General features: G+C 74.9%; 5 protein-coding genes (1 of these 5 running past the window's edge). All 5 read left to right on the top strand.

Translation table 11 applies throughout. The annotated features are described in order from the left end of the window. Window positions 1-11,969, top strand: partial view of a type I polyketide synthase gene (locus AC07GB_RS15130; RefSeq protein ID WP_478845386.1) — the 3' portion only. It extends 3,073 nt beyond the left edge of the window; only the last 11,969 of its 15,042 coding nucleotides appear in the window; the start codon falls outside the window, past its left edge; its stop codon occupies window positions 11,967-11,969. 91 nt (window positions 11,970-12,060) lie between these two features. Beyond that, window positions 12,061-26,214: a type I polyketide synthase gene (locus tag AC07GB_RS15125; RefSeq protein WP_478845664.1), complete on the top strand. Its 14,154-nt coding sequence runs from the start codon at window positions 12,061-12,063 to the stop codon at window positions 26,212-26,214. Window positions 26,215-26,446: 232 nt separating this feature from the next. After that, window positions 26,447-42,070: a type I polyketide synthase gene (locus AC07GB_RS15120; protein WP_478845384.1), complete on the top strand. Its 15,624-nt coding sequence runs from the start codon at window positions 26,447-26,449 to the stop codon at window positions 42,068-42,070. Further along, window positions 42,071-52,384, top strand: coding sequence for a type I polyketide synthase (locus AC07GB_RS15115; RefSeq protein ID WP_478845382.1), 10,314 nt, complete (start codon window positions 42,071-42,073; stop codon window positions 52,382-52,384). Window positions 52,385-52,475: 91 nt separating this feature from the next. Beyond that, window positions 52,476-57,671 (top strand): beta-ketoacyl synthase N-terminal-like domain-containing protein (locus AC07GB_RS15110; RefSeq protein ID WP_478845380.1); only part of this gene is annotated, 5,196 nt, incomplete at its 3' end.

Raw genomic sequence — 57,671 nt, 5'->3', positions numbered from 1 at the left:
GGCGGTCGCTGGCCTTCCACTCCCGGCCCGAGGCCGGACCCGACACGGACGGCGCGGCGGCCGAGCCGTGGACCCGGCACGCCACCGGTGTGCTGGCCGTGAGCACGGAAGCCGACCTTCCCGGCGGCTCCGAGCTGGCCCAGTGGCCGCCGCGCGGCGCGGAGGCCGTCGGTGTCGAGGGCCTGTACGAGGATTTCGCCGCGGCGGACGTCCAGTACGGCCCCGCCTTCCGGGGGCTGCGCGGCGCCTGGCGGCGCGGCGACGAGGTGTTCGCCGAGGTCGGCGTCCCCGAGGACCGGCGCGACGAGGCGGGCCGCTTCGGCCTGCACCCCGTGCTCCTCGACGCGGCCCTTCAGGCGGCACACCTCGCGCGGGACGGAGCGGACGGATCCGAGGCCGACGAGGGCGGCGCGCCCCGCCTTCCGTTCTCCTGGAGCGATGTCTCCCTGTACGCCACGGGCGCGAAGTCCCTGCGCGTACGCCTCACCCGGGCCGGAAGCGGCGGCGACACCGTCTCCGTCCTCCTGGCCGACGAGTCCGGGGCCCCGGTCGCACGCATCGGCGCGCTGGTGTCCCGCACCGTCGACGCGCGCCGGAGCCTGGCCGCGCAGCGCAGCCGCGTACCGCACCTGTACCGCGTCAACTGGGCGGCGGCGCGGGCCGACGCCACACCGCGGGCCGGCTCCTGGGCCGCCATCGGCGAGGGCGCGGAGCGCGTGGCCCGCGTCCTGGGCGAGGACGGCGTCGACGTCGCGGCGTACCCCACCCTCGCCGAGCTGGCCACGGCGGTCGCCGAGGGCACCGCGCCCGCACCCGGCGTCGTGGTCGCCGCCCCGGACCTGACGACGCCCGCAGGCACCGGCGCAGGCACCGGCACCATAAGCGAAGGGGGCGCAGCGGCCCATGACCTCGTGGCCGCCGTGCACGCCACCACCGCCGACGCGCTCACCCTCACCCAGGCATGGCTCGCCGACGAACACCTCGCCGACGCCCGCCTGATCGTCCTGACGCGCGGCGCCGCCGCCGTCACCCCCGACGAGCCGGTGCCCGGCCTCGCGCACACCGCCGTGCTCGGGCTGCTGCGCTCCGCGCAGTCCGAGGAGCCCGGCAGGCTCGTCCTCGCCGACGTGGACGACGCGCCCGAGTCGCTGCGGGCCCTGCCCGCCGCGTACGCGCACGGCGAGCCGGAGTGCGCCGTGCGCGCCGGTGCCGTGCTCGTCCCCCGGCTCACCCGCGACCTCGGCGAGCCCGCCGAGGACCCGGTCACCCTGAACCCGTCGGGCACCGCCCTGGTGACCGGCGCCCCCGGTGGTCTCGGCGGCCTCGTCGCCCGGCACCTGGCCACCGCGCACGGCGTACGGCACCTGCTGTTCCTCGGACGCCGCGGCCCCGACGCGCCCGGTGCCACCGAACTCGCCGCACACATGGCGGAGTCGGGTGTCGGCATCGACATCGTCGCCTGCGACGCCGCCGACCGGGACGCCCTCGCCGCGGCCCTGGCTCGCGTACCCGACGAGCACCCGCTCACCGCGGTCGTCCACACCGCGGGCGTCTTCGACGACGGCATCACCTCCTCGCTCACCCCCGAGCAGCTCGACCGCGTCCTGCGGCCCAAGGTCGACGCCGCCGTCAACCTGCGCGCGCTCACCGCGGACGCCGGCCTCGACGCGTTCGTCCTGTTCTCCTCCGTCGCGGGCGTCCTCGGCGGCGCCGGACAGGGCAACTACGCGGCGGGCAACACCTTCCTCGACGCCTACGCGCACGCCCTGCGCGGCCAAGGCGTGCCCGCGACCTCCCTCGCCTGGGGCCTGTGGGCCGAACGCGGCGGCATGGCCGGGCAGATCACCGCCGACGACCTGGACCGGATGACCCGCTCCGGCGTCGCCCCGCTCGCCACCGAGCAGGGCCTCGGCCTGCTCGACGCCGCGCTCGGCCTGCGCGCCGCCGCCCTCGTGCCGGTGCGCCTCGACACCGCCGCGCTGCGCACCGCGCACGGCCCGCACCTGCCGCCGCTGCTCGGCGGCCTCGTCCACGGCCCGGCCCGGCGCGCCGTCGCCGACCGGGGCGGCGCGGACGGTGACACGCCCGCCCTGGTGCGCGGCCTGCGCGGCCTCGCGGCCGACGAGCGGGAGCGCGCGCTCCTCGACCACGTGCGCGGCCAGGCCGCCGCCGTCCTCGGCTACGCCTCCGGCGACGACGTGGACGCCGAGCGGGCCTTCCGCGACCTGGGCTTCGACTCGCTGACCGCCGTCGAGCTGCGCAACCGCCTCAAGGAGACGAGCGGCCTGCGGCTGCCCGCCACCCTCGTCTTCGACTACGCCAACCCGCTCGCCCTCGCCCGCCACCTCGCCTCCGAACTGACCGACGGCGACGGCGACAGCGACGGCCAGGCCACGGCGAGCACCACGGGCGGCGCGCCGCCCGCCGGGTCGCACACCGACGAACCCATCGCCATCGTCGCCATGAGCTGCCGCTTCCCCGGCGGCGTGGGGACCCCCGAGGACCTGTGGCGGCTCGTCGGCGCGGGCGCCGACGCCACCTCCGGGCTCCCCGAGGGCCGTGGCTGGGACACCGCCAACCTGTACGACCCGGACCCCGACCACCAGGGCACCACGTACTCGCGCGGCGGCGGCTTCCTGCACGAGGCCGGCGAGTTCGACGCCGCGTTCTTCGGCATCTCGCCGCGCGAGGCCCTGGCGATGGACCCGCAGCAGCGCCTCCTCCTGGAGACCGCGTGGGAGGCCTTCGAGCGCGCCGGCATCGACCCGGCGGCCCTGCGCGGCAGCACGGGCGGCGTCTTCGTCGGCGCCTCGTCACAGGGCTACGGCGAAAGCCTGCGGGAGGTCCCCGACGGCCTCGAAGGCCACCTGATGACCGGCAACTCCACCAGCGTCATCTCCGGCCGCCTCGCCTACTCCTTCGGCCTGGAAGGCCCGGCGGTCACCGTCGACACCGCCTGCTCCTCCTCCCTCGTCGCCCTGCACCTCGCGGCGCAGGCGCTGCGCCAGGGCGAGTGCTCCCTGGCCCTCGCGGGCGGCGCCACGGTCATGTCGACACCCGACACCCTCGTCGCGTTCAGCCGCCAGCGCGGCCTGGCCGCCGACGGCCGCTGCAAGCCGTTCGCCCAGGACGCCGACGGCTTCGGCGTCGGTGAAGGCATCGGCATGCTGGTCCTGGAGCGCCTGTCGGACGCGCGCCGCAACGGCCACAAGGTCCTGGCGGTCGTACGGGGCTCCGCCGTCAACCAGGACGGCGCCAGCAACGGCCTGACCGCCCCCAACGGCCCCTCGCAGCAGCGCGTCATCCGTGCCGCCCTCACCAACGCCCGCCTCGCCGCGGCCGACGTGGACGCGGTCGAGGCGCACGGCACCGGCACCTCACTCGGCGACCCCATCGAGGCGCAGGCCCTCATCGCCACGTACGGCAAGGACCGGCCCGGCGACCGGGAGCCCCTGTGGCTCGGCTCCGTCAAGTCCAACATCGGGCACGCCCAGGCGGCCGCGGGTGTCGCGGGCGTCATCAAGATGGTCATGGCGATGCGGCACGGCGTCCTGCCGAAGACCCTGCACGCCGAGACGCCGACGACCGAGGTCGACTGGTCCGAAGGGGCCGTCGAGCTGTTGACCGAGGCGCGCGAATGGACCGCGCCGGAGCCGGGACGGCCGCGGCGCGCGGGCGTCTCCTCCTTCGGCATGAGCGGCACCAACGCGCACGTGATCGTGGAGCAGGCACCGGTGGAGGAACCACTTCCCGCCGACGCCGGCGACGGGCCCGCACCGACCGCCGCACCGTCGGTGGTCCCGGGCCTCGTCCCGCTGGCCCTGTCGGCGAAGAGCGAGAGCGCGCTGCGCGCGCAGGCGGACCGGCTGCGGGAGCGACTGCTCGCCGACGCGGACGACGACGGCACCGAAACCCGGAACGACACCGAATCCAAGAACGGCACCGAGTCCAAGGTCGCCCTGACGGACGTCGGCTGGTCCCTGACGGTGGCCCGGTCGCGGTTCGAGCACCGGGGCGTCGTCCTCGGCCGCGACCGCGAGGAACTCCTCACCGCCCTTGAGCGCCTGGCGGAGGGCGACACCAACGCCGACGGCGTCGTCACCGGCCGCGCGGTCAGCGGCGCGGGTCGCGCGGTGTTCGTGTTCCCGGGTCAGGGATCGCAGTGGGCCGGGATGGCCCGCGAACTCCTCGACGAGTCGCCGGTGTTCGCTGAGCGGATGCGGGAGTGCGCGGAGGCGCTGGGCGAGTTCGTGGACTGGGATCTCCTTGAGGAGTTGGGCGGTGACCGTTTCGACCGGGTCGATGTGGTCCAGCCGGTCCTGTTCGCGGTGATGGTGTCGCTTGCCTCGGTGTGGCAGGCGGCTGGGGTGAAGCCCGCCGCGGTGGTCGGTCACAGTCAGGGTGAGATCGCTGCCGCGTGTGTGGCGGGCGCGCTGTCGTTGAGGGATGCGGCCCGTGTGGTGGCTCTGCGGAGCCTGGCGATTCGTGAGCTGTCGGGCAAGGGCGGCATGGTGTCGGTGCCGCTGCCCGAGGCCGAGGTGCGCGAGTTGATCGGGGGCTGGGAGGGCAGGATCGAGGTCGCGGCCGTCAACGGCCCCGCCCAAGTGGTCGTCTCCGGTGAGCCGGAGGCCCTGGAGGAACTGGTCGCGCACTGCACCGGCCAGGACATCCGTGCTCGTACGATCCCCGTGGACTACGCCTCGCACTCCTCGTACGTGGAGCACATCGAGGCCCAGATCAGCCAGGCCCTGGAGGGCGTGAGCCCGCAGGAAGCTCAGGTCCCGCTGTACTCGACGCTCACGGGCGCCTGGCTGGACGCGGCGACGCCGATGGACGCGGGCTACTGGTATCGCAACCTGCGCCAGACCGTGCTCTTCGAGCACGCCACCCGGGGCCTCCTGGCCGAAGGTCACGGTCTGTTCCTGGAGATGAGCCCCCACCCCGTCCTCACCGTCCCCGTCCACGCCACCATCGAGGCCGCCGGACGCGACGGCGCGGCCGTGGCCCTCGGGTCGCTGCGCCGCGACGAAGGCGGCGCGGCGCGGCTGCTCGCCTCGGTCGCCGAGGCGCACGCGCGCGGTGCCGAACTGGACTGGAAGGCGTTCTACCCGGGCGCCGGAACCGTCGTCGACCTGCCCACGTACGCCTTCCAGCGCCAGCACTACTGGCTGACGGAGGACGAGGCACCGGGCACGCGGCCCCTCTTCGCCGTGGACGAGATCGAGGCGCGCTTCTGGGAGGCCGTGGAGCGCGAGGACCTGGCCGGTCTCACGGCGGAGCTGGAGATCGCCGAGGACTCCGCCGCGGGGCTCGGCTCCGTCCTGCCCGCCCTGTCGTCCTGGCGGCGGCAGCGCCGCGAGCGGTCCGCCCTCGACGCCTTGCGCTACCGCGTGACCTGGAAGCCGCTGCCGCACAGCGCCCTGCCGGCGTCCGGGCTCACCGGACGATGGCTGCTGGTGGTGCCCGAGAGCGCCGCGCGGCACCCGTGGGCCACGGGCTCCCTCGAAGCCCTGACGCGGGCCGGCGCGGAGGTCACCGAACTGTGCCTCGCACCCGGCCAGTTGACGCGTGAGGCACTGGCCGGGCGGCTGGCCGCGGAGCACGGCGAAGGACTCGCCGGTGTCGTCTCGCTCCTCGGCCTCGACGAGACCCCCGCCGACGGGCACGAGGCCGTGTTCGCCGGGCTCGCCGCGACCGTCGCCCTGGTGCAGGCCCTCGGCGACGCCGGGATCGGCGCCCGCCTGTGGACCGTGTCGCACGGCGCCGTCGCCACCGGCCGCGGCGACCGGGCCGTGACCCCCGAACAGGCGCAGCTGTGGGGCCTCGGCCGGGTCGTGGCCCTGGAGCACCCGGAGCGCTGGGGCGGCCTGGTCGACCTGCCGCCGACGTACGACACCCGTACCGGCGCGCGCTTCGCCGCCACCCTCGCGGCGCCCGGGGGCGAGGACCAGCTCGCGGTGCGCGGCACCGGCGTCTTCGTGCGCCGCTTCGCGCACGCCCCGCTGCCCGAGGACCGGGGCGCCGAGCCCCGGTGGACCCCGCGCGGCACGGCTCTGATCACCGGCGGCACGGGCGCGATCGGCGGGCACGTGGCACGCTGGCTCGCCCGCGAAGGCGTCGAGCACCTCGTCCTGACGAGCCGCCGCGGCCCCGACGCCCCCGGCGCGGCCGAGCTGAAGGCCGAACTGGAGGAACTGGGCGCCGAAGTCACCGTCGCGGCCTGCGACGTGGCCGACTGGGACGCGCTCGCGGCACTCCTCGACGGCCTCGCGGAGGACGGCCGCACCCTGCGCTCCGTCTTCCACGCTGCGGGCGCCGGCCAGGAGCAGCCGCTGCACACGATGACGACGGCGGACATCGCCGCCGTCCTCGAGGCCAAGGTCGCGGGCGCCGCGCACCTCGACTCGCTCCTCGACACCGGCTCGCTCGACGCGTTCGTGCTGTTCTCCTCCAACGCCGGTGTCTGGGGCAGCGGCAGCCAGGCCGCCTACGCCGCCGCCAACGCCCACCTCGACGCCCTCGCCGAGTGGCGCCGCGCCCGCGGCCTGACCGCCACCTCCGTCGCGTGGGGCCTGTGGGGCGGCGGCAGCGGCATGGCCGGTGCCGAGGCCGAGGAAGCGCTGCGACGCGTCGGCGTGACGGCCATGGAACCGGGCCTCGCGATCGCCGCGCTCGCCCAGGCCGTGGCGTACGACGAGACGTGCGTGGCCGTCGCGGACGTGGACTGGGAGCGGTTCGCGCCCGCCTTCACCGCGGCGCGCCCCAGCCCGTTCCTCGGCGAACTGCCCGAGGTGCGGCGCGCCGTCGAGGGGCCGGAGACGTCCGCCTCGCCCGCCGCGGCGAGCACCGCGGCCGGTTCCGAGTGGGCCGAGCGGCTCGCCGTCCTGCCCGCGCCTGAGCAGGAACGGATGGCCCTCGATCTGGTACGGGCCCACGCCGCGGCCGTGCTCGGCCACGCAGGCGCGGAGGCCGTCGAGCCCGCCCGCGCCTTCCGTGAGCTGGGCTTCGACTCCCTGACGGCGGTCGAGGTCCGCAACCGGCTCACCGCGGCGACCGGCCTCAAGCTGCCCACCACCCTCGTCTTCGACTACCCCAACGCCCGGCTGCTCGCCGCCCACCTGCGCCAGGAGGCCATCGGCGACGCCCCCGGCACCACCGGAGCACCGGCCGCCGCGCCCGCGCCCGCCGACGACCCGATCGCCATCGTGTCGATGAGCTGCCGCTACCCCGGCGGCGCCACCAGCCCGGACGCCCTGTGGCGGCTCGTGTCCGAGGGCACGGACGCGATCTCGGTGTTCCCCGCCGACCGGGGCTGGGAGAACACCGGCGCGGCGGCGTACCGCGCGGAGGGCGGTTTCCTCTACGACGCCGCCGACTTCGACGCCGCGTTCTTCGGCATCTCGCCGCGCGAGGCCCTGTCCATCGACCCCCAGCAGCGCCTCCTCCTCGAAGCCTCCTGGGAGCTGTTCGAGCGCGCGGGCATCGCCCCCGCCTCGGTACGCGGCCACCAGACCGGCGTCTTCATCGGCTCCGGCCACCAGGGCTACGGTGAGGGCGTCCAGGACCTGCCGGAGGGCGTCGAGGGCTATCTGCTCACCGGCAGCGCCGGCGCGGTCGTCTCCGGCCGTCTGTCGTACGCCTTCGGGCTCGAAGGCCCGGCGGTGACCGTCGACACCGCGTGCTCCTCGTCCCTCGTGGCCCTGCATCTCGCGGCGCAGGCGCTGCGCCAGGGCGAGTGCGACATGGCCCTCGCGGGCGGCGTCACCGTGATGTCGACGCCCACCGCCTTCGACGAGTTCAGCAAGCAGCAGGGCCTGGCCGCCGACGGCAGGTGCAAGCCCTTCGCCGAGGCCGCGGACGGCACGGGGTGGGGCGAAGGCGTCGGCCTGCTCCTGCTGGAGCGCCTGTCGGACGCCCGCCGCAACGGCCACGAGGTCCTCGGCGTCGTACGCGGCTCCGCCGTCAACCAGGACGGTGCCAGCAATGGCCTGACCGCCCCCAACGGCCCGTCCCAGCAGCGCGTCATCCGCGCGGCCCTGGCGAACGCCGGTCTGTCCGCCGGTGACGTGGACGCCGTGGAGGCCCATGGCACGGGCACGACCCTGGGCGACCCCATCGAGGCGCAGGCCCTCCTCGCTACTTACGGCCAGGGCAGGCCGGATGACCAGCCGCTGTGGCTCGGCTCGGTGAAGTCCAACATCGGCCACACCCAGGCCGCTTCGGGCGTCGCCGGTGTCATCAAGATGGTTCTCGCCATGCGCGAGGGCGTCCTGCCCCCGACGCTGCACGTGGACCGGCCGAGCACGCACGTGGACTGGTCGGCGGGTGCCGTCGAACTCCTGACGGAGGCCCGGGAGTGGACTTCGCGCGAGGACGCGCCGCGCCGGGCGGGAGTCTCGTCCTTCGGTGTGAGCGGCACGAACGCTCACGTGATCGTGGAGCAGGCCCCTGCGTCCGAGGAGCCCGCAGCGGTCGCGGAGCCGGTGGCTCCGGTCACGGCCGTGCCGTGGCTGGTCTCGGGCCGCAACGCGGAGGCCCTGCGAGCGCAGGCCGGACGGCTCCGGGACCATGTCGCGGGCGACACCGGCCTGGACGCCGTGGACGTGGGCTGGTCGCTCCTGACGGGCCGGTCGCCGCTGGAACACCGGGCCGTGGTCCTGGGCCGGAGCCGGGACGACCTCCTTGCGGGCCTGGAGTCACTGACATCCGGCGGCCCCGGAACCCTTACGGGCTCGGTCGTGGAGGGCCGCCTCGGGGTGCTCTTCACCGGCCAGGGCAGCCAGCGCATCGCGATGGGGCGTGAGCTGTACGAGACGTTCCCGGTCTTCGCCGATGCGCTGGACGAGGTCTGCTCTCATCTCGACCAGTGGATAGAACGTTCGCTCCAGAGCGTGATGTTCGGTACCGACGCCGACCTCCTTGAGCAGACGGGTTACGCGCAGCCCGCCCTGTTCGCGATGGAAGTTGCCCTGTTCCGCTTGGCGGAGTCCTTCGGGGTGCGGCCGGAGGTCGTCGGCGGTCACTCGATCGGTGAGCTGGCTGCCGCGTATGTGGCCGGGTTGTGGTCGCTTGAGGATGCGGCCCGACTGGTGGCTGCGCGTGGCCGGTTGATGCAGGCCCTGCCCGAGGGCGGCGGCATGCTGGCCGTGCAGGCCACGGAAGCGGATGTCCTGCCGTTGCTCGACGGGATCGCTGATCGCGTGGGTGTAGCTGCCGTGAACGGTCCCGCGCAGCTCGTGCTCTCCGGCGACCGCGCCACCCTCGAAGGCCTGGAGCACACGCTTCGCGACCAAGGCCGGAAGGTGAAGTGGCTGAAGGTGTCGCACGCCTTCCACTCGCCCCTGATGGAGCCCGCCCTTGACGCCTTCCGCCAGGTCGCGGCCAAGCTGACGTACCAGGACCCGACGATTCCGGTGGTCTCCAACCTCACCGGGGAGCTGGCGGACGCCACCGAGCTGAAGGACCCCGAGTACTGGGTCCGGCACATCCGGGAAGCCGTGCGCTTCCACGACGGGCTGAAGGCCCTTGCCGGTCAGGGCGTCACGACGTTCCTGGAGCTGGGCCCTGACGCGGTCCTGACGGCCATGGCGCACGACACGCTCACCGAACCCGCCGCGCAGGCGGGCCTGATAGCCGCCACGCGCAAGGACCGGCCCGAGCCGGACACGTTCCTGACGGCCCTCGCGCAGCTGCACGTACGCGGCATCGAGGTCGACTGGACCCCGGTGTACGCCCCGGTCGAGTCCCGGCGCCGTGTCGAGCTGCCGACGTACGCCTTCCAGCGCGAGCGCTACTGGCTCACGTCAGGCCCGGCCGCCGCGCGCGTGGACGAGGTGGAGGCGCGGTTCTGGGAGGCCGTGGAGCGCGAGGACCTGGAGTCGCTGAGCGCCGAGCTGGGCGGCGGTGCCGACGGCGGGGCGCTGGGTGAGGTGCTTCCGGTCCTGTCGTCCTGGCGGCGGCAGCGCCGCGAGCGGTCCGCCCTCGACGCCTTGCGCTACCGCGTGGCCTGGAAGCCGCTGGGCCAGGCACCCGCCGCGCGGCTCGACGGGACGTGGCTGCTCGTCGCGCCGGACGGCGGCGCCGACGTCACCGACTGGGCGGCCGCCGTCGAGAACAGCCTCGGCCGACTCGGTGCCGAGGTGCGCACGGTCGTCGTACCGGACGCGGAAGGAACCGACCGCGAGGAACTGGCGGAACGGCTGCGCAAGGAAGCGGCGGCGGCCGGTGGCGAACTGTCCGGTGTGCTTTCCCTGCTGGCCGCCGACGAGGAGCCGCACACCGTACGCGGCGGAGTCAGCCGCGGGCTCGCCGCGACCGTGACCCTGGTGCGGGCCCTGCACGCCGCGGACCTGGGCGCCCCGCTCTGGCTCGCCAGCCGGTCCGCGCTGACCGTGGGCAGTGCCGACCCGGCACCCCGGCACGCGCAGGCGGCCCTGTGGGGCCTGGGCCGCGTGGTGGCGGTGGAGTACCCGCGGCTGTGGGGCGGCCTCGTCGACCTGCCCGAGACGGCCGAGGAGCGCGCTGTCGCCGGGCTCGCCGGTGTCGTCGGCGGCACGTGGTCCGGTGAGGACCAGGTGGCGGTCCGTGCCACGGGGGTGTTCGCGCGCCGGTTGGAGCGGGCGCCGCTGGACGCCGGGGGTGCGGGGGAGTGGACGCCGGACGGCACGGTGCTGGTGACCGGTGGCACGGGTGCCATTGGCGGGCATGTGGCGCGCTGGCTCGCCTCGTGCGGTGCGCCCCGTCTGGTGTTGACGAGTCGCCGGGGCGCGGACGCGCCCGGTGCGGCTGAACTGCGCGCGGAGCTGGAGGAGTTGGGGGCCGAGGTTGCGATCGCTGCGTGTGACGTGGCCGACCGGGACGCCCTCGCGCGGCTCCTGGCGGAGATCCCGGAGGACGCGCCCCTGACCGGTGTGTTCCACACGGCGGGCGTCCTCGACGACGGCGTGCTCGACGGCATGACGGCCGAGCGGATCGCCACCGTCTTCCGGGCCAAGGTGGAGTCGGCCCGGCACCTGGACGAGCTGACGGCCGGACTCGACCTGTCGGCGTTCGTGCTCTTCTCGTCCTTCGCCGGCCTCTCCGGCGGCACCGGACAGGGGAGTTACGCCGCCGCCAACGCCGCGCTCGACGCGCTCGCCGAGCACCGCAGGGCGCGCGGCCTCGCGGCGACCTCCGTCGCCTGGGGCGCGTGGGGCGGCGGCGGCATGGCCGCCGACCGGGCGCGGGGCGGTGCCGTGCCGCCCATGGAGCCCGGGCTCGCGGTCACCGCGCTCGGCCAGGCACTCGGCCAGGACCTGGCCGTCACCGTCATCGCCGATGTCGACTGGGAGCAGTACCTGGCAGGCGGCCCGGCGCTCACGCCCAACCCGCTCTTCGCCGACCTGCCCGACGCCCGCGCCCTCCAGGAGCGCGCCGACCGTACCGACAGCGGGACGGCCGGCGGCGCGGAGCCCGACCTCGCGCGGCAGCTCGCGGCGCTCTCCGGACCCGAGCGGGACCGGCACCTGGAGGACCTGGTCCGCACGCACGCGGCCGCCGTCCTCGGCTACCCCGGGCCGGAGCGCGTCGAACCCGGCCGCGCCTTCCGGGAGCTGGGCTTCGACTCCCTCACCGCCGTCGAACTGCGCAACGCGCTCGGCGCGGCCACCGGCCTGCCCCTGCCCACCACCCTCGTCTTCGACCACCCCACGCCCACGGCGCTCGCCGCCTACCTGAAGGCCGAACTGGCCCCGGGCGCAGGCGAGTCGGCGGCCATCCTGTCCCAGCTCGACACGCTGGAGATGGGACTCGCCGAGAGCACGCCCTCGGGCGACGACCTCGCCACGATCGCCGAGCGGCTGCGGGTGCTGCTCGACCGGTGCACCCGTGACGCGGACGACGACGAGGACGCGCAGGTCGCGGAGGAACTGGAGTCCGCGACGGACGACGAGATGTTCGACTTCATCAGCAAGGAGTTCGGGATCTCCTGATGCGCCGCCCCCGCAAACCCCCGATGTGCCGCCCCCGCGCGGGGGCGGCACACCGCACTCTCCCACTTGTCTCTAGGAGCTAGGCCAGATGGTGAACGACGACAAAATCCGCCGCCTTCTCAAGCAGGTGACGGCGGATCTGCACACGACTCGTCGGAGAGTGCGCGAACTCGAGTCGAAGGACGCGGAGCCGGTCGCGATCATCGCGATGAGCTGCCGCTTCCCCGGCGGCGCGAACACTCCCGAAGCACTGTGGGACCTCGTCAGGGACGGCGTGGACACTGTGTCCGCGTTCCCGGGCAACCGGGGCTGGGACGTCGCCGGGCTCTACCACCCCGACCCCGACCACCAGGGCACCACGTACACCCGCGAGGGCGGGTTCGTGTACGACGCCGACGCCTTCGACGCGGGCTTCTTCGGGATCTCGCCGCGCGAGGCACGCGCCATGGACCCGCAGCAGCGCCTCCTCCTGGAGACCGCGTGGGAGGCCGTCGAACGCGCCGGCATCGATCCGCAGAGCCTGCGCGGCAGCCGCACCGGCGTGTTCACCGGCACGAACGGCCAGGACTACACGGCCGTCGTCGCCGAGGCCGCCGACAACGTCGAGGGCTACTCGGGCACCGGCAACACCGCGGCCGTCGTCTCCGGCCGCCTCTCCTACACCCTGGGCCTCGAAGGCCCGGCGGTGACCGTCGACACCGCCTGCTCCTCGTCGCTCGTCGCGCTCCACCTGGCCGCGCAGGCGCTGCGTCAGGGCGAGTGCGGCCTCGCCCTCGCGGGCGGGGTGTCGCTGATGTCGACGCCCACCGCGTTCGTGGAGTTCAGCCGCCAGCGCGGCATGGCCGCCGACGGCCGGTGCAAGGCCTTCGCCGAGGCCGCGGACGGCACCGGTTGGGGCGAGGGCGTCGGCCTGCTCCTGCTGGAACGCCTGTCGGACGCCCGCCGCAACGGCCACGAGGTCCTCGCGGTCGTACGGGGCTCCGCCGTCAATCAGGACGGCGCGAGCAACGGCCTGACCGCCCCCAACGGGCCCGCCCAGCAGCGCGTCATCCGCGCCGCCCTCGCCAGCGCCCGCCTGACGGCCGCCGACGTCGACGCCGTCGAGGCCCACGGCACCGGCACCACCCTCGGCGACCCCATCGAGGCGCAGGCCCTCCTCGCCACGTACGGGCAGGGACGCCCGCGCACCCGGCCCCTGTGGCTGGGCTCCGTCAAGTCCAACATCGGGCACACCCAGGCCGCCGCGGGCGCGGCCGGCATCATCAAAATGGTCATGGCGATGCGCGACGGGATCCTCCCGCGGACGCTCCACGTCGACCGGCCCAGCACGCACGTCGACTGGTCCGCGGGCGCCGTCGAACTGCTCACCGAACGCCGCGCCTGGCCGGAGCAGGAGGACGCCCCGCGCCGCGCCGGGGTCTCCTCCTTCGGCGTCAGCGGCACCAACGCCCACGTGATCATCGAAGAGGCCCCCGCCGCCGAGCCGCAGGGCCAGGCGGAGGAAGGCCCGGACGCGGCCGACGGCCGGGCCGCGGACGCCCCGGACACGCGTCCCGCCGCAGGCCCCACGGTCTGGCCGCTGTCCGGCCGCACCGCGAAGGCCCTGCGCGCCCAGGCCGCCCGGCTGCGCGAGCGGCTGCTCGACGACCCCGCCCTCGCCGCGGACGACGACGGGCGCGCCGACCTCGGCTGGTCCCTCGCCACCGGCCGCTCCGCCTTCGAACACCGGGCCGTGCTCATCGGCGAGGACCGCGACCGGCTCCTCACCGCCCTGGAGTCCCTCGCCACCGAAGCGCCCACCGCCCCCGGCACGGTGACCGGCGCGGTCGCCGAAGGCCGCCTCGGCGTGGTCTTCACCGGCCAGGGCAGCCAGCGCCCCGGCATGGGCCGCGAGCTGTACGAGGCCTTCCCCGTCTTCGCGGACGCGCTCGACGAGGTCTGCTCCCATCTGGATCCGTGGATAGAACGTTCGCTCCAGAGCGTCATGTTCGGTACGGACGCCGACCTCCTCGAGCAGACCGGCTACACGCAGCCCGCCCTCTTCGCCGTCGAGGTGGCGCTCTTCCGGCTCGCCGAGTCCTTCGGGATACGCCCCGAGATCGTCGGCGGCCACTCGATCGGCGAACTGGCGGCCGCGTACGTGGCCGGGCTGTGGTCCCTTGAGGACGCGGCCCGACTGGTCGCCGCGCGCGGCCGGTTGATGCAGGCGCTGCCCCGCGGCGGCGCCATGCTCGCTGTCCAGGCAGCGGAGACCGACGTCGCCCCGCTCCTGGAGGAGGTCGCCGAGTGGGCGGGCCTGGCCGCCGTCAACGGCCCCGCCCAGGTGGTCCTCTCCGGCGACCGCGGCGTCCTGGAGGACCTCGCCGTCCAGCTGCGCGCCGACGGCCGCAAGACCCGCTGGCTCAAGGTCAGCCACGCCTTCCACTCGCCGCTGATGGCCCCCATGCTGGACGAGTTCCGGCAGGTCGCGCGGGAACTGACGTACCAGGACCCGACACTGCCCGTCGTCTCGAACGTCACCGGACGCCTCGCCGCGGCGGACGAGCTGAAGGACCCCGAGTACTGGGTGCGGCACGTGCGCGAAGCCGTCCGCTTCCACGACGGCCTCGGCGCCCTCACCGGCTTCGGCGCCACCACCCTCCTCGAACTGGGCCCCGACGCGATCCTCACCGCGATGGCCCACGACACCCTCACCACCCCCGAGGCGCAGGCCGGACTCGTCCCGGCGCTGCGCCGCGACCGGCCCGAGCCCGACACCTTCCTGACCGCGCTCGCCCGTCTGCACGTGCGCGGCGCCACCGTCGACTGGACCCCGCGGTACGCGCCCCTCGCCGCGCGCCGCCGCGTCGCACTGCCCACGTACGCCTTCCAGCACCAGAGCTACTGGCTGGACACGCTGCCCCCGGGCGCCCCCGCGCAGGCCGCGGCTCCCGCCGACAGCGTCGAGGCACGCTTCTGGGAGGCCGTGGACCACGAGGACATCGGCGAACTCACCGGCGCCCTCGACGTGCCCGAGGACGCCCCACTGACCGACGTCCTGCCCGCCCTGACGGCCTGGCGGCGCAAGCAGCGCGCCAGTTCCGCGCTCGACTCCTGGCGCTACCGCGTCACCTGGAACCCGCTGCCGCCGCAGGCGTCGACGTACGGGCCCGCCCTCACCGGCACCTGGGCGCTGCTCGTCCCCGAGGGCCACGCCGAGCTGCCCTGGAACGCCGCCGCCGAACGCGCCCTGGCCGCCGGCGGCACCCGCGTCGTCGTGGTGCGCGTCCCGGAGGCCACGAGCACCGACCGCGCCGCCCTCACCGCCCTGCTGCGGCAGCGGGAGGCCGCGGAGTTCAACGGCGTCCTGTCGCTCCTCGCCCTGGCCGGGCCCGAGCGGCCCGCCGCCGCGGGGGAGGCGCCGCTCGCCGCTCTGCGCACGGCCGTCCTCCTCCAGGCCCTCGGCGACGCGGACAGCACCGCCACCGTCTGGGCCGCGACCCGCGGCGCGGTGTCGACCACGCCCGCCGAGGCCCCCGCCGACCCGGCGCAGGCCGCCGTCTGGGGCCTCGGGCGCGTCGCCGCGCTCGAATACCCGCAGACCTGGGGCGGCCTCGTCGACCTGCCCGAGGCCGCCGACACCGGTGCCGTCACCGCACTCACCCAGGCCCTCGGCGCCCTGGAGGGCGAGGACCAGGTCGCCGTGCGCGGCTCCGGAGTCCTCGTACGCCGCCTCGTGCGCGCCACCCCCGGCGAGGCGCCGAAGACGCGGTGGACTCCGCGCGGCACCGCCCTGATCACCGGCGGCACCGGCGCGCTCGGCGCGCACGTGGCCCGCTGGCTGGCCCGCGAGGGCGCCGAGCACCTGGTGCTCACCAGCCGCCGCGGCCCCGACGCGCCCGGCGCCGCGGAACTCCGTACCGAACTGGAGGCGTCGGGCGCCCGCGTGACGGTCGCGGCCTGCGACGTCGCCGACCGGGACGCCCTCGCGCGGCTCCTCGCGGACATCCCCGAGAACGCGCCGCTGACCGGCGTGTTCCACACCGCGGGCATCCTCGACGACGGTGTCGTCGACGGCCTCACCGAGGACCGCGTGGCCGGCGTGTTCCGGGCCAAGCTGGACTCCGCCCGCCACCTGGACGAACTGACGGCGGGCCTCGACCTGTCGGCGTTCGTGCTCTTCGCCTCCTTCGCCGGTGTCGTCGGCGGCCCGGGCCAGGGCACGTACGCCGCCGCCAACGCGGCCCTCGACGCCCTCGCCGAGACCCGGCGCGCCGCCGGGCGCGTCGCGACGTCCATAGCCTGGGGCCCCTGGGGCGGCAGCGGCATGGCCGCCGAGGGCGCGGCGGCCGAACGCCTCAAGCACGGCGTGATGCCGCCCATGGACCCCGACCTGGCGATCGCCGCCCTGCACCAGGCGCTGAGCCACGACCAGACGCTGACGTCCGTCGTGGACATCGACTGGGCCCAGTACGCGCCGGGCTTCACCGCGACGCGGCCCAGCCGCCTCTTCGCGGACGTCCCGGAGGCACGCGCGGCCCTCGCGCCCGCCGCCGAGCCGGCCGGCACCCCGGGCCCGGCGGCGGGAGCCCCCGCGAACGCGTTCGCCGACCAGCTCGCCGCCCTCGCCCCCGAGGACCGCGAGGCCGCCGTCCTCGACCTCGTGCGCCGGCGCGCCGCCGACGTCCTCGGCTACCCGAGCGTGGACGACATCCAGGTCACCCGCGCCTTCCGCGAGCTGGGCTTCGACTCGCTCACGGCGGTCGAGCTGCGCAACCTCATCGGCGCGGCCACCGGCCTCAAGCTGCCCACCACGCTCGTCTTCGACTACCCCACACCGGCCGCGCTCGCCGCCCACCTGCGCACCGAACTCCTCGGCGACGAGGCTACGACCGCCCCGACTGCCCCCGCCACGGGGGGCGCGGCCACCGACGAGCCCCTCGCCATCATCGGCATGAGCTGCCGCTTCCCCGGCGGCGTCCGCAGCCCCGAGGACCTGTGGCGGCTCGTCGCCGACGGCGTCGACGCGATCGCCGAGTTCCCCGCCGACCGCGGCTGGGACACCGGCGCGCTCTACGACGCGGACGCGGACCGGACCGGCACCTCGTACGTCCGCCAGGGCGGATTCCTGTACGACGCCGGACAGTTCGACGCCAAGTTCTTCGGCGTCAACCCGCGCGAGGCCCTGGCGATGGACCCGCAGCAGCGCCTCCTCCTGGAGACCGCGTGGGAGGCCTTCGAGCGCGCCGGGATCGACCCGGCAGGGCTCGGCGGCAGCCAGATCGGCGTCTTCGCGGGCACCAACGGCCAGGACTACACCGCCGGCGTCGACCACGTGCCCGACGAGGTCGAGGGCTACCTCGGCATCGGCAACGCCGCGAGCGTCGCCTCCGGCCGCATCTCGTACACCTTCGGCCTCGAAGGCCCGGCGGTCACCGTCGACACGGCCTGCTCCTCCTCCCTGGTGGCCCTGCACCTGGCCGCGCAGGCGCTGCGCCAGGGCGAGTGCACCATGGCCCTCGCGGGCGGCGTCTCGGTGATGTCGACCCCGGCGACGTTCGTGGAGTTCAGCCGTCAGCGGGGCCTCGCGACCGACGGCCGCTGCAAGGCGTTCGCGGAGGGCGCGGACGGCACGGGCTGGGGTGAGGGCGTGGGCCTGCTCCTCGTCGAGCGCCTCTCGGACGCGCGCCGCAACGGCCACCAGGTCCTGGCGGTCGTTCGGGGCTCCGCCGTGAACCAGGACGGTGCCAGCAACGGTCTGACCGCCCCCAACGGGCCTTCGCAGCGCCGCGTCATCCGCGCCGCCCTCGCCAACGCCGGCCTGACGGCCGCCGACGTGGACGCCGTCGAGGCTCACGGCACGGGCACCACCCTGGGCGATCCCATCGAGGCGCAGGCCCTGCTCGCCACCTACGGCAAGGAGCGCGCGGCCACCGACCCGCTGTGGCTCGGCTCCATCAAGTCGAACATCGGGCACACGCAGGCCGCCGCCGGTGTCGCCGGTGTCATGAAGATGGTCATGGCGATGCGGCACGGCGTCCTGCCCAAGACCCTGCACGTGGACGCCCCGACGTCCGAAGTGGACTGGTCGGCGGGCGCCGTCGAACTCCTCACCGAAGCCCGCGCGTGGCCCGAGCACGGTGACGGCACGCCCCGCCGCGCGGGCGTCTCGGCGTTCGGCGTGAGCGGCACGAACGCCCACGTCGTCGTCGAGCAGGCCCCGCACGGCGAGCCGGAGGCGACGGCGGCGGACGGCGGCGAAGCGCCCACGTCCGTGCTGCCCCTCGCCCTGTCCGCCAAGACACCGCAGGCCCTGCGCGAGCAGGCCGACCGGCTCCTGAACCGCCTGCGGGCGGACTTCGAGGCGGCCCCGGCGGACGTCGGCCTGTCCCTCGCGACGACCCGCTCCCGCTTCGAGCACCGCTCGGTCGTACTCGGCCGGGACCGCGAGGAACTCCTCACCGGGCTCCAGGAACTGGCGTCCGGGGCCCCCACGGCCACGCGGGCCGTGTCCGGGCGCGCCCCGGACGGCACGGTCCGACCGGTGTTCGTCTTCCCCGGCGAAGCCGCCGGGTGGACCGACGCCGTACGGGAACTCCTCGACGGATCGCCGGTGTTCGCCGCCCGCATGCGCGAGTGCGCGGACGCGCTCGCCGAGTCCGGGGGCGGGGACCTGTTCGAGGAACTGCGCGCCGACCGGGCGGAGGCGACGCGGCCGGTGCTCTTCGCCGTCCTCGTGTCGCTGGCCGCCGTGTGGCGGGCGGCCGGTGTCGAGCCCGCCGCCGTGGCGGGCCACGGCGCGGGCGAGATCGCCGCAGCCTGCGTGGCCGGTGCCCTGACCCTGCGGGACGCGGCCCGCGTCGCGGCCCTGCGGGAGCGGTCCGCCGAAAGCGCGGCTGACGAGAGCGCGGCTGACGAGAGCGCGGCCGACGCGCTCGCCGCCCTCGCGCCGCGCCCGGCCGACACCCCCCTGTACTCCACGACCACGGGGGAGTGGCTCACCGACAGCACCCCCATGGACGCCGGGTACTGGCAGCGCGACCAGCGGCAGCAACCCCCCGTCGAGCAGGCCGTGACGGGTCTGCTCGACGCGGGCCACGGCCTGTTCGTCGAGGTCGCCCCGCACACCGTGCTCGGCGACGCGCTGCGGCACGCCATCGAGGCCGACGGCCGCCCCGCCGTCGTGATCGACTCCCCGCGCGGCGCCGACGACGGCACGCACCGGCTCATGACCGCCGTCGCCGAGGCCCACGTCCACGGCGTCGAGCTGGACTGGGCGGCGCTCTACCCCGGCGCCCGCGCCACCGTCGACCTGCCCACATACGCCTTCCAGCACGAGCACTTCTGGCTCGTCGACGGGCGGGCCCCGGCCGACGCGGCGCGGCCCGCGACGGACGACACCGACGCCCGCTTCTGGGAGGCCGTGGAGCGCGAGGACCTGGAACAGCTCGCCGCCGAGCTTGAGGTGGCGGAGGAGTCCGCCGCCGGCCTCGGTTCCGTGCTGCCCGTCCTGTCGTCGTGGCGGCGCCGGCGGCGCGCACGCTCCACCGTCGACGCCTGGCGCTACCGCGTCACGTGGAAGCCGCTGACCGGCGGCCTCCCCGGCCCGGCCCTCACCGGCCGCTGGCTGGTCGTCGTACCGGAGGCGGCGGCCGCGCACCCGTGGACGGCGGGCGTCACCGACGCGCTGACCCGCGCCGGAGCCGAAGCCGTCGCACTGCTCGCACCCGAGGGCGAGGCGACCCCCGAGGCCCTCGCCGACCGGCTCCGCGCCCACGCGCGGGACGGCGTCGAGCCCGCGGGCGTCGTCTCCCTGCTCGCCCTCGACGAGTCGCCCCTCGCGGACCACCCGGCCGTGACCGCCGGGCTCGCCGGCACCGTCGCGCTGGTGCGCGCCCTGGAGGACACCGGGACCGGGGCGCGCCTGTGGGCCGTCTCGCAGGGTGCCGTCTCCACCGGCCGCAGCGACCGCCCGACGAGCGCCGCCCAGGCCCAGCTGTGGGGCCTCGGCCGCGTCGTCGCCCTGGAGCACCCCGAGCGCTGGGGCGGCCTCGTCGACCTGCCGCAGGCCCCTGACGCCCGCGCCGCGGCCCGGTTCGCCGCCGTCCTGGCGGGCATCCCCGCCACCGACGGCGACGCGGGCTTCGAGGACCAGCTCGCGGTGCGCGGCTCGGGCGTCTTCGCCCGCCGCCTCGCGCACGCGCCCCTCGACACCCGCCCGGCGGGGGAGTGGACGCCGCGCGGCACCACCCTCATCACCGGCGGCACCGGCGCGCTCGGCGCGCACGTGGCCCGCTGGCTGGCCCGCGAAGGCGCCGAGCACCTCGTCCTCACCAGCCGCCGCGGACCCGACGCCCCCGGCGCCGCCGAACTGAAGGCGGAGCTGGAGGAGTCGGGGGCCACCGTCACCGTCGCCGCCTGCGACGTGGCGCGGCGCGAGGACGTCGTACGCCTCCTCGACGAGCTGACGGGCGACGGGCACACCGTCCGCTCCGTCTTCCACGCCGCCGGCGTCAGCCCGGCGCTCCCCCTCGCCGACACCACCCCCGCCGGCCTCGCCGACGCGCTGGCCGCCAAGGCCGCGGGCGCCGCCCACCTCGACGACCTCCTCGCCGACGCGGACCTCGACGCCTTCGTGCTGTTCTCGTCCATCGCCGCCGTCTGGGGCAGCGGCGGCCAGGCCGGATACGCCGCCGCCAACACCTTCCTCGACGCCGTCGCCGAGCGGCGCCGCGCCCGCGGCCTGACCGCCACCTCCGTCGCCTGGGGCGCCTGGGGCGGCAGCGGCATGGCGGCCACCGCCGAGGCCGAGGAGCACCTGCGCCGGCGCGGCGTGGCACTGCTCGCCCCGGACCTCGCCGTCGCCGCGCTCGCGCAGGCCCTGGCCACGGGCGAGACGTGCCTGACGGTGGCGGACGTGGACTGGGAGCGGTTCGCGCCCGCGTTCACCGCCGCCCGGCCCAGCCCGCTCCTCGGCGCCCTGCCCGAGCTGCGGCCCCGGCCGAAGGCCACCGCGGCCGCCACGGCGGGCGACACCGCGCCCGTGTCGGCGTGGGCCGCCGAACTCGCCGGGCGCCCGCAGGCCGAGCGGCAGCGCCTCGTCCTCGACCTCGTGCGGACCGAGGCGGCCGCCGCCCTCGGCTACGCGGGCGCCGAAGCCGTCGAACCCACCCGCGCCTTCCGCGAGCTGGGCTTCGACTCCCTCACGGCGGTCGAGCTGCGCAACCGGCTCACCGCCGCCACCGAGGTCGAGCTGCCCGCCACCGCGGTCTTCGACCACCCGTCGCCCGAGGTCCTCGCCCACCACCTGCTGGGCGAACTCACCGGCGCCGCCCCGGCCGCGACCGCCGCCCCGGTGCCCGTGGCACACCCGGCCGACGTGGCCGACGACCCCATCGCCATCGTGTCGATGAGCTGCCGCTTCCCCGGCGGCGCCCACACCCCCGAGGCGCTGTGGCAGCTCCTCGTCGACGGCACGGACGCCATCTCCGTCTTCCCCGCCGACCGCGGCTGGGACCTCGACGGCGCCGCGCGCTACAAGCCCGAGGGCGGCTTCGTCTACGACGCCTCCGAGTTCGACGCCGGCCTCTTCGGGATCTCCCCGCGCGAGGCCCTGGCGATGGACCCGCAACAGCGCCTCCTCCTGGAGACCGGCTGGGAGTTGTTCGAACGCATCGGCATCGCCCCCAAGTCCCTGCGGGGCAGCTCCACCGGCGTGTTCGTCGGCTCGGGCTTCCAGGGGTACGCGACCGGCCTCGACAGCGTCCCCGAAGGCGTCGAGGGACACCTCATGACAGGCACGTCCGGCAGCGTCATCTCCGGCCGCCTCGCCTACTCCTTCGGCTTGGAAGGCCCGGCCGTCACCGTCGACACCGCCTGCTCCTCCTCGCTCGTCGCCCTGCACCTCGCCGCGCAGGCGCTGCGCCAGGGCGAGTGCGACCTCGCGCTCGCGGGCGGCGTCACCGTGATGGCGACCGCGGGCGCCTTCGACGAGTTCAGCCGCCAGGGCGGTCTCGCGGGCGACGGCCGCTGCAAGCCGTACGCCGAGGCCGCCGACGGCACCGGCTGGGGCGAAGGCGCGGGCCTGCTCCTGCTGGAGCGCCTGTCGGACGCCCGCCGCAACGGCCACGAGGTCCTCGCGGTCGTACGGGGCTCCGCCGTCAACCAGGACGGGGCCAGCAACGGCCTGACCGCCCCCAACGGCCCCTCCCAGCAGCGGGTGATCACCCAGGCCCTCGCCAACGCCCGCCTCGCGCCCGAGCAGATCGACGCCGTGGAGGGCCACGGCACGGGCACCGCCCTCGGCGACCCCATCGAGGCCCAGGCCCTCCTCGCCACCTACGGCCAGGACAGGCCCGCGGACCAGCCGCTGCTCCTCGGCTCGGTGAAGTCCAACATCGGCCACACCCAGGCCGCCGCCGGTGTCGCCGGCGTCATCAAGATGGTCATGGCCATGCGCCACGGCCTGCTGCCGCGGACGCTCCACGTCGACCGGCCCAGCACCCACGTCGACTGGTCCGCCGGAACCGTCGAACTGCTCACCCAGGCCCGCGAGTGGCCCGACCGCAACGGCTCGCCGCGCCGCGCCGGCGTCTCCTCGTTCGGCGTCAGCGGCACCAACGCGCACGTCGTCGTCGAACAGGCGCCCCGGCGCGCCAAGGCCCCCGCCGAGCCGTCCGGGCCCGCCGACGCGGCGGCCACCGGCGCCGTGGCGTGGCAGGTCTCGGCCCGCAGCGCGGAGGCCCTGCGCGCCCAGGCCGGGCGGCTGCGGGAACGGCTGCTCGCCGACCCCGCCCTCGCCGCGGACACCGCGTCCCGCGCCGACGTGGGCTGGTCCCTCGCCACCGGCCGCTCGCTCCTCGAACACCGGGCCGTCGTCCTCGGCCGGGAGCGCGACGACTTCCTGACCGGCCTCGACGCACTGGCCTCCGGCGCGCCCGCGGGCGCCGTCACGGGCACGGTCGCGGAGGGCCGCCTGGCCGTCCTGTTCACGGGCCAGGGCAGCCAGCGGATCGGTATGGGCCGCGAGCTGTACGAGGCCTTTCCGGTGTACGCGGACGCGCTGGACGAAGTGTGTGCACATCTGGACCAGTGGATAGAACGTTCGCTCCAGAGCGTGATGTTCGGTACGGACGCCGACCTCCTGGAGCAGACGGGCTACGCGCAGCCCGCCCTGTTCGCGATGGAAGTCGCGCTGTATCGCCTGGCGGAGTCCTTCGGCGTACGTCCGGAGATCGTCGGCGGTCACTCGATCGGCGAGCTGACGGCGGCGTACCTGGCCGGGCTGTGGTCTCTGGAAGACGCGGCTCAACTGGTGGCCGCGCGGGGTCGTTTGATGCAGGCCCTGCCCGAGGGCGGGGCGATGCTGGCCGTCCAGGCCACGGAAGCCGACGTGCTGCCCCTGCTCGACGGGATCGCCGACCGTGTGGGCGTGGCGGCGGTGAACGGCCCGGCGCAGCTGGTGCTGTCCGGTGACCGCGCCACCCTCGAAGGCCTGGAGCACACGCTTCGCGAGCAGGGCCGGAAGGTGAAGTGGCTGAAGGTCAGCCATGCCTTCCACTCGCCTCTGATGGACCCGGCCTTGGACGAGTTCCGTAAGGTCGCGGCCAAGCTGACGTACCAGGACCCGACGATTCCGGTGGTCTCCAACCTCACCGGCGAGCTGGCGGACGCCACCGAGCTGAAGGACCCCGAGTACTGGGTCCGGCACATCCGAGAAGCGGTGCGCTTCCATGACGGGCTGAAGGCCCTTGCCGGGCAGGGCGTCACGACGTTCCTGGAGCTGGGACCGGACGCCGTTCTGACGGCCATGGCGCACGACACGCTCACCGAACCCGCCGCACAGACGGGCCTGACAGCCGCCCTCCGCAAGGACCGGCCCGAGCCCGACACGTTCCTGACGGCCCTCGCGCAGCTGCACGTACGCGGCATCGAGGTCGACTGGGCACCCCTGTACGCGCCCGCCGACGCGCGGCGTCGCGTCGAGCTGCCCACGTACGCCTTCCAGCACCAGCACTACTGGCTGGAGACGGCGGACACGGCGGCGGACGCGGACGGGCTCGTGGCCGCGGACGAGGTGGAGTCGCGGTTCTGGGAGACCGTGGAGAGCGAGGACCTCGCCGAGCTGGCCAAGACCCTGTCCGTGCCGGACGACGCGCCGCTGGCCGACGTCCTGCCCGCCCTCACCGCCTGGCGCAGGCAGCGGCGCGAGGTCTCCGCGCTCGACAAGTGGAGCTACCGCGAGTCCTGGACACCGCTCACCGAGGCGGCGGCCGGAGACCTCACGGGCAGTTGGCTCCTCGTCGTACCGGAAGGCCGTACGGACACGCCGTGGAGCACGGCCGTCACCGCCCTCACGGCCGAGCGCGGGGTGCGCCTGGTCACCGTGGAGGTGCCCGGCCACGCCACCGAACGCCACGCCGTCGCAAAGCTCCTGCGCGCGGCGACCGGGGACACCGGCCAGGGCTTCGACGGCGTACTCTCGCTGCTCGCGGCCGGCGACCCCGCCGACGGGGCGGCCGACGACGGCGCCGCGCCGGCGGACGTGTCGCTCGCCCTCGCCCTGATCCAGGCCCTCGGCGACACGGGCGTCGACGCACCCCTGTGGTGCGCGACGCGCGACGCCGTCGCCGTAGGGGCCGCCGACGGCCGCACCGCTCCCGAGCGGGCCGCGCTGTGGGGCCTCGGCCGCGTCGCCGCCCTGGAGTACCCCGAGCGCTGGGGCGGCCTCGTCGACCTGCCCGAGGCGGCGGACACCGCGGCGGTGGCCCGGCTCGCCCGCGTCCTCGGCGGCGCCTGGGCCGGTGAGGACCAGGTGGCGGTGCGCGGCTCAGGCGTCCTCGGGCGCCGTGTGGTGCGCGCGCCCCTCGACGACGCGCACGCCACCGGGTGGGCGCCGCGCGGCACGGTCCTCGTCACGGGCGGCACGGGCGCGCTCGGCGGGCACGTGGCGCGCTGGCTGGCCCGCGAGGGCGCCGAGCACCTCGTGCTCACCAGCCGCCGCGGCCCCGACGCGCCCGGCGCCACGGAACTCCGTACCGAACTGGAGCAGTCAGGGGTCCGCGTGACCCTCGCGGCCTGCGACGCGGCCGACCGTGACGCGCTCGCCCGCGTCCTCGGCGAGATCCCCGCCGACGCCCCGCTCACCGCCGTGTTCCACGCGGCGGGCGTGCTCGACGACGGTGTGCTCGACGGGATGACGGCCGAGCGGTTCGCGACCGTCTTCCGCGCCAAGGCCCGCTCGGCCCGCAACCTGGACGAGCTGACCGCCGGTCACGACCTGTCGGCGTTCGTGCTCTTCTCGTCCTTCGCCGGTGTCGCGGGCGGCCCAGGGCAGGGCAGCTACGCCGCCGCCAACGCCTTCCTCGACGGGCTCGCCCACGCCCGCCGGGCCCAGGGCCTGACCGCCACCTCCGTGGCGTGGGGCCCGTGGGCGGGCAGCGGCATGGCCGCCGAGGGCGTCGCCGCCGAGCGGCTGCGCGGCGGGATGATCCCGCCGCTCGCGCCGGACCAGGCGATCGCCGCCCTCCACCGGCTCCTCGCCCACGACCGCACCGCGGCCCTGGTCGCCGACATCGACTGGCCGCAGTACGCGCCCGCCTTCACCACGGTCCGGCCCAGCAGGCTCTACGCCGAACTGCCCGACGTACGACGCCTCTCCGGCGCCGCCACCGAAGGCGGCGCCGGCCAGGCGGCCGTGGCAGGGACCCCGGACCTGGCGGCGCGGCTCGCCACCCTGGGCAGGCCCGAGCAGGACCGGCTGCTGCTCGACCTGGTCTGCGAGCAGGTCGCCGCCGTACTCGGCTACAGCGGCGCCGCGGCCGTCGAACCCACCCGCGCCTTCCGCGAGCTGGGCTTCGACTCCCTCACCGCCGTCGAGCTGCGCAACCGCGTCAACGCCCTCACCGGCCTCGTCCTGCCCGCCACGGTGGTCTTCGACCACCCGACGCCCACGGCCCTCGCCGACTGCCTGCGCACCGAACTCGCCCCCGACGCCGCCGACCCCGCGACGCTGCTGCTCGGCGACCTGGACCGGCTCGAAGGCAGCCTCGCCGCCGTCGCTTCGGCCGACGAGATCACCCGTACGAAGGTGGCGGTGCGGCTCCAGGCGGCGCTCGACCGCTGGAAGAACGGCTCCGCCGCCGGCGGGAGCACCTCCGGCGCGGCCGACGAGAGCGGCAGCGGCGGCGACGTCAGCGAGCAACTGGCGTCCGCGAGCGACGACGAGATGCTCGAATTCATCAAGAAGCAACTCGGCAGGGGTTGAAAGGACCCCGAGCTTTAGGTAACGGTAGTTAATTGAACTGACAGCCCCTATCCGCCCCCTTTATCGCACCCGCCCTTCGGCCGCATTTCGCGGAAATCCCGTAGGGGCGGGTAGGGGGAGGGTAGGGGTTGTTGGTCGTATAGCGCCCTCATAGCGTCATCGAGAAAACGGCTGCGGACAGGTCCGTTGTATGCCAGCAGGTGCGGCACACGTCCTGAACAGGTGACATTTGATGGCGAATGAAGAGACGCTGCGCGACTATCTCAAGTGGGTTTCGGCGGACCTGCATCAGACGCAGCAACGTCTGAAGGACATCGAGGCCGCTGCGCAGGAGCCCCTTGCGATTACGGCGATGAGCTGCCGCTTCCCCGGCGGCGTGGGCAGCCCCGAAGAACTGTGGGGGCTGCTCTCCGATGGCCGCGACGCTATTTCGGGGCTGCCCACCGACCGGAACTGGGATCTGGAGTCGCTCTACGACCCGGACGCCGCCGGAAAGCAGGGCACAAGTTCCACGGCCCACGGCGGATTCCTGGACGGCGTCGCCGAATTCGACGCGGCGTTCTTCGGGATATCCCCGCGCGAGGCCCTGGCGATGGACCCGCAGCAGCGGCTCCTCCTGGAGACCGCGTGGGAGGCGTTCGAGCGCGCGGGCATCGACCCGGCGACGGTACGCGGCAGCCGCACCGGCGTGTTCGTCGGCACCAACGGCCAGGACTACGCCCCGCTCCTCTTCGAAGCCGACGAGGACGTCGAGGGCTATGTGAGCACCGGCAACGCGGCCGCCGTCGAGTCCGGCCGCATCGCCTACACCCTCGGCCTCGAAGGCCCCGCCCTCACCGTCGACACGGCCTGCTCCTCGTCCCTGGTGGCCCTGCACCTCGCGGCGCAGGCGCTGCGCCAGGGCGAGTGCGGCATGGCGCTCGTCGCGGGCGTCACCGTCATCTCCACGCCCGGCGTCTTCACCGAGTTCAGCCGTCAGCAGGGCCTCGCCGCCGACGGCCGCTGCAAGGCGTTCGCGGCCGGCGCGGACGGCACGGGCTGGGGCGAGGGCGTCGGCATGCTCCTCGTCGAGCGCCTCTCCGACGCGCGCCGCGCGGGCCGCCCCGTCCTCGCGGTCGTCCGGGGCTCCGCCATCAACCAGGACGGCGCCAGCAACGGTCTGACCGCTCCCAACGGCCCTTCCCAGCAGCGCGTCATCATGCAGGCCCTCGCCAACGCCCGCCTCACGGCTGCCGACGTGGACGCCGTCGAGGCCCACGGCACCGGCACCACCCTGGGCGACCCCATCGAGGCGCAGGCCCTGCTCGCCACGTACGGCCAGGAGCGGCCCGCGGGCGGGCAGCCCCTGTGGCTGGGGTCCATCAAGTCCAACATCGGCCACACCCAGGCCGCCGCGGGCGTCGCCGGCCTCATGAAGATGGTCCTCGCGATGCGGCACGGCGTCCTGCCGCGCACGCTGCACGTCGACGCGCCGACCCCCGAGGTGAACTGGACGGCGGGCGCCGTCGAACTCCTCACGGAAGCCCGGCCGTGGACCGAGCGCGAGGACGGCGGCCCACGCCGCGCGGGCATCTCCTCCTTCGGCGTCAGCGGCACGAACGCCCACGTCATCGTGGAGCAGGCCCCGGCGGCCGACGAGCCCACGGCCGATGAGGAGCCCGCCCCGGTCGCTCCCGTCCTCGCGGGCGTGGTGCCGCTCGCCCTCTCCGCGAAGACCCCCGAGGCCCTGGCAGGCCAGGCGGCCCAACTGCGCGAACGCCTCCTCGCGGACGCGCGGACGGGCCTGGACGACCTGGCCTGGTCCCTCGCGGTGGCCCGCTCGCGCTTCGAGCAGCGGGGCGTCGTCCTCGGCCGCGACCGCGAGGAACTGCTCGCCGGGCTTCAGCGCTTGGCGGAGGGCGACGCGACGGCCGGTGGCGTTGTCACGGGCCGCGCGCTCGGCGGGATGGTCCGTCCGGTGTTCGTGTTCCCGGGGCAGGGGTCGCAGTGGGCCGGAATGGCCGTGGAACTGCTGGAGTCCAGCCCTGTCTTCGCCGAGCGGATGCGGGAGTGCGCGGAGGCCCTGTCGGAGTTCGTGGACTGGGACCTCCTTGAGGAGCTGGGCGGCGACCGCTTCGACCGGGTCGACGTGGTCCAGCCCGTCCTCTTCGCTGTGATGGTGTCGCTGGCTGCGGTCTGGCAGGCGGCCGGAGTCAAGCCCGCTGCTGTCGTCGGTCATAGCCAGGGGGAGATCGCTGCCGCGTGTGTGGCGGGCGCGCTGTCGCTGCGGGATGCGGCCCGTGTGGTGGCTCTGCGGAGCCTGGCGATACGTGAGCTGTCGGGCAAGGGCGGCATGGTTTCGGTGCCGCTGCCGGAGCAGGACGTACGTGAGCTGATCACGGGCTGGGAGGGGCGTATCGAGGTCGCGGCGGTGAACGGCCCGGCCCAAGTGGTGGTTGCGGGTGAGCCGGAGGCCTTGGAGGAGCTGGTCGCGCAGTGCACGGGCCAGGACGTCCGTGCTCGTACCATCCCGGTGGACTACGCCTCGCACTCCTCGTACGTGGAGAAGATCGAGGCCCAGATAGGCCAGGCCCTTGAGGGCGTGAGCCCGCAGGCGCCCGAGGTGCCGCTGTACTCCACGCTCACCGGCGCCTGGCTGGATGTCCCGATGGACGGCGGGTACTGGTACCGCAACCTCCGCCAGACCGTCCTCTTCGAACACGCCACCCGAGGCCTCCTCGCCGAAGGCCATGGCCTGTTCCTGGAGATGAGCCCCCACCCCGTCCTCACCGTCCCCGTCCAGGCCACCATCGACGCCACCGAAAGCCAGGCCGCCACCCTCGGCTCCCTGCGCCGCGACGAGGGCGGCGCCGACCGCCTCGCCGCCTCCCTCGCCGAAGCCCACGTCCACGGCGCCGAACTCGACTGGCAGGCCCTCCTCCCCGGCGCCCGCGCCACCGTCGACCTGCCCACCTACCCCTTCCAGCGCGACCACTACTGGCCGAAGGCCGCCCCGGCGGGCGCCGGTGACGTGGTGTTCGCGGGGCTGCGTGCCGCCGGGCACCCGCTGCTCGGGGCCGCCGTGGCGCTCGCGGGTGCGGAGGGGCACCTCTTCACGGGGCGTCTCTCGACGCAGACCCACCCCTGGCTCGTGGACCACGCGGTCGACGGCGCGATCCTGCTGCCCGGCACCGCGTACGTCGAACTCGCGCTGCGCGCGGGCGACGAGGTCGGCTGCGGCCACCTCGAAGAGCTGACCCTGGAAGCCCCCCTCGTCGTTCCGGAGCAAGGCGGCGTCCAGCTCCAGATCTCCGTCGGCGGGCCCGACGGCTCCGGGCGGCGCGAGCTGAGCCTGTTCGCGCGCCCGCAGGACGACTCCGACGACACCCCCTGGACGCGGCACTTCACCGGCAGCCTGCTGCCCGCCGCCCCTGCCGCTGCCGCCGAGCCGGCCGCGGAGGCCGCCGGTCTGACCGCGTGGCCCCCCGCGCGGGCCGAGCGCGTCGACGTCTCCGACCTGTACGAGCGCCTCACGGCCAACGGCCACGGCTACGGCCCCCTCTTCCAGGGCCTGCGCGCCGCCTGGCGCCGGGGCGACGACGTCTACGCGGAGATCGAACTGCCGCGGGAGGCACACCCCGACACGGAGGCCTTCGGCCTGCACCCCGCCCTCTTCGACGCCGCGCTGCACGCCATCGGCCTCGGTGACTTCATCGAGCGGACCGACCGCGCGCACCTGCCCTTCGTCTGGTCCGGCGTCACCCTGCACGCCACCGGCGCGACCACCCTGCGGGTGCGCGTGACGTCGGCGGGGACCGACACCGTGGCCGTGCTCGCCGCCGACGCCACCGGTCAGCCCGTGGTCTCCGTCGAGTCCCTCGCCCTGCGCGCCCTGTCCGACGAGCAGCTCACCGGCGGACCCCGGCTCGACGCGCTCTTCCAGGTGGAGTGGACGCCCGTCGACGCCTCCGCGACGCCGGACGCGCAGCTCGCCTCCGTGGCGCTCCTGGGCGGCGACGACGCCTCCGGCGCGCTGCCCCCCGTACGACGGACGTACGCGGACCTCGAGTCACTGACCGCCGCGCTCGACGAGGGCGCCGACCTGCCCGCGACCGTACTCCTGCCGCTGCTCGCGGCGGCGCCCCCCGCCGCCGAAGGCCGTGGCGCGGTCGAACTCGACGCCGTGCGGCCCCTGTTGGAGCGCGCGCTCGACGCCGTGCAGGGCTGGCTCGGCGACGAGCGGTTCGAGGCCTCCCGCCTCGCCGTGGTGACGCGCGGAGCCGTCGCGGCCGGCGACGGCGCCCCGGACCCCGTGGCCGCCGCCGTCTGGGGCCTGCTGCGCTCGGCGCAGTCCGAGCACCCGGACCGCTTCGCCCTGCTCGACCTCGACCCGGCCGGGACCGCCGACGCCCTGGTGGCCGCCGCGCTCGCGGCCGACGAGCCCGAACTCGCGCTCCGCGAGGGCGCGCTGCGCGCCCCGCGCCTGACCCGCGTACCGCTCCCGGAGACCACCGATGCCGGAGCGGCCTCGTGGGGTGACGGCACTGTCCTGATCACCGGCGGTACGGGCACCCTGGGCGGCCTGGTGGCCCGCCACCTCGTGACCCGGCACGGCGTACGCGACCTGCTGCTCGTCTCGCGCCGTGGCGAGGCCGCGCCCGGTGCCGCCGAACTCCGCGACGGCCTGGCCGAGGCGGGTGCCCGCGTGCGCCTCGCGGCCTGCGACACGGCCGACCGGGCCGCGCTGGCCGCCCTCCTGGACGAGGTCGGCGCCGACCTTTCGGCGGTCGTCCACGTGGCCGGAGCCCTGGACGACGGTGTGGTCACCGCGCTCACGCCCGAGCGGCTGGACACCGTGCTGCGGCCGAAGGCCGACGCGGCCCTCCACCTGCACGAGCTGACGGCGGACCTGGACCTCTCCGCGTTCGTCCTGTTCTCCTCGGCCGCCGGTGTCTTCGGCACCCCCGGCCAGGCCAACTACGCCGCCGCCAACGCCTTCCTGGACGCCCTGGCCCACCACCGCAGGGCCCACGGCCTGCCCGCGACGTCCCTCGCCTGGGGCCTGTGGGCCCAGGCCAGCGAGATGACCGCCCACCTGGGCGCGGGTCAGCTCGACCGCAGGACCCGCGCCGGAGCGGCCCCGCTCACCAGCGCCGAGGGCCTGGCCCTCTTCGACGCCGCCCACGCCGCGGGCCACCCGCTGACCGTGCCGGTCCGCCTGGACCTCGCGGGCCTGCGCGCCCGTGCCGCGGCCGACGGCGTCCCGCCGCTCCTGCGCACCTTGGTCCGCGCGCCCCAGCGGCGCACCGCGGCCGCCGCCGGGCAGCAGGAGGGCTCCGCCCTCGCCCAGCACATCGCGGCGCTGCCGGAGGCGGACCGTGAGGAGGAGGTCCTCACGCTGGTGCGCGGCCACGCCGCCGCCGTCCTCGGCTACCCCTCCGCCGACGCCATCGCGCCCGACCGCGCCTTCCGCGAGGTCGGCTTCGACTCGCTCACCGCCGTCGAACTCCGCAACCGCCTCACCGCCGCGACGGGCCTGCGCCTGCCCGCGACGCTCGCCTTCGACTACCCGGCCGCCACCGTCCTGGCCCGCCACATCCTCGAGGAACTCCTGGGCACCGACGCGGCGGCCCGGCCCCGGGGCGCGGCCCGCCCGGCGGCGGGTGCGGCCGCCGAGGACGACGACCCCATCGTGATCGTCTCCATGAGCTGCCGCTACCCGGGCGGCGTCACCACCCCAGAGGACCTGTGGCGCCTCGCCGCCGACGGCGTCGACGCCATCGGCGACCTGCCCGGCGACCGCGGCTGGGACGTCGACGCGCTCTACGACCCCGACCCGGACAGCGCCGGTTCCTTCTACACGCGCGAGGGCGGTTTCCTCTACGACGCCGCCGACTTCGACCCGGCCTTCTTCGGTATCTCGCCGCGCGAGGGCCTGTCCATCGACCCGCAGCAGCGCCTCCTCCTGGAGACCACCTGGGAGGCCTTCGAGCGCGCGGGCATCGACCCGGCGACGGCACGCGGCAGCTCGACCGGCGTCTTCGTCGGCGTCATGTACAACGACTACGCCACCCACCTTCTGAGCGCCCCCGGCGGCCTCGACGACCTGGAGGGCTACGTCGGCAACGGCAGCGCCGCGAGCGTCGCCTCCGGCCGCATCTCGTACACCTTCGGCCTCGAAGGCCCGGCGGTCACCGTCGACACCGCGTGCTCCTCGTCCCTGGTGGCCCTGCACCTCGCGGCGCAGGCGCTGCGCCAGGGCGAGTGCGACATGGCCCTCGCGGGCGGTGTCGCCGTCATGTCGACACCAGGTACGTTCATCGAGTTCAGCCGCCAGCGGGGCCTGGCCGCCGACGGCCGCTGCAAGTCCTTCGCAGCCGCCGCCGACGGCACCGGCTGGGGCGAGGGCGTCGGCCTTCTCCTTCTGGAGCGCCTGTCCGACGCCCGCCGCAAGGGCCACCGGGTCCTGGCCGTCGTGCGGGGTTCGGCCGTCAACCAGGACGGCGCCAGCAACGGCCTGACCGCCCCCAACGGCCCGTCCCAGCAGCGCGTCATCCGTGCCGCTCTCGCCGGCGCCGGTCTCTCCGCCGAGGACGTGGACGCCGTGGAGGCCCACGGCACCGGCACCACCCTCGGCGACCCGATCGAGGCGCAGGCCCTCATCGCGACGTACGGCAAGGAGCGTCCGGCCGACCGTCCGCTGTGGCTGGGCTCGCTCAAGTCCAACATCGGTCACACGCAGGCCGCCGCCGGTGTCGCCGGTGTCATCAAGATGGTCATGGCCATGCGCGCCGGCGTCCTGCCGCAGACCCTGCACGTGGACGAGCCGACCCCGCAGGTGGACTGGTCCGCAGGCACCGTCGAACTGCTCACCGAGGCCCGCGAGTGGGCCGAGCGGGACGGCGGCGGCCCGCGCCGCGCGGGCGTCTCCTCCTTCGGCGTCAGCGGTACGAACGCCCACGTCATCGTGGAACAGGCACCGACGGCCGACGAGCCGGCCCACCCGGACGAGGCGGCCGGCGGTGCCGCGCCGCTGACGTCCGTGGTGCCACTGGCCCTGTCGGCGAAGACGCCCGAAGCGCTGCGGGCCCAGGCGGCCCGCCTCCGCGACCACCTGCTTCAGGGCGCCGAGTTGGGCCTGGACGACCTGGCCTGGACGCTCGCCGCGGCCCGCTCGCGGTTCGAGCACCGGGGTGTCGTCCTCGGCCGGGACCGCGAGGAACTCCTCGCCGCGCTCGAGCGCCTGGCACGGGACGAGGTCACGCCTCAGGTGGTGTCCGGCCGCACGCTGGATGGGACGGTCCGTCCGGTGTTCGTGTTCCCGGGTCAGGGTTCGCAGTGGGCCGGGATGGCGCGTGAACTGCTCGACGCGTCCCCGGTGTTCGCAGAGCGGATGCGGGAGTGCGCGGAGGCCCTGTCGGAGTTCGTGGACTGGGATCTCCTTGAGGAGCTGGGCGGCGACCGCTTCGACGAGGTCGATGTGGTCCAGCCCGTCCTGTTCGCCGTGATGGTTTCGTTGGCTGCGGTCTGGCAGGCGGCCGGGGTGAAGCCCGCCGCTGTCGTCGGTCACAGCCAGGGCGAGATCGCCGCCGCGTGTGTGGCGGGGGCTCTGTCCTTGCGGGATGCGGCCCGTGTCGTGGCTCTGCGCAGCCTCGCGATCCGTGAGCTGTCGGGTAAGGGCGGCATGGTGTCGGTGCCGCTGCCCGAGGCCGAGGTGCGCGAGCTGCTGACGGCGTGGGGCGAGCGTGTCTCGGTCGCGGCTGTCAACGGCCCGGCCCAGGTGGTGGTGTCCGGTGAGCCGGAGGCCCTGGAGGAGCTGGTCGCACAGTGCGTGGCACGGGACATCCGCGCCCGCACCATCCCGGTGGACTACGCCTCGCACTCCGCGTACGTGGAACAGATCGAGGCCCAGATCGGCCAGGCCCTGGAGGGCGTGAGCCCGCAGGCCGCCGAGGTGCCGCTGTACTCCACGCTCACCGGCTCCTGGCTGGATGTCCCCATGGACGCGGGCTACTGGTACCGCAACCTCCGCCAGACGGTCCTCTTCGAGCACGCCACCCGCGGCCTCCTGGCCGAAGGCCACGCTCTGTTCCTGGAGATGAGCCCCCACCCGGTCCTCACCGTCCCGGTGCAGGCCACCATCGACGCCACCGAAAGCCAGGCCGCCACCCTCGGCTCCCTGCGCCGCGACGAGGGCGGCGCCGACCGCCTCGCCGCCTCCCTCGCCGAAGCCCACGCGTACGGACTTGAGCTGGACTGGCAGGCCCTCTTCCCCGGTGCGCGCATCCTGGCCGACCTGCCCACCTACGCCTTCCAGCGGCAGCACTACTGGCCCGAGTTCGCGAACGCGGAGGACTCCGAACCCCTCGTCACGGACGAGGTGGAGTCCCGGTTCTGGGAGGCAGTGGAGCGTGAGGACCTGGAGCAGTTGACGTCCACGCTCGTGGATGTCGACGAGAGTTCGCTGAGCGCGGTGCTGCCGGGCCTCGCGTCCTGGCGGCGGCAGCGGCGCGAGCGGTCCACGATCGACGCCTGGCGCTACACCGTGACCTGGAAGCCCCTCGCGGGCAGCCTCCCGGCCCCGAGCCTCACGGGCCGGTGGCTGGTCGTCCTGCCGGAGAGCGCCGAGGACGACCCCTGGACGGCAGGCGTCCACGAGGCCCTGGCCCGGGCCGGCGCAGAGGCCGCGGAACTGCGGGTCACGTCGGCCGAGTTGACCCGCGAGTCCCTGGCCGCCCGGCTGCGGGAAGCCGCTGACGCGGAGCTGTCCGGTGTGGTGTCGCTGCTCGGCCTTGACGAGGCCCCGCACGCGGAGCACGCGGGTGTGCCCGCCGGAACGGCGGGGGCCGTGGCTCTGGTGCAGGCCCTCGGTGACGCGGGCATCGAGGCCCGGCTGTGGGCGGTCACCCGGGGCGCTGTCTCGACCGGACGCAGCGACCGCGTCGAGAGCCCGGCGCAGGCCCAGCTGTGGGGCCTCGGCCGGGTCGTCGCCCTGGAGTACCCCGAGCGCTGGGGCGGTCTCGTCGACCTGCCGCAGTCGTACGACACCCGGGCGGGCGCGCGCTTCACGGCCGCCCTCGCCGGGATCGAGGACGAGGACCAGCTCGCCGTGCGCGGCTCCGGCGTCCTCGTACGCCGCCTCGTACGGTCCGAGCCCACCGAGCAGCCCAGGCCGTGGGCGCCGCGCGGCACCGCCCTCATCACCGGTGGTACGGGTGCGATCGGCGGCCACGTGGCGCGTTGGCTGGCCCGCGAGGGCGCCGAGCACCTGGTGCTCACCAGCCGCCGCGGCCCCGAAGCACCCGGTGCCGAAGAACTCCAGGCCGAACTGGAGGCATTGGGCGCCGAGGTCACCGTCGCGGCCTGTGACGTGGCCGACCGGGAAGCCGTCGTACGACTCCTCGACGAACTGGCCGTCGACGGCCACACCCCGCGGTCCGTCTTCCACACCGCGGGCGTCGGCCAGACGCAGCCGCTGGACGGCATGTCCGCCGCCGACATCGCCGAGGTGTTCGGCGCGAAGACGGCGGGCGCCACGCACCTCGACGAACTCCTCGACTCCGACGGCCTCGACGCCTTCGTGCTGTTCTCGTCGAACTCCGGCGTGTGGGGCGGCGGCGGCCAGGGCGCCTACGCCGCGGCCAACGCCTACCTCGACGCCCTCGCCCACGCCCGCCGCGCCCGCGGCCTCACCGCCACCTCCGTCGCCTGGGGCCTGTGGGCCGGGGGCGGCATGGCCGGGGACGAGGGCACGGAGCACCTGCGGCGCCGTGGACTGGCAGCCATGGCCCCGGAGCGGGCGATCGCCGCGCTTGCCCGGGCGGTGGCGCACGACGAGACGTTCGTGGCCGTGGCCGACATGGACTGGGAGCGGTTCGCGCCCTCCTTCACGTCGGTGCGGCCCAGCGCCCTCATCGGCGACCTGCCGGAGGTGCGCCGTGCGCTCGCCGAGCCCGAGGACACGCGGTCCGGCGCGGCGAAGCAGGGCGCTCCGGGCTCCGAGTGGGCCGAGCGGCTCGCCGGCCTCGCGGCGCCCGAACAGGAGCGGCAGCTCCTCGACCTGATCCGCGCGCAGGCGGCCTCGGTGCTCGGCTACGCGGGCGCGGAGGCGGTCGAGCCGACGCGCGCCTTCCGCGAGCTGGGCTTCGACTCCCTGACCGCCGTCGAGGTCCGCAACCGGCTCGCGACGGCCACCGGCCTGAAGCTGCCCACCACCCTCGTCTTCGACTACCCGACGTCCGCCGTCCTCGCGGGCCATCTGCGTACGCGGCTCGTGGGCGAGTCCGAGACCGCCCCCGCTCCGGCCGGGCGCGTGGCGGACGTCGACGACGACCCGATCGCCATCGTGTCGATGAGCTGCCGCTACCCCGGCGGCGTCACCAGCCCCGAAGCCCTGTGGCGGCTGCTCGCCGAGGGCGAGGACGCGATGTCCGAGTTCCCCGGCGGCCGCGGCTGGGACCTCGAAGCCCTCTACGACGCCGACCCCGAGAACCGGGGCACCAGCTACGCACGCCAGGGCGGATTCCTTTACGACGCCGACCGGTTCGACCCCGTCTTCTTCGGCATCTCGCCGCGCGAGGCTCTCGCCATGGACCCGCAGCAGCGGCTGCTCCTGGAGACCTCCTGGGAGCTGTTCGAACGCGCGGGCATCGACCCGGCCACCCTGCACGGCAGCCAGGCGGGCGTCTACGTCGGCGCCTCCTCGCAGGGCTACGGCTCCGGCCTGCGGCAGGCCCCCGAAGGCGTCGAGGGCTATCTGCTGGCGGGCGGCGCGACGAGCGTCATCTCCGGCCGCCTGGCCTACAGCTTCGGCCTCGAAGGCCCGGCCGTCACCGTCGACACCGCCTGCTCCTCCTCCCTCGTCGCCCTGCACCTCGCGGCGCAGGCGCTGCGCCAGGGCGAGTGCGACCTCGCGCTCGCCGGCGGCGTGACCGTCATGTCCAACCCCGGCGCCTTCATCGAGTTCAGCCGCCAGCGGGGCCTGGCCGCCGACGGCCGCTGCAAGGCCTTCGCCGAGGCGGCCGATGGCACCGGCTGGGGCGAAGGTGTCGGCCTGCTGCTCCTGGAGCGTCTGTCGGACGCCCGCCGCAAGGGCCACCAGGTCCTCGGCGTCGTACGGGGCTCCGCCGTCAACCAGGACGGTGCCAGCAATGGCCTGACCGCCCCCAACGGCCCGTCCCAGCAGCGCGTTATCCGCGCCGCCCTGGCGAACGCGGGCCTCACGGCCGCCGACGTCGACGCCGTGGAGGCTCACGGCACCGGCACCACCCTCGGCGACCCCATCGAGGCCCAGGCCCTGCTCGCTACTTACGGCCAGGACCGGCCGGAGGCTCAGCCGCTGTGGCTGGGCTCCATCAAGTCCAACATCGGCCACACCCAGTCCGCCGCCGGTGTCGCCGGTGTCATCAAGATGGTCATGGCCATGCGCGAGGGCGTCCTGCCGCAGACACTCCACGTCGACCGGCCGAGCACCCACGTCGACTGGTCCGCCGGGACTGTCGAACTCCTGACGGAGGCCCGGGAGTGGGCCTCGCGCGATGACGCCCCGCGCCGGGCGGGTGTCTCCTCCTTCGGCGTGAGCGGCACGAACGCCCACGTCATCGTGGAGCAGGCACCCGCCGATGAGCCCGCCGAGGTAGTGGAGCCGGTCGCTCCGGTCACCGCCGTGCCGTGGCTGGTCTCGGGCCGCAGCGCGGAGGCCCTGCGGGCGCAGGCCGAGCGGCTGCGCGAGTACGCCGACGGTGGCCCCGACCCCGTCGACATCGGCTGGTCGCTGCTCTCGGGGCGTGCCGTGCACGAGCACCGCGCCGTCGTCTTCGGCCGCGAGCGGCACGCGTTCCTGACCGGGCTCGACTCGCTGCTCTCCGGCGGCCCGGGTGTGATCTCCGGCTCGGTCGTGGAGGGCCGCCTCGGGGTGCTCTTCACGGGCCAGGGTAGCCAGCGGATCGGTATGGGCCGCGAGTTGTACGAGACGTTCCCTGTCTTCGCCGATGTGCTGGACGAGGTCTGCTCTCATCTCGACCAGTGGATAGAACGTTCGCTCCAGAGCGTGATGTTCGGTACGGACGCCGACCTCCTGGAGCAGACGGGCTATGCGCAGCCCGCGTTGTTCGCCGTCGAGGTGGCTTTGTTCCGCTTGGCGGAGTCCTTCGGCGTGCGTCCTGAGATCGTCGGTGGTCACTCCATCGGTGAGCTGGCGGCAGCGTATGTGGCCGGGTTGTGGTCGCTTGAGGATGCGGCCCGACTGGTGGCTGCGCGTGGCCGGTCGATGCAGGCCCTGCCGGAGGGCGGCGGCATGCTGGCCGTCCAGGCCACGGAAGCGGATGTGCTGCCGTTGCTCGACGGGGTCGCTGACCGTGTGGGTGTGGCCGCCGTCAACGGTCCGGCGCAGCTGGTGCTCTCCGGCGACCGCGCGGCCCTGGAAGGCCTGGAGGGGACCCTGCGTGAGCAGGGCCGGAAGGTGAAGTGGCTGAAGGTGTCGCACGCCTTCCACTCGCCCCTGATGGACCCGGTCCTCGACGAATTCCGCCGCGTAGCACAGCAGTTGACGTATCAGGAGCCGACGCTGTCGGTGGTCTCCAACCTCACCGGTGAGCCGGCCGATCCCGCAGAGCTGAAGGACCCGGAGTACTGGGTGCGGCACGTCCGCGAGGCGGTCCGTTTCCACGACGGTCTGAAGGCGCTTGCCGGGCAGGGTGTTTCGACCCTCCTGGAGCTGGGACCGGACGCCGTGCTCACCGCCATGGCGCACGACACGCTCACCGAGCCCGCCGCGCAGGCGGGTCTGGTCGGCGCGCTGCGCAAGGACCGCGCGGAGCCCGACGCGTTCCTGACGGCCCTCGCGCAGCTGCACGTACGCGGGATCGCCGTCGACTGGGCACCGCTGTACGCCCCGGTCGCGGCGCGGCGCCGCGTGGACCTGCCCACGTACGCCTTCCAGCACCAGAGCTACTGGCTGCGGCAGGCCGAGGGCGCCCCGGACGTCGAGTCCGCGGGGCTCGTGTCGGCGGGGCACCCGCTGCTCGGCGCCGGGATGCCGCTGGCGGACTCGGACGGCTACCTCTTCACCGGCCGCCTGTCCCTGCCCACCCACCCCTGGCTGGCCGACCACGCGGTGGCCGGGCGCGTGCTGCTGCCGGGCACGGCCTTCGTGGAGCTGGCCACGTACGCGGGCGGCCAGATCGGCTACGGCGTCCTCGACGAGCTGACCCTAGGCGCACCGCTGGTGCTGCCCGAGCGCGGCAGCGTCCAGGTGCAGCTGCGCGTCGAGGCCCCCGACCACGCCGGGCGCAGGCCCATCAGCCTGCACTCGCGCCCGGAGCCGGGCGACGGCGCAGAGGGTCTGTCGGCCGACGCCTGGACCAAGAACGCCACCGGCACCCTCACGGAGTCCGCGCCGGCCGCGCCCGCCGCGCCCGCCGCCTCCGACGACCTGACGTCCTGGCCGCCCCGCGACGCGGAGCCGCTCGCGGTCGACGGGCTCTACGAGGAACTGTCCGCGGCGGGCTACGACTACGGGCCGGTGTTCCAGGGGCTGCGCGGAGCCTGGCGGCGCGGCGACGAGGTCTTCGCCGAGGTCGCGCTGGAGCAGGACGAGCACACCGAGGCCGGCTCCTTCGGCCTGCACCCGGCGATCCTCGACGCCGCCCTGCACGCCCGGGCCGCCGGCGCGGCAGGGGAGACCGCGGCCGAGGCGGAACCCGCCACCGGCGGGCTGCCCTTCACCTGGACCGGAGTCACCGTGCACGCGGCGGGCGCCGCCACGGTCCGCGTCCGCCTGGCACCCAACGGCACGGACGGCGTCTCCCTCGCCGTCGCGGACACCACGGGCACACCGGTCGCCACTGTCGACGCGCTGGTCTTCCGGCCCATGTCGAAGGACCTCATCGAGCAGATGAGCGGCCGGCACCCGCACGCCGACTCCGCCTTCCACGTGGAGTGGAAGCCGCAGGCCGTGGCGGCGGCCGCCGAGCCGGTTCCGTACGTGTCGTACGAGGAGCTGGACGCCGGCGGGCCTGTCCCGGCCGCGGTGGTGTGGCAGGCGGGCGGCTCCGGTGGTGAGCTGAAGCCCGAGGCGGTGTCGGCGCGGCTGGCCGAGGCACTGGGAGTGGTGCAGGGCTGGCTGGCCGACGAGCGCCTTGAGGCCTCGCGCCTCGTCGTCGTGACGCGCGGCGCGGTCGCGGCCGGTGACGTGGTGCCGGACCCGGTGGGCGCCGCCGTGTGGGGCCTGGTGCGCTCGGCCCGCTCGGAGCACCCGGGGCGCTTCGTCCTCGTGGACTCGGACGCCGATGCCGAAGCCGGTGCGGAGATCGACGCGTCGGTCCTGGGCGCCGTCCTCGCGTCGGGCGAGCCGGAAGCGGCCGTCCGGGGCGGTTCGATCTGGGTGCCCAGGCTCTCCCGGGTCACGCCCCCGTCCGCCGGCGACACTCCGTGGGGCCAGGGCTCGGTCCTGGTGACCGGCGCGTTCGGCGGCCTGGGACGGGTGGTGGCACGGCACCTGGCCGAGCGCCACGGCGTACGCGACCTGCTGCTCGTCTCGCGCCGCGGCCTGGAAGCCACCGGGGCCGTCGAACTGCGCGACGAACTCCAGGCACTCGGCACCCGAGTGACCGTCGCCGCGTGTGACATGGCCGACCGGGACGCCGTGGCCGCGCTCCTCGACGAGCGCGGCGCGGACCTCTCGGCGGTCGTCCACGTGGCGGGCGTCCTGGACGACGGCGTGGTCACGTCCCTGACGCCCGAGCGTGTGGACGCGGTGCTGCGGCCCAAGGCGGACGCGGCCCTGCACCTGCACGAGCTGACCGCGGACCTGGACCTGTCCGCCTTCGTCCTGTTCTCCTCGGCGTCCGGCGTCTTCGGCGGGCCGGGGCAGGCCAACTACGCCGCCGCGAACAGCTTCCTGGACGCCCTCGCGGCCACCCGCCGCGCCCAGGGCCTCCCGGCGACCTCGCTCGCCTGGGGCCTGTGGGCCCAGGACAGCGCCATGACGGGCGACCTGGCCGACGCGGACCTCCAGCGCATGGCGCGCGGCGGCGTCCTCGCCCTCGACACGGACGAGGCACTGGCCCTGCTCGACCTCGCCCCGGCGAGCGCGCACCCGGCGCTCGTCCCGATCCGCATCGACACCGCCGCGCTGCGCACCCAGCCGCAGGAGACGCTGTCGGCGCTCTTCAGGGGCCTGGTGCGGCCCGCCGTCCGGCGCGCACGCGGCGCGGACACCGACACCGCGGCCGCGCGCGCCGAGCGTACGGACTCCCTCGCGGACCGTCTGGCGGGCCGCTCCGGCGCCGAGCGCGACCGGGTCCTGCTCGACCTCGTCCGTACGCACGTGGCGGGCGTGCTCGGCTACGCGTCACCGAACGCCGTCGAGCTGAGCCGGGGCTTCCTGGAACTCGGCTTCGACTCCCTGACGGCCGTGGAGCTGCGCAACCGCCTCAACGCCGAGACGGAGCTGCGGCTGCCCAGCACGCTGATCTTCGACTACCCGAACCCGGCCGCGCTGGCCGAGTACCTGGCCGAGGAACTGCCCGAGACGGCCGCGACCCCGGTCGCCCCCGGCGACCTGGACGCGGAACTCGACCGCCTGGAGAGCGTCCTCAAGGCCCTCGGCGGCGACACCGACGGCACCGAGAGGGACCGCGTCGCGGGCCGGCTTCGGTCGCTGCTCACCGCCTGGGACACCACGCGCGACACCGCCGCAGCCCCGGCCGACGAGCAGCGGCAGGAGCTGGAGGACATCGGGGGCGCCACCGCCGACGAACTCTTCGACCTGCTCGACAACGAGCTACGAACCCCCTCAGAGACACCCCCGCACACCAGCTCAGACACCGGCTCGGACACAGACCGGCCCGACGACCGCTTCGAGGAGGCGCTGTAAATGGCGAACGAGGAGAAGTACCTCGACTACCTGAAGCGGGCGACGACCGACCTGCGCGACGCCCGCCGCCGGGTGCGTGAACTGGAGGACGCCCGCCACGAACCCGTCGCGATCGTCGGCATGAGCTGCCGCTACCCGGGCGGCGTGAACACGCCCGAGGACCTGTGGCGGCTCGTCGCCGACGGCACCGACGCCATCTCGGCGTTCCCCACCGACCGCGGCTGGGACACCGACGAGCTGTTCGACCCGGACCCCGACAAGCAGGGCACCAGCTACACCGCGGAGGGCGGCTTCCTCTACGACGCCCCCCAGTTCGACGCCTCGTTCTTCGGCGTCTCGCCGCGCGAGGCCCTGGCCATGGACCCGCAGCAGCGGCTCCTCCTGGAGACCGCGTGGGAGGCGATCGAGCGGGCGGGCATCGACCCGGTCTCGCTGCGCCGCAGCCGCACCGGCGTCTTCGCGGGCGTCATGTACTACGACTACGCGACCCGCCTGCACGCCCTGCCGGAAGGCGTCGAGGGCTACATCGGCACCGGCAACGCGGGCTCGGTCGTCTCCGGCCGCGTCGCCTACACCCTCGGCCTCGAAGGCCCCGCCGTCACCGTCGACACGGCCTGCTCGTCGTCCCTGGTGGCGCTCCACCTGGCCGCGCAGGCCCTGCGGCAGGGCGAGTGCTCCCTCGCCCTCGCGGGCGGCGTGACCGTGATGCCCACGGCGGGCACCTTCGTCGACTTCAGCCGCCAGCGCGGACTGTCGACGGACGGCCGCTGCAAGTCCTTCGCCGCATCGGCGGACGGCACCGGCTGGGGCGAGGGCGCGGGCCTGCTGCTCCTGGAGCGCCTGTCGGACGCGCGCCGCAACGGCCACAAGATCCTCGCCGTCGTACGGGGCTCCGCCGTCAACCAGGACGGCGCCAGCAGCGGCCTGACCGCCCCCAACGGCCCCTCGCAGCAGCGCGTCATCCGTGATGCCCTGGCCAGTGCGGGCCTGAAGCCGGGCGACGTGGACGCCGTCGAGGCCCACGGCACCGGCACCACCCTCGGCGACCCCATCGAGGCCCAGGCCGTCATCGCGACGTACGGCAAGGAGCACTCGGCGGAGCGCCCGCTGTGGCTGGGTTCGCTCAAGTCGAACATCGGGCACACGCAGGCCGCCGCCGGTGTCGCCGGTGTCATCAAGATGGTCATGGCCATGCGCGCGGGTGTCCTGCCGCGGACACTCCACGTCAACGAGCCGACCCCGCAGGTGGACTGGTCCGCGGGCACCGTCGAACTGCTCACCGAGGCCCGCGAGTGGGCCGAGCGGGACGGCGGCGGGCCGCGCCGCGCGGGTGTCTCCTCCTTCGGCGTCAGCGGTACGAACGCCCACGTCATCGTGGAGCAGATAGGGGAGCCCGAGCCCGAGGCCGAGCCCGACGGTGGTGAGCAGGACGCCGCGCCCTCGGTGGTGCCCGGCGTGATCCCGCTGGCACTCTCGGGCCGCACCCCGGAGGCCCTGCGGGCCCAGGCGGCACGCCTGCGCGAGCACCTGCTCACCCGCCCCGGCCTCGAACCGGCCGACGTGGCCTGGTCCCTCGCCGTGGCACGGTCGCGCTTCGAACACCGGGGCGTTGTCCTCGGCCGTGACCGGGATGACCTCCTTGCCGGGCTTGAGCGCCTTGCCGACGGGGGTGCCCTCACGGGTCGTGCCCTGGGCGACACCGTCCGCCCGGTGTTCGTGTTCCCGGGGCAGGGTTCGCAGTGGGCGGGGATGGCGCGTGAACTGCTCGATGAGTCGCCGGTGTTCGCGGAGCGGATGCGGGAGTGCGCTGAGGCCCTGTCGGAGTTCGTGGACTGGGACCTCATGGAGGAGCTGGGTGGCGACCGCTTCGACCGGGTCGACGTGGTCCAGCCTGTCCTGTTCGCCGTGATGGTCTCCCTGGCTGCGGTCTGGGAGGCGGCCGGGGTGAAGCCCGCCGCCGTGGTCGGTCATAGCCAGGGTGAGATCGCCGCCGCGTGCGTGGCGGGGGCCCTGTCCCTGCGGGACGCCGTGCGCGTCGTGGCCCTGCGCAGCCTCGCCATCCGTGAGCTGTCGGGCAAGGGCGGCATGGTGTCGGTGCCGCTGCCCGAGGCCGAGGTGCGCGAGTTGATCGGGGGCTGGGAGGGCCGGATCGAGGTCGCGGCCGTCAACGGCCCGGCCCAGGTGGTGGTTTCGGGTGAGCCGGAGGCCCTGGAGGAGCTGGTCGCGCACTGCACGGGCCAGGACATCCGTGCTCGTACGATCCCCGTGGACTACGCCTCGCACTCCTCGTACGTGGAGCAGATCGAGGCCCAGATCAGCCAGGCCCTGGAGGGCGTGAGCCCGCAGGAAGCTCAGGTCCCGCTGTACTCGACGCTCACGGGCGCCTGGCTGGACGCGGCGACGCCGATGGACGCGGGCTACTGGTATCGCAACCTGCGCCAGACCGTGCTCTTCGAGCACGCCACCCGGGGCCTCCTCGCCGAAGGCCATGGCCTGTTCCTGGAGATGAGCCCCCACCCGGTCCTCACGGTCCCGGTGCAGGCCACCATCGACGCCACTGACAGCCAGGCCGCCACCCTCGGCTCGCTCCGGCGCGACGAGGGCGGCGCCGACCGCCTCGCCGCCTCCCTCGCCGATGCCCACGTCCACGGCGCCGAACTCGACTGGCAGGCCCTCCTCCCCGGCGCCCGCGCCACCGTCGACCTGCCCACCTACCCCTTCCAGCGCGACCACTACTGGATGCTGGCCCCGGACCAGGACGCCGACACCGAGGCCACGCCGGCCACGGACGAGGTGGAGTCCCGGTTCTGGGAGGCCGTGGAGCGTGAGGACCTGGAGCAGTTGACGTCCACGCTCGTGGATGTCGACGAGAGTTCGCTGAGCGCGGTGCTGCCGGGCCTCGCGTCCTGGCGGCGGCAGCGGCGCGAGCGGTCCACGATCGACGCCTGGCGCTACCGCGTGACCTGGAAGCCGCAGGCGGGCGGCCTGCCCGTGCCCGCCCTGACGGGCCGCTGGCTCGTCGTCGTACCGGAGAGCGCGGACGAGCACGCGTGGGCGCCCGGTGTCGTCGAGGCACTGACGCAGGCCGGTGCGGACGTCACCGAACTACGCCTTACGGCACATGAGCTGACACGAGAGTCCCTGGCCGTCCGACTCCGGGAAGCCGCGGACGCGGAGTTCGCCGGTGTGGTGTCGCTGCTCGGCTTCGAGGAGTCGGCGCACGCGGAGCACGCGGGTGTGCCTGCCGGGCTGGCGGGGACCGTGGCTCTGGTGCAGGCCCTCGGTGACGCGGGCATCGAGGCCCGGCTGTGGGCGGTGACCCGGGGGGCCGTGTCGACCGGACGCAGCGACCGCGTCGAGAGCCCGGCGCAGGCCCAGCTGTGGGGCCTCGGCCGGGTCGCGGCCCTGGAGCACCCCGACCGCTGGGGCGGTCTGATCGACCTTCCCTCGGCCTACGACTCGCGTGCCGCGTCGCGGTTCACCTCGGTCCTCACGGGCCTCGGTGACGAGGACCAGCTCGCGGTGCGGGACACGGGCGTGTTCGTACGCCGGTTCGCCCACGCGCCGCTCGACGCGCCGGTGGCGGAGTGGACGCCGCGCGGAACGGCCCTGATCACCGGTGGTACGGGTGCGATCGGCGGCCACGTGGCGCGCTGGCTGGCCCGCGAGGGCGCCGAGCACCTGGTGCTCACCAGCCGCCGCGGCCTCGAAGCACCCGGCGCAGCCGAACTCAAGGCCGAGCTTGAGGAGTTGGGCGCCGAGGTCACCGTCGCGGCCTGTGACGTGGCCGACCGGGAAGCCGTCGTACGACTCCTCGACGAAGTGGCCGCCGACGGCCACACCCTGCGGTCCGTCTTCCACGCGGCCGGGGTCAGCCCGTCGTACGCCATCGCGGACATGGCCGCCGCCGACATCGCCGAGGTGTTCGGCGCGAAGACGGCGGGCGCCACGCACCTCGACGAACTCCTGGGCTCCGCGGACCTGGACGCCTTCGTGCTGTTCTCGTCGAACTCCGGAGTGTGGGGCGGCGGCGGCCAGGGCGCCTACGCCGCGGCCAACGCCTACCTCGATGCCCTCGCCCAGGCCCGCCGCGCCCGCGGCCTCCCCGCGACCTCCGTCGCCTGGGGTGCCTGGGGCGGCAGCGGCATGGCCGCGGAGGAACAGGCCGAGGAGCACCTGCGGCGCCGTGGCGTGACGGCGATGGCGCCGGAGCGGGCGGTGGCGGCCCTTGCCCAGGCCGTGGCGCACGGCGAGACGTTCCTGGCCGTCGCGGACGTGGACTGGGAGCGGTTCGCGCCCGCCTTCACGTCGGTGCGGCCCAGCCCCTTCATCGGGGATCTGCCGGAGGTGCGGCGCGCGCTCGCCGAGCCCGGGACGGCCGCCCCCGCCGGCGCCAAGGGCGCGGGTTCGGAGTGGGCCGAGCGGCTCGCGGGCCTCGCGGAGCGCGAGCAGGAGCGCCTGCTCCTCGACCTCGTACGCGGCCACGCCGCGGCCGTGCTCGGCTACGCGGGCCCGGAAGCCGTCGAACCCAACCGGGCCTTCCGCGAGCTGGGCTTCGACTCCCTGACCGCCGTCGAGGTCCGCAACCGCATCGCGACGGCCACCGGCCTGAAGCTGCCCACCACCCTCGTCTTCGACTACCCGACGTCCGCCGCGCTCGCCGGCCACCTGCGTACGCGGCTCGTGGGCGAGTCGCGGACGGCCACGAGCGCCGCCCCGGTCCCGTCCGGGCGTGCCGCGGGCGCCGAGGACGACCCGATCGCCATCGTGTCGATGAGCTGCCGCTACCCCGGCGGCGCCACCAGCCCCGAAGCCCTGTGGCGCCTCGTCGCCGACGGCACCGACGCGATCTCCGTCTTCCCCACCGACCGGGGCTGGGGCGCCGACGGGCTGTTCCAGCCGGAGCAGCACGGCGCCGCCGACACGAGCTTCGCCGCGCAGGGCGGCTTCCTCTACGACGTGTCCGAGTTCGACGCCGGACTCTTCGGGATCTCGCCGCGCGAGGCCCTCGCGATGGACCCGCAGCAGCGGCTGCTCCTGGAGACCTCCTGGGAGCTGTTCGAACGTGCGGGCATCGCGCCGTCGGCCCTGCACGGCAGCAGCACCGGCGTGTTCGTCGGCGCCTGCTCCCAGGGCTGGTCGGCGGGCCTTGCCCACGCCCCGGAGGGCGTCGAGGGCTATCTGATGACGGGGGACGCGACGAGCGTCATCTCCGGCCGCCTCTCCTACAGCTTCGGCCTCGAAGGCCCGGCCGTCACCGTCGACACCGCGTGCTCCTCGTCCCTGGTGGCGCTGCACCTGGCGGCGCAGGCGCTGCGCCAGGGCGAGTGCGACATGGCCCTCGCGGGCGGCGTCACCGTCATGGTGAGCCCCGCCGCCTTCCTGGAGTTCAGCCGCCAGCGGGGGCTCGCCGCCGACGGCCGCTGCAAGCCGTTCGCGGAGGCGGCCGATGGCACCGGCTGGGGCGAAGGTGTCGGCCTGCTGCTCCTGGAGCGCCTGTCGGACGCCCGCCGCAACGGCCACGAAGTCCTCGGCGTCGTACGCGGCTCCGCCATCAACCAGGACGGCGCCAGCAACGGTCTGACCGCTCCCAACGGCCCGTCCCAGCAGCGCGTCATCCGCGCCGCCCTGGCGAACGCGGGCCTCACGGCCGCCGACGTCGACGCCGTGGAGGCTCACGGCACCGGCACCACCCTCGGCGACCCGATCGAGGCCCAGGCCCTCCTCGCTACTTACGGCCAGGACCGGCCGGAGGCTCAGCCGCTGTGGCTGGGCTCCATCAAGTCCAACATCGGCCACACCCAGTCCGCCGCCGGTGTCGCCGGTGTCATCAAGATGGTCATGGCCATGCGCGAGGGCGTCCTGCCGCAGTCCCTGCACGTGGACCGGCCGAGCACGCACGTCGACTGGTCCGCCGGGGCTGTCGAACTCCTCGCGGAGCCGCGCCCGTGGGACGAGCGCGAGGACGGCGGGCCGCGCCGCGCGGGCGTCTCCTCCTTCGGTGTGAGCGGTACGAACGCCCACGTCATCGTGGAGCAGGCACCCGCCGGTGAGCCCGCTGAGGTCGTGGAGCCGGTCGCTCCGGTCACGGCCGTGCCGTGGCTGGTCTCGGGCCGCAGTGCGGAGGCCCTGCGGGCGCAGGCCGACCAGCTGCGGGAGCACATGGTGACGCACCCCGACCTGGACCCGGTGGCCGCCGGCTGGTCGCTGCTCACGGGCCGGTCCGCGCTCGAACACCGGGCCGTCGTCCTGGGCCGGAGCAGCGACGAACTCCTCACAGGCCTCGAAACCCTGGCCTCCGGCGGCCCGGGCGTGGTCTCCGGCTCGGTCGTGGAGGGCCGCCTCGGGGTGCTCTTCACGGGCCAGGGCAGCCAGCGCCCCGGCATGGGGCGCGAGCTGTACGAGACGTTCCCTGTCTTCGCCGATGCGCTGGACGAGGTCTGCTCTCATCTCGACCAGTGGATAGAACGTTCGCTCCAGAGCGTGATGTTCGGTACGGACGCCGACCTCCTGGAGCAGACCGGGTATGCGCAGCCCGCTCTGTTCGCGATGGAAGTCGCCCTTTATCGCCTGGCGGAGTCCTTCGGCGTACGTCCGGAGGTCGTGGGCGGTCACTCCATCGGAGAGCTGACGGCGGCGTACGTGGCCGGGCTGTGGTCGCTTGAGGACGCGGCCCGACTGGTGGCTGCGCGCGGCCGGTTGATGCAGGCCCTGCCCGAGGGCGGCGGCATGCTGGCCGTCCAGGCCACGGAAGCCGACGTGCTGCCGCTCCTCGACGGGCACGCTGACCGTGTGGGCGTGGCCGCCGTGAACGGCCCGGCGCAGCTGGTGCTCTCCGGCGACCGCGCCACCCTCGAAGGCCTGGAGCAGACGCTTCGCGACCAGGGCCGGAAGGTGAAGTGGCTGAAGGTGTCGCATGCCTTCCACTCGCCGTTGATGGAGCCGGTTCTCGCGGACTTCCGTAAGGTCGCCAGCGGACTGACGTACGGGGAGTTGAGCCTGCCGGTCGTCTCGAACGTCACCGGTGCGCTGGCCGATCCCGCCGAGATGAGGGATCCCGAGTACTGGGTGCGGCACGTCCGCGAGGCCGTGCGCTTCCACGACGGCCTGAAGGCCCTCGCCGGGCACGGGGTCTCGACCCTCCTCGAACTCGGCCCGGACGCCGTCCTGACGGCCATGGCGCACGACACGCTCACCGACCCGGCTGCGCAGAAGGGCCTGGTCGCCGCCGTCCGCAAGGACCGCACCGAGCCCGGCACCTTCCTGACCGCGCTCGCGCAGCTGCACGTACGCGGAGCCGAGGTCGACTGGACGCCGCTGTACGCGGACACGACGGCGCGCGGGCGGGTCGCACTGCCCACCTACGCCTTCCAGCGGCGCCGCTACTGGCCGAGTGCGGCTGCGGGCGCGACCGGTGACGTGTCCGCGACCGGTCTTGTCGCGGCGGGGCACCCGCTCCTGGGCGCCGCGGTGCCCCTGGCGGACTCCGACGGCCACCTCTTCACGGGGCGTCTGTCGCTGGCCACGCATCCGTGGCTGGCGGATCACGCGGTGGCGGGCCGGGTGCTGCTGCCCGGCACGGCGTTCGTGGAGCTGGCGGTGCGGGCCGGTGACGAGGTCGGCTGCGGGGTGCTTGAGGAGCTGACGCTGGCGTCGCCGTTGGTGCTGCCGGAGCGTGGTGCCGTACAGCTCCAGGTCCGTGTCGGCGCCGAGGACGCGGACGGGCGGCGCGCAGTCGTCCTGCACTCCCGCGAGGAGCGCGACGACCACGCGGCCGACGGCGGATGGACCGCGCACGCCACCGGTGTGCTCGTCGGCGGCGGGCTGCGGCAGCCGGAGTTCCGGCTCGCCGAGTGGCCGCCGCGCGACGCCACCGAGGTCGATGTCGAGGGCCTCTACCAGCATCTGACGGAGCTGGGCTTCTCCTACGGCGAGGCGTTCCAGGGGCTGCGGGCCGCCTGGCGGCGCGGCGACGAGGTGTTCGCCGAGGTCGCGCTGCCGGAGGAGCAGGCCGACAGCGCCGAGGCCTTCCGGCTGCACCCCGCCCTCCTCGACGCAGCCCTGCACGTGCTGGGCCTCGGCGTGCTCCGGGACACGGGGGCCGAGGGCGAAGGGGCGCGGCTTCCGTTCGCCTGGGGCGGTGTCTCGCTGCACGCGACCGGGGCGTCCACGCTGCGCGTACGCCTCGCCCCCGCGGGCGACGACGGCGTGTCCCTCGCGGTCGCGGACGGGCTCGGCGACCCGGTCGCCACCGTCGACTCGCTGGTCTTCCGGCCGGTCGCGGTGGACCGGCTCGGCGGCGGCGCGGCCGACGACTCGATGTTCCACGTGGAGTGGCGGCCGCAGCCCCTGGCGTCCGCCGCCGGGGTGACCCTTGCCTCCTACGAGGAACTGGGCGACAGCGAGGAACCGCCGGCCGCCGTGGTGTGGCGCGCGGGTGGAACCCGGGGCGCGGTGAGCCCGGAGGCCGTGTCGGCACGCCTCGCCGAGGCACTGGGCGTGGTCCAGGGCCTGCTGGCCGACGAGCGGTTCGACGCGCTGCCGCTGGTGGTGGTGACGCGCGGCGCCGTCGCCGCCGGTGACGGCGTGGTGGATCCGGTGGGCGCGGCCGTATGGGGCCTGGTGCGGTCGGCTCGCTCCGAGCACCCGGGCCGGTTCGTCCTCGTGGACACCGACACCGACACCGACACCGGCACCGGCACCGACGCCGTTACTGACACAGTCACCGACACCGGCACCGGCACCGACGCCGTTACTGACACAGTCACCGGCACCGGCACCGGCACCGGCACCGGCACTGCGGCTGACTCCGGCTACGGCGTCGACGAGTCGGTCCTCGCTGACGTACTGGCCTCGGGCGAGCCCGAGGTGGCGGTGCGCGGCGGTGCCGTGTTCGTGCCCCGCCTTGCCCGCGTCCCGGCCGGCGGCGAGAGCGACAAGCCGTGGGGCGAGGGCTCCGTCCTCGTGACGGGCGCGTTCGGCGGCCTGGGCCGCGAGGTGGTGCGGCACCTGGCCGAGCACCACCGCGTACGCGACCTGCTGCTCGTCTCACGCCGTGGCCCGGAGGCCACCGGGGCGGGCGAAGTCCGTGCCGAGCTGGAGGGGCTGGGTGCGCGCGTAAGCGTGGCCGCCTGCGACGTGGCCGACCGCGACGCCCTGGCCGCGCTCCTTGACGACGAGGGCGCCGACCTCTCGGCGGTCGTCCACGTGGCGGGCGTCCTCGACGACGGCGTCGTCACGTCACTCACCCCCGAGCGCGTCGACACCGTGCTGCGCGCCAAGGTGAACGCGGCGCTCAACCTGCACGAACTCACCACCGGGCGCGACCTGACCGCCTTCGTCCTGTTCTCCTCCGCCGCCGGCGTCTTCGGCGGCGCGGGCCAGGCGAACTACGCCGCCGCCAACAGCTTCCTGGACGCCCTCGCGGCCACCCGCCGCGCCCAGGGCCTCCCGGCGACCTCGCTCGCCTGGGGCATGTGGGCCCAGGACAGCGCGATGACGGACGGCCTCGCCGACGCCGACCTCCAGCGCATGGCACGCGGCGGCGTCGCCCCGCTGTCCACGCAGGAGGGCCTGGCCCTGCTGGACGCGGCGGTCACCACGCCCACCGCGCCCGCCGCTCTCGTCCCCCTCCGCCTGGACACGGCGTCCCTGCGGACCACGGCCGAGACGGATGCCGACGGCGTACCGGCGCTGCTGCGCGGCCTGGTCCGCACCCCGGCCCGGCGCACCGCAGCCGGCGGCGGTGCCGCGGCCGAACCCGCGGGCCAGGCAACCCTGCTCACCCGCCTCGCGGGGCTCGACGCGGCCGGGCGCGACAAGGTGCTCACCGAACTGGTCTGCACGCACGTGGCGGCCGTCCTCGGATACGAGTCCGCGGCGGCCGTGGAGGCCCACCGCGCCTTCCGCGAGCTGGGCTTCGACTCGCTCACCGCCGTCGAACTGCGCAACGCCGTGAACGGGGCCACCGGCCTGCGGCTGCCCGCCACGCTGATCTTCGACTACCCGACCCCGGCCGCCCTGGCGGCCCACCTCGCCACCGCGCTGCCGCTCGGCGACGCAGGGGGCGGAGGCGGCCTGTCCATGCTCGACGAGCTGGACCGCCTGGAGGCGGCCCTGCTCGCGATGGAAGCGGACAGCATCGCCCAGTCGAAGATCACCATCCGGCTCCAGACCCTCCTGTCGCGCTGGAGCGCCCCCCAGGGGCAGGGAGCCAAGGCCGGGGGACCGGCGGACGAGGACGACCTGGACCTGGACGCGGTCTCGGACGAGGAACTCTTCGACGCGCTCGACGACGAACTCGGCCTCACCTGACGTGCCCGCGGCATTCGAAAGACCCGAAGTGAACCGTACGAACAGCGCGACCAGCGCGGCCTTTATCAACACCACGAGGAGCGGACCAGAGATGTCGAACGAGGAGAAGCTTCGGGATTACCTCAAGCGGACGACATCCGACTTGCGCCAAGCTCGTCGCCGTCTGCGCGAGGTCGAGGAGCGGGACCAGGAGCCCATCGCGATCGTCGCGATGAGCTGCCGCTACCCCGGCGGCGTCCGCACCCCCGAGGAGCTGTGGCGGCTCGTCGCGCAGGGCACCGACGCCCTGACGCCGTTCCCCACCAACCGCGGCTGGGACGCCGACGCGCTCTACGACCCGGACCCCGACAACTCCGGTACGTCCTACGCCCGCGAGGGCGGCTTCCTGCACGAGGCCGACGAATTCGACGCCTCGTTCTTCGGGATATCGCCGCGCGAGGCGCTGGCCACCGACCCGCAGCAGCGGCTGCTCCTGGAGACCTCCTGGGAGGTGTTCGAGCGCGCGGGCATCGACCCTGCCTCGCTGCGCGGCAGCCGCACCGGCGTCTTCGCGGGCGTCATGTACCACGACTACGCCTCGCGCCTGCACTCCGTGCCCGAGGACGTCGAGGGCTACCTCGGCACCGGCGCGTCCAGCAGCATCGTCTCCGGCCGCGTCGCCTACACCTTCGGCCTGGAGGGCCCCGCCGTCACCATCGACACGGCGTGCTCCTCCTCCCTGGTGGCCCTGCACCTCGCCGTCCAGGCGCTGCGCCAGGGCGAGTGCTCCCTCGCGCTCGCGGGCGGCGTGACCGTGATGTTCACGCCGGGCACCTTCGTCGACTTCAGCAAGCAGCGCGGCCTCGCCCTCGACGGCCGCTGCAAGCCGTACGCCGAGGCCGCCGACGGCACCGGCTGGGGCGAGGGAGCGGGCCTGCTGCTCCTGGAGCGCCTGTCGGACGCGCGCCGCAACGGCCACGAGGTCCTCGCGGTCGTACGCGGCTCCGCCGTCAACCAGGACGGCGCCAGCAACGGCCTGACCGCGCCCAACGGCCCGTCCCAGCAGCGCGTCATCCTCCAGGCCCTCGCCAACGCCCACCTGGCCCCCGAAGAGATCGACGCCGTGGAGGGCCACGGCACGGGCACCACCCTGGGCGACCCCATCGAGGCCCAGGCCCTCCTCGCCACCTACGGCCAGGACCGCCCCGACGACCGGCCGCTGTGGCTGGGCTCCATCAAGTCGAACATCGGGCACACGCAGGCCGCCGCCGGTGTCGCCGGTGTCATGAAGATGGTCATGGCGATGCGCGAGGGGGTCCTCCCGCAGTCCCTGCACGTGGACCGGCCGAGCACGCACGTCGACTGGTCCGCGGGCGCGGTGGAACTGCTGACCGAGGCGCGCCCGTGGGACGAGCGCGAGGACGGCGTGCCCCGCCGCGCGGGCGTCTCCTCCTTCGGTGTGAGCGGCACGAACGCCCACGTCATCGTGGAGCAGGCCCCGGTCGAGGAGCCCGCCGAGGTCGCGGAGCCGGTCGCTCCGGTCACCGCCGTGCCGTGGCTCGTCTCCGCCCGCAGTGCGGAGGCCCTGCGGGCGCAGGCCGAGCGGCTGCGCGAGCACGTCGCGGGCGACACCGGCCTGGACGCCGTGGACGTGGGCTGGTCGCTCCTGTCCAGCCGTGCCCTGCACGAGCACCGGGCGGTCGTCATCGGCCGCACCCGGGACGAGTTCCTGACCGGCCTGGAGTCACTGGCCACCGGCGGCCCGGCCGCCGTGTCGGGCGCGGTGGCCGAGGGCCGCCTCGGCGTCGTCTTCACCGGGCAGGGCAGCCAGCGCATCGGCATGGGCCGCGAGCTGTACGAGACGTTCCCGGTCTTCGCTGCCGCGCTGGACGAGGTGTGCTCTCATCTGGATCCGTGGATAGAACGTTCGCTCCAGAGCGTGATGTTCGGTACGGACGCCGACCTCCTAGAGCAGACGGGCTACGCGCAGCCCGCTCTGTTCGCGATGGAAGTCGCCCTCTATCGCCTCGCGGAGTCCTTCGGGGTGCGCCCCGAGGTCGTGGGCGGTCACTCGATCGGTGAGCTGGCTGCCGCGTACGTGGCCGGGCTGTGGTCTCTGGAGGACGCGGCCCGACTGGTGGCTGCGCGCGGGCGTTTGATGCAGGCCCTGCCCGAGGGCGGGGCGATGCTGGCCGTGCAGGCCACGGAGGCCGAGGTCGCGCCGCTGCTGGCGGACGTGTCGGACCGCGTGGGCGTGGCGGCGGTGAACGGCCCGGCGCAGCTCGTGCTCTCCGGCGACCGCGCCGCCCTCGAAGGCCTGGAGCACACGCTTCGCGAGCAGGGCCGGAAGGTGAAGTGGCTGAAGGTCAGCCACGCCTTCCACTCGCCGTTGATGGACCCGGCCTTGGACGAGTTCCGCCAGGTCGCGGCCAAGCTGACGTACCAGGACCCGGTACTGCCCGTCGTCTCCAACCTCACCGGTGAGGTGGCGGACGCCACCGAGTTGAAGGACCCGGAGTACTGGGTCCGCCACATCCGGGAAGCCGTCCGCTTCCACGACGGCCTGAACGCCCTCACCGGGTTCGGCGTCGGCACCCTCCTCGAACTCGGCCCGGACGCCGTGCTCACCGCGATGGCGCACGACACGCTCACCGAGCCCGAGAGCCAGTCCGGCCTCGTCGCGGCCACGCGCAAGGACCGGCCCGAGGCCGACGCCTTCCTCACGGCGCTCGCGCAGCTGCACGTACGCGGAGTGAACGTCGACTGGGCGCCGCTGTACGCGCCCGTCGAGTCCCGGCGCCGCGTCGCCCTGCCCACCTACGCCTTCCAGCGGCAGAGCTACTGGCTGCACGCCCCGGCCCTCACCGGCGACGTGACCTCGGCCGGGCTCGCCGCCGCCGACCACCCGCTGCTCGGCGCGGCCGTGGAGGTCGCGGGCAGCGAGGCACGCCTGTTCACGAGCCTCCTGTCGGTCGACGCGCACCCCTGGCTCGGTGACCACGTCGTCGCCGAGCGGACGCTGCTGCCCGGCACGGCCTTCGTCGAGCTGGCCGTGCGAGCCGGTGACGAGGTCGGCTGCGACCTGCTCGAAGAGCTGATCCTGGAAGCCCCGCTGGTGCTGCCCGAGGACGGCGGCGTACAGCTCCAGCTGTGGGTGGAGGAGCCGGACGAGTCCGGGCGCCGCACCTTCACGCTGCACTCGCGGCGCCAGAACGACGTACCGGACGAGCCGTGGATCCGGCACGCGGCGGGCGTCCTCGCCGTCGACGCGTCCGACCCCGCCGCGTGGCAGGACGCCGACCTCGCGCAGTGGCCGCCGGCCGGCGCCACCGCCGTGGACACCGGCGACCTCTACCAGGGCTTCGCCACCGCGGGCCTCGGCTACGGCCCGGCCTTCCAGGGCGTACGAGCCGCCTGGCGGCGCGGCGACGAGATCTTCGCGGAGGTCACGCTTCCCGAGGCCGAGCGGGACGAGGCCGGTGGATACGGCCTGCACCCGGCGCTCCTCGACGCGAGCCTGCACGGCCTCGCCTTCAGCGCGGTCGGCGCGGGCGGGGCAGGAGCGCGCCTTCCGTTCTCCTGGACCGGCGTCCGCCTGTACGCGAGCGGCGCCGCGACGCTGCGGGTCCGCCTGACGCCCGCCGAGTCCGGAGCGGTCACGCTGCTCGCCGCGGACGAGACCGGCAAGCCCGTCGCCGCCGTGGAGTCCCTCGTCCTGCGCGCCCTCGCGGCGGAGGAACTGGACGCCGCGACCGGCACGGACGACGACGCGCTGTTCCGGGTGGACTGGAGCGTGGTGTCCGCTCCCGCCGTGCCGGCCGGGGCCGCGTACGCGGTGCTGGGCGATGACGAGTTGGGTCTGCGGGGTGCTCTGGAGGGCGCCGGTGCCCAGGTGGCGGCGTACACGGACGTGGCGGCGCTCGCTGAGGCGATCGGTGGCGGGGCTCCCGTCCCGGAGGCCGTCTTCGTGGCCTGCGTGAGCGGGGAGAGCGACGGCGGTACGGCCGCTTCGGTGCGCGCCTCCTTGAACCACGCCCTGACGGTGGTGGGGGAGTGGCTGGCCTTCGAGGGCGGTGAGGAGTCCCGGCTGGTCGTGGTGACGTCCGGTGCCGTGGGTGTGGGCGCGGGTGACGTGGTGTCGGCGGCGGGTCTGGTGGACGCCCCGGTGTGGGGTCTGCTGCGGTCCGCGCAGTCGGAGAACCCGGGCCGCCTGGTCCTGGCCGACGTCGACGGCGCGGAGGACTCCCTCGCCCTGCTGCCGGGCGCCCTGGAACTCGACGAGCCGCAGGTCGCCGTGCGCGGGGACGTGGTGTGGGCGCCGCGCTTGGCGCGGGCCGCCGCGAGCGGAGCGACCCTCACCGTCCCGGCGGGGGAGTCCTGGCAGCTGGGCGTGACGGACCGGGGCACGCTGGAGAACCTCGCCCTGCTGCCCGTCGCCGAGGACGCCCCGGAGTGGGCGGGGCGGCCGCTGGGCGCCGGTGAGGTGCGCGTCGAGGTGCGGGCGGCGGGCGTCAACTTCCGAGACGCGCTGATCGCGTTGGGCATGTACCCGGGCGACGCGGTCATGGGCACCGAAGGCGCCGGCGTCGTCGTCGAGGTGGGCTCCGAAGTGAGCGGCCTGTCCGTCGGCGACCGCGTCCTGGGCCTCATCGACGGGGGCTTCGGCCCGCTCGCCGTGGCCGACCGGCGCATGGTGGCGCGGATCCCCGAGGGCTGGTCCTTCGCACAGGCCGCGTCGATCCCGACGGTGTTCCTGACGGCGTACTACGCGCTGAAGGACCTGGCAGGACTGGAAGCGGGCGAGTCGGTCCTCGTGCACGCGGCCGCCGGTGGTGTGGGCATGGCCGCGGTGCAGCTGGCCCGGCACTTCGGTGCCGAGGTGTACGGCACCGCGAGCGCCGGGAAGTGGGACGTCCTGCGGGGCCTCGGCATCGAGGAGAGCCGCATCGCCTCCTCGCGGACCCTGGACTTCGAGGCGGCCGTGCTCGCGGCCAGCGACGGCCAGGGCGTGGACGTGGTTCTCAACTCCCTGGCCAGGGAGTTCGTGGACGCCTCGCTGCGGCTCCTGCCGCGCGGCGGGCGTTTCGTGGAGATGGGCAAGACCGACCTCCGCGACCCCGAGGCCGTGGCCGCCGCCCACCCCGGCGTGGCGTACCAGAGCTTCGACCTCGCCGAGATGTCGCCCGAGCGCATCCAGGAGATGCTGGCCGAGGTCCTGTCCCTGTTCGAGCGGGGTGTGCTGGAGCCGCTGCCGGTGAAGGCGTGGGACGTGCGCCGGGCGCCGGAGGCGTTCCGGTATCTGAGCCAG

It is taken from the genome of Streptomyces sp. NPDC045778, assembly GCF_056431945.1.
Note: the sequence above shows the minus strand (reverse complement) of the source record. Positions and strands in the feature narration are given on the sequence as shown.

Excerpts from the sequence above, each read along its gene's own strand:
- AC07GB_RS15120 (WP_478845384.1), top strand. The coding sequence starts at position 26,447 with ATGGCGAATGAAGAGACGCTGCGCGACTATCTCAAGTGGGTTTCGGCG.
- AC07GB_RS15115 (WP_478845382.1), top strand. The coding sequence starts at position 42,071 with ATGGCGAACGAGGAGAAGTACCTCGACTACCTGAAGCGGGCGACGACC.